Annotated in this window: 64 protein-coding genes, 1 pseudogene and 1 riboswitch; of the genes and pseudogenes, 47 read left to right on the plus strand and 18 right to left on the minus strand. The window is 66.6% G+C overall.

Features of this window, described 5'->3' with window-relative positions:
• The 31 genes and pseudogenes from tuf to EBL85_RS05505 form a co-directional block, all read left to right on the plus strand.
• Positions 1–127: pseudogene (tuf, locus tag EBL85_RS05355) on the plus strand (elongation factor Tu); the annotation flags it as partial.
• Between the two features lie 4 nt (positions 128–131).
• A complete protein-coding gene (gene rpsJ, locus EBL85_RS05360) occupies positions 132–443 on the plus strand; it encodes a 30S ribosomal protein S10 (RefSeq protein ID WP_005224322.1) in 312 nt (103 codons plus the stop codon).
• A gap of 10 nt (positions 444–453) precedes the next feature.
• Positions 454–1,104, plus strand: a complete 651-nt coding sequence (gene rplC, locus EBL85_RS05365; RefSeq protein ID WP_005224323.1) for a 50S ribosomal protein L3 — start codon at positions 454–456, stop codon at positions 1,102–1,104.
• Positions 1,105–1,108: 4 nt separating this feature from the next.
• Positions 1,109–1,720: a 50S ribosomal protein L4 gene (rplD, locus tag EBL85_RS05370; protein WP_062274088.1), complete on the plus strand. Its 612-nt coding sequence runs from the start codon at positions 1,109–1,111 to the stop codon at positions 1,718–1,720.
• On the plus strand, positions 1,717–2,010 hold the full coding sequence (gene rplW / locus EBL85_RS05375; RefSeq protein WP_062274090.1) for a 50S ribosomal protein L23: 294 nt from the start codon (positions 1,717–1,719) through the stop codon (positions 2,008–2,010). The genes rplD and rplW overlap by 4 nt, the downstream gene beginning before the upstream one ends.
• A 32-nt stretch (positions 2,011–2,042) precedes the next feature.
• Complete coding sequence (gene rplB / locus EBL85_RS05380; protein ID WP_062274092.1) at positions 2,043–2,870, plus strand: 50S ribosomal protein L2; 828 nt, start codon at positions 2,043–2,045, stop codon at positions 2,868–2,870.
• Between the two features lie 19 nt (positions 2,871–2,889).
• Positions 2,890–3,168 carry a 30S ribosomal protein S19 gene (gene rpsS, locus EBL85_RS05385; protein ID WP_025275092.1) on the plus strand — a complete coding sequence of 93 codons (279 nt, stop codon included), beginning with the start codon at positions 2,890–2,892 and terminating at the stop codon, positions 3,166–3,168.
• A 13-nt stretch (positions 3,169–3,181) separates the two neighbouring features.
• Positions 3,182–3,514: a 50S ribosomal protein L22 gene (gene rplV / locus EBL85_RS05390; RefSeq protein WP_005224328.1), complete on the plus strand. Its 333-nt coding sequence runs from the start codon at positions 3,182–3,184 to the stop codon at positions 3,512–3,514.
• A 19-nt stretch (positions 3,515–3,533) separates the two neighbouring features.
• Positions 3,534–4,211, plus strand: coding sequence for a 30S ribosomal protein S3 (gene rpsC, locus EBL85_RS05395; protein ID WP_005224329.1), 678 nt, complete (start codon positions 3,534–3,536; stop codon positions 4,209–4,211).
• Between the two features lie 3 nt (positions 4,212–4,214).
• Entirely contained in the window at positions 4,215–4,628 is a 414-nt protein-coding gene (gene rplP, locus EBL85_RS05400) for a 50S ribosomal protein L16 (RefSeq protein WP_123141660.1), read from the plus strand.
• Positions 4,628–4,825 (plus strand): 50S ribosomal protein L29, encoded by a 198-nt coding sequence (gene rpmC / locus EBL85_RS05405; protein ID WP_005224331.1) that lies wholly within the window; start codon positions 4,628–4,630, stop codon positions 4,823–4,825. Before rplP ends, rpmC begins: the two co-directional genes overlap by 1 nt.
• On the plus strand, positions 4,822–5,082 hold the full coding sequence (gene rpsQ, locus EBL85_RS05410) for a 30S ribosomal protein S17 (RefSeq protein ID WP_062274094.1): 261 nt from the start codon (positions 4,822–4,824) through the stop codon (positions 5,080–5,082). The genes rpmC and rpsQ overlap by 4 nt, the downstream gene beginning before the upstream one ends.
• 114 nt (positions 5,083–5,196) lie before the next feature.
• On the plus strand, positions 5,197–5,565 hold the full coding sequence (gene rplN, locus EBL85_RS05415; protein ID WP_005224333.1) for a 50S ribosomal protein L14: 369 nt from the start codon (positions 5,197–5,199) through the stop codon (positions 5,563–5,565).
• 12 nt (positions 5,566–5,577) lie between these two features.
• Positions 5,578–5,895 carry a 50S ribosomal protein L24 gene (rplX, locus tag EBL85_RS05420; protein ID WP_062274096.1) on the plus strand — a complete coding sequence of 106 codons (318 nt, stop codon included), beginning with the start codon at positions 5,578–5,580 and terminating at the stop codon, positions 5,893–5,895.
• 14 nt (positions 5,896–5,909) lie between these two features.
• Positions 5,910–6,452, plus strand: coding sequence for a 50S ribosomal protein L5 (gene rplE / locus EBL85_RS05425; protein ID WP_062274099.1), 543 nt, complete (start codon positions 5,910–5,912; stop codon positions 6,450–6,452).
• 10 nt (positions 6,453–6,462) lie between these two features.
• On the plus strand, positions 6,463–6,768 hold the full coding sequence (gene rpsN, locus EBL85_RS05430) for a 30S ribosomal protein S14 (protein ID WP_005224336.1): 306 nt from the start codon (positions 6,463–6,465) through the stop codon (positions 6,766–6,768).
• A gap of 98 nt (positions 6,769–6,866) precedes the next feature.
• Positions 6,867–7,262, plus strand: coding sequence for a 30S ribosomal protein S8 (gene rpsH / locus EBL85_RS05435; RefSeq protein WP_062274101.1), 396 nt, complete (start codon positions 6,867–6,869; stop codon positions 7,260–7,262).
• A 14-nt stretch (positions 7,263–7,276) separates the two neighbouring features.
• Entirely contained in the window at positions 7,277–7,810 is a 534-nt protein-coding gene (rplF, locus tag EBL85_RS05440; protein WP_123141659.1) for a 50S ribosomal protein L6, read from the plus strand.
• A gap of 12 nt (positions 7,811–7,822) precedes the next feature.
• Entirely contained in the window at positions 7,823–8,179 is a 357-nt protein-coding gene (gene rplR / locus EBL85_RS05445) for a 50S ribosomal protein L18 (RefSeq protein ID WP_123141658.1), read from the plus strand.
• A 10-nt stretch (positions 8,180–8,189) separates the two neighbouring features.
• Complete coding sequence (rpsE, locus tag EBL85_RS05450) at positions 8,190–8,696, plus strand: 30S ribosomal protein S5 (RefSeq protein ID WP_005224340.1); 507 nt, start codon at positions 8,190–8,192, stop codon at positions 8,694–8,696.
• A gap of 3 nt (positions 8,697–8,699) precedes the next feature.
• A complete protein-coding gene (gene rpmD / locus EBL85_RS05455; protein ID WP_005224341.1) occupies positions 8,700–8,891 on the plus strand; it encodes a 50S ribosomal protein L30 in 192 nt (63 codons plus the stop codon).
• 1 nt (position 8,892) lies between these two features.
• Positions 8,893–9,327, plus strand: a complete 435-nt coding sequence (gene rplO, locus EBL85_RS05460; protein ID WP_123141657.1) for a 50S ribosomal protein L15 — start codon at positions 8,893–8,895, stop codon at positions 9,325–9,327.
• Between the two features lie 19 nt (positions 9,328–9,346).
• Positions 9,347–10,699: a preprotein translocase subunit SecY gene (gene secY / locus EBL85_RS05465; protein ID WP_123141656.1), complete on the plus strand. Its 1,353-nt coding sequence runs from the start codon at positions 9,347–9,349 to the stop codon at positions 10,697–10,699.
• A gap of 28 nt (positions 10,700–10,727) precedes the next feature.
• On the plus strand, positions 10,728–10,841 hold the full coding sequence (rpmJ, locus tag EBL85_RS05470; RefSeq protein ID WP_005224344.1) for a 50S ribosomal protein L36: 114 nt from the start codon (positions 10,728–10,730) through the stop codon (positions 10,839–10,841).
• 83 nt (positions 10,842–10,924) lie between these two features.
• The gene (gene rpsM / locus EBL85_RS05475) at positions 10,925–11,281 is read left to right on the plus strand and encodes a 30S ribosomal protein S13 (RefSeq protein ID WP_062274107.1); all 357 of its coding nucleotides are present in this window, start codon (positions 10,925–10,927) and stop codon (positions 11,279–11,281) included.
• 36 nt (positions 11,282–11,317) lie between these two features.
• Positions 11,318–11,707: a 30S ribosomal protein S11 gene (rpsK, locus tag EBL85_RS05480; RefSeq protein WP_005224346.1), complete on the plus strand. Its 390-nt coding sequence runs from the start codon at positions 11,318–11,320 to the stop codon at positions 11,705–11,707.
• A 19-nt stretch (positions 11,708–11,726) separates the two neighbouring features.
• A complete protein-coding gene (gene rpsD, locus EBL85_RS05485; protein WP_005224347.1) occupies positions 11,727–12,347 on the plus strand; it encodes a 30S ribosomal protein S4 in 621 nt (206 codons plus the stop codon).
• Positions 12,348–12,368: 21 nt separating this feature from the next.
• A complete protein-coding gene (rpoA, locus tag EBL85_RS05490) occupies positions 12,369–13,379 on the plus strand; it encodes a DNA-directed RNA polymerase subunit alpha (RefSeq protein ID WP_062274109.1) in 1,011 nt (336 codons plus the stop codon).
• A gap of 56 nt (positions 13,380–13,435) precedes the next feature.
• Positions 13,436–13,822 carry a 50S ribosomal protein L17 gene (rplQ, locus tag EBL85_RS05495; protein ID WP_005224349.1) on the plus strand — a complete coding sequence of 129 codons (387 nt, stop codon included), beginning with the start codon at positions 13,436–13,438 and terminating at the stop codon, positions 13,820–13,822.
• 91 nt (positions 13,823–13,913) lie between these two features.
• Complete coding sequence (locus EBL85_RS05500) at positions 13,914–14,654, plus strand: S-adenosyl-l-methionine hydroxide adenosyltransferase family protein (protein WP_190288042.1); 741 nt, start codon at positions 13,914–13,916, stop codon at positions 14,652–14,654.
• 80 nt (positions 14,655–14,734) lie between these two features.
• Positions 14,735–15,481, plus strand: coding sequence for a tellurite resistance TerB family protein (locus EBL85_RS05505; RefSeq protein WP_123142356.1), 747 nt, complete (start codon positions 14,735–14,737; stop codon positions 15,479–15,481).
• An 18-nt stretch (positions 15,482–15,499) separates the two neighbouring features.
• On the opposite strand, the gene EBL85_RS05510 is transcribed toward EBL85_RS05505, so the two are convergent.
• Both EBL85_RS05510 and EBL85_RS05515 read right to left on the minus strand, forming a co-directional pair.
• Positions 15,500–16,861, minus strand: coding sequence for a DEAD/DEAH box helicase (locus tag EBL85_RS05510; RefSeq protein WP_123141654.1), 1,362 nt, complete (start codon positions 16,859–16,861; stop codon positions 15,500–15,502).
• Between the two features lie 57 nt (positions 16,862–16,918).
• Complete coding sequence (locus tag EBL85_RS05515; protein ID WP_123142357.1) at positions 16,919–17,164, minus strand: DUF2835 domain-containing protein; 246 nt, start codon at positions 17,162–17,164, stop codon at positions 16,919–16,921.
• 405 nt (positions 17,165–17,569) lie between these two features.
• Here EBL85_RS05515 and EBL85_RS05520 point away from each other — a divergent pair, with 405 nt between their 5' ends.
• Positions 17,570–18,157 (plus strand): YfbR-like 5'-deoxynucleotidase, encoded by a 588-nt coding sequence (locus tag EBL85_RS05520; RefSeq protein WP_123141652.1) that lies wholly within the window; start codon positions 17,570–17,572, stop codon positions 18,155–18,157.
• A 13-nt stretch (positions 18,158–18,170) separates the two neighbouring features.
• Here the strand turns inward: EBL85_RS05520 and EBL85_RS05525 are convergent, their stop codons facing one another.
• The 11 genes from EBL85_RS05525 to metG form a co-directional block, all read right to left on the minus strand.
• Positions 18,171–19,430, minus strand: coding sequence for an NAD(P)/FAD-dependent oxidoreductase (locus tag EBL85_RS05525; RefSeq protein ID WP_123141651.1), 1,260 nt, complete (start codon positions 19,428–19,430; stop codon positions 18,171–18,173).
• Between the two features lie 149 nt (positions 19,431–19,579).
• Positions 19,580–20,563, minus strand: coding sequence for a CDF family Co(II)/Ni(II) efflux transporter DmeF (gene dmeF, locus EBL85_RS05530; RefSeq protein ID WP_123141650.1), 984 nt, complete (start codon positions 20,561–20,563; stop codon positions 19,580–19,582).
• Positions 20,564–20,675: 112 nt separating this feature from the next.
• On the minus strand, positions 20,676–21,866 hold the full coding sequence (locus EBL85_RS05535) for an LbtU family siderophore porin (protein ID WP_123141649.1): 1,191 nt from the start codon (positions 21,864–21,866) through the stop codon (positions 20,676–20,678).
• A 217-nt stretch (positions 21,867–22,083) separates the two neighbouring features.
• Complete coding sequence (gene ribB / locus EBL85_RS05540; protein WP_123141648.1) at positions 22,084–22,788, minus strand: 3,4-dihydroxy-2-butanone-4-phosphate synthase; 705 nt, start codon at positions 22,786–22,788, stop codon at positions 22,084–22,086.
• A 99-nt stretch (positions 22,789–22,887) separates the two neighbouring features.
• A riboswitch (FMN riboswitch) is annotated at positions 22,888–23,036 on the minus strand.
• A gap of 369 nt (positions 23,037–23,405) precedes the next feature.
• Positions 23,406–24,110 (minus strand): electron transport complex subunit E, encoded by a 705-nt coding sequence (locus tag EBL85_RS05545; protein WP_123141647.1) that lies wholly within the window; start codon positions 24,108–24,110, stop codon positions 23,406–23,408.
• A complete protein-coding gene (rsxG, locus tag EBL85_RS05550) occupies positions 24,110–24,781 on the minus strand; it encodes an electron transport complex subunit RsxG (protein ID WP_123141646.1) in 672 nt (223 codons plus the stop codon). Before rsxG ends, EBL85_RS05545 begins: the two co-directional genes overlap by 1 nt.
• Complete coding sequence (gene rsxD, locus EBL85_RS05555) at positions 24,778–25,824, minus strand: electron transport complex subunit RsxD (RefSeq protein ID WP_123142358.1); 1,047 nt, start codon at positions 25,822–25,824, stop codon at positions 24,778–24,780. Before rsxD ends, rsxG begins: the two co-directional genes overlap by 4 nt.
• A gap of 57 nt (positions 25,825–25,881) precedes the next feature.
• Complete coding sequence (gene rsxC / locus EBL85_RS05560; RefSeq protein ID WP_123142359.1) at positions 25,882–27,477, minus strand: electron transport complex subunit RsxC; 1,596 nt, start codon at positions 27,475–27,477, stop codon at positions 25,882–25,884.
• A 16-nt stretch (positions 27,478–27,493) separates the two neighbouring features.
• The gene (rsxB, locus tag EBL85_RS05565) at positions 27,494–28,045 is read right to left on the minus strand and encodes an electron transport complex subunit RsxB (RefSeq protein ID WP_005224363.1); all 552 of its coding nucleotides are present in this window, start codon (positions 28,043–28,045) and stop codon (positions 27,494–27,496) included.
• 18 nt (positions 28,046–28,063) lie between these two features.
• Positions 28,064–28,645, minus strand: a complete 582-nt coding sequence (gene rsxA / locus EBL85_RS05570) for an electron transport complex subunit RsxA (protein ID WP_062274135.1) — start codon at positions 28,643–28,645, stop codon at positions 28,064–28,066.
• 295 nt (positions 28,646–28,940) lie between these two features.
• Positions 28,941–30,992 carry a methionine--tRNA ligase gene (gene metG, locus EBL85_RS05575; RefSeq protein ID WP_123141643.1) on the minus strand — a complete coding sequence of 684 codons (2,052 nt, stop codon included), beginning with the start codon at positions 30,990–30,992 and terminating at the stop codon, positions 28,941–28,943.
• Positions 30,993–31,503: 511 nt separating this feature from the next.
• On the opposite strand from metG, the gene apbC reads away from it, so the two are divergent.
• The 4 genes from apbC to EBL85_RS05600 all read left to right on the plus strand — a co-directional run bounded on the left by apbC (position 31,504) and on the right by EBL85_RS05600 (position 34,968).
• The gene (gene apbC / locus EBL85_RS05580; protein ID WP_123142360.1) at positions 31,504–32,595 is read left to right on the plus strand and encodes an iron-sulfur cluster carrier protein ApbC; all 1,092 of its coding nucleotides are present in this window, start codon (positions 31,504–31,506) and stop codon (positions 32,593–32,595) included.
• Between the two features lie 629 nt (positions 32,596–33,224).
• A complete protein-coding gene (dcd, locus tag EBL85_RS05590) occupies positions 33,225–33,791 on the plus strand; it encodes a dCTP deaminase (protein ID WP_062274142.1) in 567 nt (188 codons plus the stop codon).
• A gap of 42 nt (positions 33,792–33,833) precedes the next feature.
• The gene (locus EBL85_RS05595) at positions 33,834–34,601 is read left to right on the plus strand and encodes a queuosine precursor transporter (protein WP_123139898.1); all 768 of its coding nucleotides are present in this window, start codon (positions 33,834–33,836) and stop codon (positions 34,599–34,601) included.
• A 133-nt stretch (positions 34,602–34,734) separates the two neighbouring features.
• Positions 34,735–34,968, plus strand: coding sequence for a hypothetical protein (locus EBL85_RS05600; RefSeq protein ID WP_062274146.1), 234 nt, complete (start codon positions 34,735–34,737; stop codon positions 34,966–34,968).
• Positions 34,969–34,970: 2 nt separating this feature from the next.
• Here the strand turns inward: EBL85_RS05600 and EBL85_RS05605 are convergent, their stop codons facing one another.
• Positions 34,971–36,206: a glycosyltransferase gene (locus tag EBL85_RS05605; RefSeq protein ID WP_123142362.1), complete on the minus strand. Its 1,236-nt coding sequence runs from the start codon at positions 36,204–36,206 to the stop codon at positions 34,971–34,973.
• A 710-nt stretch (positions 36,207–36,916) separates the two neighbouring features.
• Between EBL85_RS05605 and EBL85_RS05615 the strand changes: the two genes are divergently transcribed.
• From EBL85_RS05615 to EBL85_RS05645, 7 genes are all read left to right on the plus strand, one after another.
• Positions 36,917–37,309 (plus strand): hypothetical protein, encoded by a 393-nt coding sequence (locus tag EBL85_RS05615; RefSeq protein WP_123142364.1) that lies wholly within the window; start codon positions 36,917–36,919, stop codon positions 37,307–37,309.
• A gap of 98 nt (positions 37,310–37,407) precedes the next feature.
• Positions 37,408–38,445, plus strand: coding sequence for a PstS family phosphate ABC transporter substrate-binding protein (locus EBL85_RS05620; protein ID WP_123139895.1), 1,038 nt, complete (start codon positions 37,408–37,410; stop codon positions 38,443–38,445).
• A gap of 97 nt (positions 38,446–38,542) precedes the next feature.
• Positions 38,543–39,934 carry a phosphate ABC transporter permease subunit PstC gene (gene pstC, locus EBL85_RS05625; RefSeq protein ID WP_123142365.1) on the plus strand — a complete coding sequence of 464 codons (1,392 nt, stop codon included), beginning with the start codon at positions 38,543–38,545 and terminating at the stop codon, positions 39,932–39,934.
• Positions 39,927–41,234 carry a phosphate ABC transporter permease PstA gene (pstA, locus tag EBL85_RS05630; protein ID WP_123139893.1) on the plus strand — a complete coding sequence of 436 codons (1,308 nt, stop codon included), beginning with the start codon at positions 39,927–39,929 and terminating at the stop codon, positions 41,232–41,234. The genes pstC and pstA overlap by 8 nt, the downstream gene beginning before the upstream one ends.
• 42 nt (positions 41,235–41,276) lie before the next feature.
• Entirely contained in the window at positions 41,277–42,140 is an 864-nt protein-coding gene (pstB, locus tag EBL85_RS05635) for a phosphate ABC transporter ATP-binding protein PstB (protein WP_062274156.1), read from the plus strand.
• A gap of 97 nt (positions 42,141–42,237) precedes the next feature.
• A complete protein-coding gene (phoU, locus tag EBL85_RS05640; protein ID WP_123139892.1) occupies positions 42,238–42,993 on the plus strand; it encodes a phosphate signaling complex protein PhoU in 756 nt (251 codons plus the stop codon).
• Positions 42,994–43,158: 165 nt separating this feature from the next.
• Entirely contained in the window at positions 43,159–43,446 is a 288-nt protein-coding gene (locus EBL85_RS05645) for an encapsulin-associated ferritin-like protein (protein WP_123139891.1), read from the plus strand.
• Between the two features lie 274 nt (positions 43,447–43,720).
• On the opposite strand, the gene EBL85_RS05650 is transcribed toward EBL85_RS05645, so the two are convergent.
• Together EBL85_RS05650 and ppk1 are read right to left on the minus strand one after the other, a co-directional pair.
• Entirely contained in the window at positions 43,721–45,424 is a 1,704-nt protein-coding gene (locus EBL85_RS05650; protein ID WP_123142366.1) for an FAD-dependent oxidoreductase, read from the minus strand.
• 135 nt (positions 45,425–45,559) lie between these two features.
• Entirely contained in the window at positions 45,560–47,791 is a 2,232-nt protein-coding gene (gene ppk1, locus EBL85_RS05655; protein WP_123139889.1) for a polyphosphate kinase 1, read from the minus strand.
• Positions 47,792–47,909: 118 nt separating this feature from the next.
• On the opposite strand from ppk1, the gene cmoA reads away from it, so the two are divergent.
• Genes cmoA through EBL85_RS05670 form a run of 3 tightly spaced genes read left to right on the plus strand, consistent with a single transcriptional unit; the run spans position 47,910 to position 50,352 of the window.
• Positions 47,910–48,641 carry a carboxy-S-adenosyl-L-methionine synthase CmoA gene (cmoA, locus tag EBL85_RS05660; protein ID WP_123142367.1) on the plus strand — a complete coding sequence of 244 codons (732 nt, stop codon included), beginning with the start codon at positions 47,910–47,912 and terminating at the stop codon, positions 48,639–48,641.
• Complete coding sequence (gene cmoB / locus EBL85_RS05665) at positions 48,632–49,612, plus strand: tRNA 5-methoxyuridine(34)/uridine 5-oxyacetic acid(34) synthase CmoB (protein ID WP_123142368.1); 981 nt, start codon at positions 48,632–48,634, stop codon at positions 49,610–49,612. The genes cmoA and cmoB overlap by 10 nt, the downstream gene beginning before the upstream one ends.
• A gap of 50 nt (positions 49,613–49,662) precedes the next feature.
• Positions 49,663–50,352: an AraC family transcriptional regulator gene (locus EBL85_RS05670; protein ID WP_190288043.1), complete on the plus strand. Its 690-nt coding sequence runs from the start codon at positions 49,663–49,665 to the stop codon at positions 50,350–50,352.
• Here the strand turns inward: EBL85_RS05670 and EBL85_RS05675 are convergent.
• Positions 50,310–50,699, minus strand: coding sequence for a VOC family protein (locus tag EBL85_RS05675; protein ID WP_123142370.1), 390 nt, complete (start codon positions 50,697–50,699; stop codon positions 50,310–50,312). The two genes, EBL85_RS05670 and EBL85_RS05675, sit on opposite strands and share 43 nt — an antisense overlap.
• Positions 50,700–50,792: 93 nt before the next feature.
• Between EBL85_RS05675 and EBL85_RS05680 the strand changes: the two genes are divergently transcribed.
• Positions 50,793–51,416, plus strand: a complete 624-nt coding sequence (locus tag EBL85_RS05680; protein WP_223806068.1) for a putative molybdenum carrier protein — start codon at positions 50,793–50,795, stop codon at positions 51,414–51,416.
• Between the two features lie 10 nt (positions 51,417–51,426).
• On the opposite strand, the gene EBL85_RS05685 is transcribed toward EBL85_RS05680, so the two are convergent.
• Positions 51,427–52,485, minus strand: coding sequence for an agmatine/peptidylarginine deiminase (locus EBL85_RS05685; RefSeq protein ID WP_123139906.1), 1,059 nt, complete (start codon positions 52,483–52,485; stop codon positions 51,427–51,429).
• Between the last annotated feature and the right edge of the window lie 381 nt (positions 52,486–52,866).

Below are 52,866 nucleotides of genomic sequence, written 5' to 3' on the forward strand. Positions count from 1 at the left end.
TGGCGACAACGTCAAGATGACCGTCCAGCTGATCGCGCCGATCGCGATGGAAGAGGGCCTGCGCTTCGCTGTTCGCGAGGGTGGTCGTACCGTCGGCGCCGGCGTGGTCTCCAAGATCATCGAGTAAGGATATGAGCAGCCAAAGAATTCGTATTCGACTGAAGGCGTTCGATCATCGTCTGATCGATCAGTCCGCACGCGAGATCGTCGATACCGCCAAGCGTACCGGCGCTCAGGTTCGTGGTCCGGTTCCGCTGCCTTCCAAGAAGGAGCGCTTCACGGTCCTGGTCTCCCCGCACGTCAACAAGGACGCGCGTGACCAGTACGAGCTGCGCACCCACAAGCGCCTGATGGACATCGTCGATCCGACCGACAAGACGGTCGATGCGCTGATGAAATTGGATCTGGCCGCGGGCGTCGACGTCCAGATCAAGCTGAGCTGAGGACGAAACGATGACGATCGGAGTTATCGGGCGTAAGGCTGGCATGACCCGGCTGTTCAACGAGGACGGGGAGAGCATCCCGGTCACCGTGATCGAGGTCCAGCCCAACCGTGTGAGCCAAGTCAAGTCCGCCGAGACCGATGGCTACCGCGCCATCCAGGTTGCCTTCGGATCGCGTCGCGCCTCGCGCGTGACCAAGCCGATGGCTGGGCACTTCGCCAAGGCCGGTATCGAGGCCGGTGAGGTGCTGCGCGAGTTCCGTCTCGAGGGCGAAGAAGGTGCCGACATCGAAGTCGGTCAGGAGATCTCGGTCTCCATGTTCGAGGCCGGCCAGAAGGTCGACGTGCGTGGCGTGACCAAGGGTCGCGGCTTCGCCGGCACCATCCGCCGCCACCACTTCCGTGGTCAGGATGCGACCCACGGCAACTCGCTGTCGCACCGCGCGCCGGGTTCCATCGGTCAGAACCAGACCCCGGGCCGTGTGTTCAAGGGCAAGAAGATGGCCGGTCACCTCGGTGCCGCCAACCGTTGCCAGCAGGGTCTCGAGGTGGTGCGTGTCGATGCCGAGCGCAACCTGCTGTTGGTCCGTGGCGGCGTGCCCGGTCCGGCTGGTGGTCGCGTGGTCGTGCTGCCGTCCGTGAAGCAGAAGAACAAGGGTTAAGTCCATGGAACTCGCCATTCGAAATGACAACGGCGGTGCCAGCGTGCAGGTCTCGGACACCGTTTTCGGGGCCGACTTCAAGCCCGGTCTGATTCACCAGGTGGTCACCGCCTACCTGGCCGGCGCGCGCGCCGGCACCAAGGCCCAGAAGAACCGTTCTGCCGTCTCCGGCGGCGGGGCCAAGCCCTGGCGTCAGAAGGGCACCGGGCGTGCCCGTGCCGGTACCAGCCGCAGCCCGCTGTGGCGCTCCGGTGGCGTGACCTTCGCCGCGCAGCCGCGCGACTACAGCCAGAAGGTCAACCGCAAGATGTATCGCGGTGCCGTGCGCTCGATCCTCTCCGAGCTGGTGCGCACCGAGCGTCTGGTGGTGGTCTCCGAGCTCGCGCTCGAGGCGCCCAAGACCAAGGAGCTGATCGCACTGCTCGAGGGCCAGGGCCTGAAGGACGTGCTGATCCTCACCGACGGTCTCGACCCGAACCTGTTCCTGGCCGCGCGCAACCTCAACGGTGTTGACGTGATGGCGGCTCAGGAGGTCGATCCGGTGAGCATGATCGCCTTCGAGAACGTGCTCGCGACCGAAGCGGCAATCAAGAAACTCGAGGAGCGCCTGGCATGAACAAAGAGCGTCTGATGAAGGTGCTGCTCGCGCCGATCGTCTCCGAGAAGTCGACCCGTGCCGCCGAGTCCGGCCAGGTCGTGTTCCGGGTCGCGACCGACGCGACCAAGCGTGAGGTGAGCCAGGCCGTCGAGCTGCTGTTCGAGGTCAAGGTCGACAGCGTGCAGATCCTCAACGTCAAGGGTAAGACCAAGCGTTTCGGTCAGCGCCTGGGCAAGCGTCAGGACTGGCGCAAGGCCTATGTGCGCCTGGAAGCTGGTCAGGATATCGATTTCGGCGGCGGCGCGTGAGCGCAGCGGCGGACAGCAACGGATAGACCAAGATGGCAATCGTAAAGACCAAACCGACGTCCGCCGGGCGCCGCTTTGTCGTGAAGGTGCAGTCCCCCGAACTGCACAAGGGCGCCCCCTACGCGCCTCTGATCGAGAAAAAGACGAAGAACGGCGGACGCAACAACTTCGGACGCATCACCGTGCGCCACCAGGGTGGTGGTCACAAGCAGCGTTACCGTGTTGTTGATTTCAAGCGTAACAAGGAAGGCGTACCGGCCGTGGTCGAGCGGCTCGAGTACGACCCGAACCGCACGGCTCACCTGGCGCTGCTGAAGTACGCCGATGGTGAGCGTGCCTACATCATCGCCCCGAAGGGGCTGAGCGCAGGCGATCGTGTGCAGGCCGGTGAGGCCGCTCCGATCAGCGTCGGCAACTGCATGCCGCTGCGCAATATCCCGGTCGGTACCTTGGTGCACTGCATCGAGATGCGTCCGGGCAAGGGCGCCCAGATCGCCCGTTCGGCCGGTGCATCGGCCCAACTCGTCGCGCGTGAAGGCGCGATGGCCACCGTGCGTCTGCGCTCCGGTGAGATGCGCAAGGTGCATGCTGATTGCCGCGCGGTGATCGGTGAGGTCGGCAACTCCGAGAACAGCCTGCGGAAGCTCGGCAAGGCCGGCGCGACCCGCTGGCGTGGCGTGCGTCCCACGGTGCGTGGTGTCGTCATGAACCCGGTCGACCACCCGCACGGCGGTGGTGAAGGCCGGACTTCCGGTGGTCGTCACCCGGTCACCCCCTGGGGTGTGCCGACTAAGGGCCATAAAACGCGCAAGAATAAGCGGACCGATGGCATGATTGTGCGTCGTCGCGGCCGCAAGTAAATAAGGCGAGGTTGAGCAAGTGCCACGTTCGATTCGAAAAGGACCCTTTGTGGACCACCACCTGATCAAGAAGGTGGAAGAAGCGGTCGCCCAGAACAGTAAACGGCCTATCAAGACCTGGTCGCGTCGCTCCATGGTGTTGCCGGAAATGGTTGGGCTGACCATCGCAGTCCATAACGGGCGTCAGCACGTGCCGGTGCTCGTCAATGAAAACATGATCGGCCACAAGCTCGGCGAGTTTGCGCTGACGCGCACCTTCCGTGGGCACGCCGCCGATCGCAAGGCGAAGAAGCGCTAGTCGGAGACCCGCAATGCGAGCCGAAGCAACATTGAAATACGCACGGGTCTCTGCCCAGAAGGCCCGGCTGGTCGCCGATCTGATCCGCGGTCAGCGCGTCGAGGAGGCCCTGAACACCCTGGCCTTCAGCAACAAGAAGGGCGCCGAGATCATCAAGAAGGTCCTGGAGTCCGCGATCGCCAACGCCGAACACAATGAAGGCGCTGACATCGACGAGCTGAAGGTCGCTGCGATCCAGGTCAACGAGGGTCCGACCATGAAGCGGATTCGCGCGCGTGCCAAGGGCCGCGCCAACCGCATCATGAAGCGTACCAGCCATATCAGCTTGACGGTGTCGGAAGCGTAAGGAATTTCAGGGGACCAGTATGGGACAGAAAGTTAATCCGAACGGCATCCGACTTGGCATCGTCAAGGACTGGACTTCCAAGTGGTATGCAAGTTCGAAAGACTATGCCGACCTGCTCAACACCGACCTGCAGGTGCGCGATTTCCTGCGCAAGAAGCTTGCAAAGGCATCGGTGAGCCGCATCCAGATCGATCGTCCGGCGAAGAACGCCCACATCACCATCCACACCGCGCGTCCTGGCGTGGTGATCGGTAAGAAGGGTGAGGACATCGACAAGCTGCGCGTGCAGGTCTCGAAGATGATGGGGATCCCGGTGCACATCAGCATCGAGGAGATCCGCAAGCCTGAGCTCGACGCCCAGCTCGTTGCCGAGGGTATTGCCCAGCAGCTCGAGCGTCGCATCATGTTCCGTCGCGCGATGAAGCGTGCGCTGCAGAACACCATGCGTCTGGGTGCCGAGGGCATCAAGGTCAACGTCGCGGGCCGTTTGAACGGCGCCGAGATCGCCCGCAGCGAGTGGGCCCGTGAGGGTCGTGTACCGCTGCACACTCTGCGTGCCGACATCGATTACGGCTTCGCCGAGGCGCGCACCACCTATGGCGTCATCGGCGTCAAGGTGTGGATCTTCAAGGGCGAGGTGTTCGGCGACCAGGTCCCTGAGGAGCCGGCATCCAAGAGCGCCGGAAGAAAGGGTTAAGTCATGCTGCAACCGAAACGCACCAAGTTCCGAAAGCAACACAAGGGCCGCAACCGTGGTCTCGCTCAGAGCGGCAACCAGGTCAGCTTCGGCGAGTTCGGTCTCAAGGCCGTGAGTCGTGGCCGGGTGACCGCGCGTCAGATCGAGGCGGCCCGTCGTACCATCACCCGTCGCGTCAAGCGTGGCGGTAAGCTGTGGATTCGCGTCTTCCCTGACAAGCCGATCTCCAAGAAGCCTCTCGAGGTTCGAATGGGTAAAGGTAAGGGTAACGTCGAGTACTGGGTCGCGCCGATCCAGCCCGGCCGGGTGCTCTACGAAATCGAGGGCGTCAGCGAAGAGCTGGCACGTGAGGCCTTCAAGCTCGCCGCTGCCAAGCTGCCCGTGCAGACCACCTTTGAGAAGCGGACGATCCTGTGATGAAGGCTAACGAACTCCGACAGAGCAGCCTCGACGAGCTGCAGGCGCGGTTGATGGACCTGTTGCGCGAGCAGTTCAACCTGCGCATGCAGCAGGGCACCGGTCAGCTGTCCAAACCCTCGCAGATGAAGGCCGTGCGCCGGGATATCGCCCGGATCAAGACGGTGATGGCGGAAATGGCGGGCAAGCAAGCATGAGCGACGAGAACAACAGCAACCGCATCCAGGAAGGGCGCGTCATCAGCAGCGCGATGGACAAGACCGTGACGGTGCTCATCGAGCGTCGCGTCAAGCATCCGCTCTATGGCAAGTTCATGCGTCGTTCGACCAAGATTCATGCCCACGATGAAGAGAACATCTGTAACCAGGGTGATCTCGTCCGTGTCGAGCAGTGCCGGCCGCTCTCCAAGACCAAGACGTGGCGTCTGCTCGAGGTCATCGAAAAGGCGCGCTGAGGCGACGCGCTTCGACAATGTCCCGGACGTTCGCTCGTTTTGTCGCTCGTCCGTCTCGCGATTCGCTCAGCAGCCGGTTTAGCCCGGAATCAGCAATAGGCGTAGGTAAACAACATGATTCAGATGCAGACCAATCTCAGCGTCGCTGACAACAGCGGCGCCCGGAGCGTGCAATGCATCAAAGTGCTTGGCGGATCGCATCGGCGCTACGCGGGCATCGGCGATGTCATCAAGGTCACGGTCAAGGACGCAATCCCGCGCGGCAAGGTCAAGAAGGGCGACGTGTTCAACGCCGTTGTCGTTCGCACCCGCAAGGGCGTGCGTCGTCCCGACGGCTCCCTGATCCGCTTCGACGGCAATGCCGCCGTGCTACTGAACAACCAGCTCCAGCCCATCGGCACCCGCATCTTCGGCCCTGTCACGCGTGAACTGCGTGGCGAGCGCTTCATGAAGATCATCTCGCTGGCGCCCGAAGTGCTGTAAGGAGACGACGGCATGCAAAAGATCAAGAAGGGTGATGACGTCACCGTCATTACCGGCAAAGACAAGGGTAAACGTGGTACTGTGCTGCGCGTCGTCGACGCTGAGCACGTCATCGTTGAGAACGTGAACATCGCGCGCAAGCACCAGAAGCCGAACCCGCAGGCCGGCGAGCCTGGTGGTATCGTCGACAAGCCGATGCCGATGCACGTCTCGAACGTGGCGCTCTACAACCCGCAGAAGGGCGGGCCGGACCGCGTCGGTTTCAAGATCCTGGAAGACGGTCGCAAGGTTCGCGTGTTCAAGTCGAACGGCGAAGTCGTCGACGTCTGACCGAAGGAAGCGAGATGTCCACCAGACTACAGACAGAATACGAACAGCGCATCGTCGGTCAGCTCAAGGAGCGTTTCGGCTTCAAGAGCGTGATGCAGGTGCCGCGCATCGAAAAGATCACGCTGAACATGGGCGTTGGCGAGGCCGTGGCCGACAAGAAGGTCATGGATAACGCCGTCGCCGACATGCGTGCCATCGCCGGTCAGCAGCCGATCGTCACCTACGCCCGCAAGTCGGTCGCAGGCTTCAAGATCCGCGAAGGCTGGCCGATCGGCTGCAAGGTGACCCTGCGTCGCGAGCGCATGTACGAGTTCCTCGATCGCCTGATCAGCGTCTCCATCCCGCGTATCCGCGACTTCCGTGGGCTCAGCCCGAAGGCGTTCGACGGTCGTGGCAACTACTCGATGGGCGTGCGCGAGCAGATCATGTTCCCCGAGATCGATTACGACAAGATCGATGCACTGCGCGGGCTCGACATCACCATCACCACGTCGGCTCGGACGGACGAAGAAGGACGGGCTCTGCTCGAGGCGTTCAACTTCCCCTTCCGTACCTGAGGTAGAGACCATGGCGAAAAAGAGCATGATCGCGCGTGATCGCAAGCGCGCCCAGGTCGCAGCCCAGTTCAGCGCCAAGCGCGCCGAGCTCAAGGCGGTGATCAACGACCGTAACGCGACTCCCGAGCAGATCGACGAAGCCGTGCTGAAGCTGCAGAAGCTCCCGCGCGACGCCAGCCCCTCGCGTCAGCAGCGTCGCTGCCGCGTCAGTGGCCGTCCGCATGCCGTGTATCGCAAGTTCGGTCTCTCGCGCAACAAGCTGCGCGAGGCGGTGATGCGTGGCGATGTCCCTGGCGTCGTCAAGGCAAGCTGGTAGAATTCCCCCCTCGGGCCTTCCGGCCCGAGCATCCTGAAAACCAAGTCCCCCCAATGGGTATCACATCGGCAACGATGGATTGACCCGAGGAGAAGCCAATGAGTATGTCGGATCCGATTGCGGATATGCTGACGCGTATCCGTAACGGCCAGCAGCGCGGCAAGTTCACCATCATGATGCCGTCCTCCAAGCAGAAGATCGCGATCGCGAACCTGCTGAAGGAAGAGGGCTACATCGCCGACGCGCAGGTCGAAGAGAACGAGGGCAAGCCCCAGCTGGTTCTCAGGCTCAAGTACTATCGCGGCAAGCCCGTGATCGAGTACCTCAAGCGCGTTTCGCGCCCCGGTCTGCGCATCTATCGCAGCAAGGACGAGCTGCCCCAGGTCTGGGCCGGTCTCGGTGTTGCGATCGTCTCCACCTCCAAGGGTCTGATGACCGACCGCGAGGCCCGCAAGTCGGGTCACGGCGGCGAGATCATCGCCTACGTCGCCTAAGGGAGGTCGGAACTATGTCTCGCGTTGCAAAAGCGCCGGTCGCTATCCCCAATGGGGTTAAAGTCGAGCTCCAGGGCCAGGACGTCAAGGTCTCCGGTCCCAAGGGTTCGATGGAGTGGACCGTGCATCCGGCGGTCCGCGTCTGTGAGGAAAACGGTCAGCTGCTGGTCGCTCGTGCCGAAGGGCATGAGAAGGACTGGGCGATGGCCGGCACCACCCGGGCGCTGATCAACAACATGGTTGTGGGTTGTGGCACCGGCTTCAGCCGCAAGCTGACCCTGGTCGGCGTGGGTTATCGCGCCCAGGCCAAGGGCAGTGTGCTCAACCTCAATCTCGGCTTCTCGCACCCGATCGATTTTCCGGTGCCTGAGGGCATCACCATCGAGACCCCGAGTCAGACCGAGATCGTCGTCAGCGGTGCCGACAAGCAGCAGGTCGGCCAGGTCGCGGCGAAGATCCGTGGGTTCCGTCCGCCGGAACCCTACAAGGGCAAGGGCGTGCGTTACGCGGACGAGAACGTCCTGCGTAAGGAAGCCAAGAAGAAATAAGGGGTCTAGGCAATGGATAAGAAACAAGCTCGTCTGCGCCGCGCGGCGCGGGCTCGTGCCAAGATCCGGGAGCTCAGTGTCTTCCGTCTGTGCGTGCACCGTACGCCCCGGCACATCTACGCCCAGGTCATCGCCCCCGAGGGCGACAAGGTCGTGGCCAGCGCCTCGACCCTCGACAAGGACCTGCGTCAGGCGCTCGAGGGCCACAAGGGCAACGTCGCAGCCGCGGCCGTCATCGGCCAGGCGATCGCCGAGCGCGCGCGCTCCGCTGGTGTGGAATCGGTCGCCTTCGATCGTTCCGGCTTCCGCTATCACGGCCGTGTCAAGGCGCTCGCCGATGCCGCCCGTGAACACGGACTGAAATTCTAAGGACTCGACCATGGCGAACTTCAATCCAAAGACAGAAGGCGACGAGCTTCTGGAAAAGCTGGTGACCGTCAATCGGGTCGCCAAGGTGGTCAAGGGCGGACGTCAGTTCGGCTTTGCGGCGCTGACCGTGGTCGGCGACGGCAAGGGTCGGGTCGGCTTCGGTCGCGGCAAGGCACGTGAGGTGCCGGTGGCGATCCAGAAGGCGATGGAGAATGCCCGCAAGAACATGATCGACGTCAAGCTCAATGGCACCACGCTGCAGTACCCGCTGCAGGGGCGTCACGGCGCGGCCCGCGTGTTCATGCAGCCGGCCTCCGAGGGTACCGGTATCATCGCCGGCGGCGCGATGCGTGCCGTCTTCGAGGTGCTCGGGGTGCAGAACGTGCTGGCCAAGTGCATCGGCACCAACAACCCGATCAACGTCGTCCAGGCGACCATCGAAGGCCTGCGCAAGATGAACGACGCCGAGCTCGTCGCTGCCAAGCGCGGCAAGACCGTCGAAGAGATTCTGGGGTAAGCGATGGCTGACAAGAAGATGATGAAGGTCAAGCTGGTGCGCAGCGTCCACGGACGCCTCGAGCGTCACCAGGCCTGCGTCCGCGGCCTCGGCCTGCGGCGCATGCACCAGGTCGTCGAGGTCGAGGACACCCCTTGCACCCGCGGCATGGTCAACACCGTGTCCTACATGGTTAAGGTCGTGGAGGAGTCTTGAGATGCGACTCAATGAGCTGAAGCCCGATGAGGGCAGCCGCAAGGCCGCCAAGCGCGTCGGTCGCGGGATCGGCAGCGGACTCGGCAAGACCTGTGGCCGCGGCCACAAGGGTCAGAAGTCGCGTTCCGGCGGTTTCCACAAGGTCGGTTTCGAAGGCGGTCAGATGCCGCTGCAGCGTCGTCTGCCGAAGGTCGGTTTCCGGTCGCGCAAGGCACTGGTCCAGGCCGAGGTGCGCTTGAACGAGCTGGCCCTGATCGAGGGCGACACCGTCGACCTCGCCGCGCTGGTCGCGGCCGGGGTACTGAACAACCGCATCAAGTCGGTCAAGGTCATCGCCTCGGGCGAGATCTCGCGGGCTGTCACCGTACGTGGCCTGGGCGTGACCAAGGGCGCACGCGCGGCGATCGAAGCGGCGGGCGGCAAGGTCGAGGACTAATCGGGAAGGCGCGTAGCAGATGGCCAAGAACGTCGGATCCATGGGAAGTGCGCTCGGCGGCATGGGGCGGTTGACGGAATTGCGTCAGCGCCTGTTGTTCGTGCTCGGCGCGCTGCTCGTCTATCGTATCGGTACCTTCATCCCGGTCCCGGGCGTCAACCCCGAGGCCTTGGCCATCCTGTTCGACCAGAACCAGGGGTCGATCCTGGACATGTTCAACATGTTCTCGGGAGGCGCCCTGGAGCGCGCCAGTCTGTTCGCGCTGGGCATCATGCCTTACATCTCCGCCTCCATCATCATGCAGCTGATGACGGCGGTACTGCCGAAGCTCGAGCAGCTGAAGAAGGAAGGGGAGTCGGGGCGGCGCAAGATCACCCAGTACACCCGCTACGGCACCGTGGTGCTCGCGACCTTCCAGGCCGTCGGTATCTCGATGGCGCTGCAGGGGCAGACTGCCGGCGGCTCGGCGCTGGTCTCTCACGCCGGTGCCGGGTTCGTGTTCACCGCGACCGTGTCGCTGGTGACCGGAACCATGTTCCTGATGTGGCTGGGTGAGCAGATCACCGAGCGCGGCATCGGCAACGGGATCTCGCTGATCATCTTCGCGGGTATCGTCGCCGGTCTGCCCTCGGCGCTCGGCGGCACCCTGGAGCTGGCGCGCACCGGCGAAATGAACTCGCTGGCGGTCCTTGCGCTGTTTGCCCTGGCGCTGGCGGTCACCGCCTTCGTGGTGTTCGTCGAGCGCGGGCAGCGACGGATCACCGTCAACTATGCGCGTCGCCAGCAGGGGCGGCGAATGATGCAGGCGCAGAGCACGCACCTGCCGCTCAAGCTCAACATGGCCGGCGTCATCCCGCCGATCTTCGCCTCCAGCATCATCCTCTTCCCGGGGACGCTGGGACAGTGGTTCGGCAGCAACGAGGATTTGCGTTGGCTGGCCGATATCACCGCGAAGCTCTCGCCCGGTGAGCCGGTCTACGTGCTCTTTTACGCGACGGCGATCATCTTCTTCTGCTTCTTCTACACCGCGCTGGTGTTCAATGCGAAGGAGACGGCCGACAACCTCAAGCGCTCTGGGGCTTTCATTCCGGGGATCCGTCCGGGGGAGCAGACGGCGCGCTATATCGATACCGTCATGACCCGGTTGACGGCAGCAGGCGCGATCTACATCACCGCTGTCTGCTTGCTGCCTGAGTTCCTGATCGTGGGTTACAACGTGCCGTTCTATTTTGGCGGCACCTCACTGTTAATCGTAGTGGTCGTGGTCATGGACTTCATGGCGCAGATTCAGGCTCACCTGATGTCGCATCAGTATGAGGGCCTGATGAAGAAGGCCAACCTGAAGTCACCCGGCGCCGGCATGTTGCGCTGAAGAAGGCCCCGACTCTTAGGAGACAAGAATGAAAGTGCGTGCATCGGTCAAGAAGTTGTGCAGAAACTGCAAGGTGATCAAGCGGAATGGAACGGTGCGGGTCATCTGTTCCGACCCCCGTCACAAGCAGCGCCAGGGTTGACGGGATCCCGTTGACTACAGTAAGCAATTTGTTATACTGCGCGGTTTACCCGCTGAGCATTTAGGACTGAGGGGTTCGTAGCTATGGCCCGTATCGCCGGCGTCAACATTCCCGACAAAAAGCACGCCGTGATCGCGTTGACCGCGATCTACGGCATCGGCCGCACCCGCGCGGGCGAGATCTGCGACGCGGCAGGCATTCCGCGTGACACCAAGATCCAGAGCCTCACCGAGGAAGAGGTCGAGAAGCTGCGTGGCGAGGTCGCCAAGTTCTCCGTCGAGGGCGATCTGCGTCGTGAAGTGTCGATGAACATCAAGCGCCTGATGGACCTCGGCTGCAACCGCGGCATCCGTCACCGTCGCGGCCTGCCCCTGCGTGGTCAGCGCACGCGCACCAACGCACGGACCCGCAAGGGGCCGCGTCGTCCGATCAAACGCTAAGCGCTCAGGCGCAGCAGATTAGCTGGATTACGTCGAATGGCTAAACCGATTCGCAGCACCAAGAAAAAGGTCAAGAAGCAGGTTGCAGACGGCATTGCGCACGTCCACGCCTCCTTCAACAACACCATCATCACGATCACCGATCGTCAGGGCAACGCCTTGGCCTGGGCCACCGCCGGTGGTTCGGGCTTCCGCGGTTCGCGCAAGAGCACGCCCTTCGCGGCTCAGGTTGCCGCCGATCGTGCCGGTCAGGCCGCCAAGGAATATGGCCTGCGCAACCTGGACGTGAACGTCAAGGGGCCGGGGCCGGGTCGTGAGTCCGCCGTGCGCGCACTCAACAACGCGGGTTTCAAGATCACCAGCATCACCGATGTGACCCCGATCCCGCACAACGGCTGCCGTCCGCCCAAGAAGCGGCGCGTCTGACAGATCAACAGGAAGAGACATGGCACGTTACACAGGCCCAACCTGCAAGCTGGCGCGTCGCGAGGGGACCGATCTCTCCTTGAAGAGCCGCGCGCGCGCTCTGGACACCAAGTGCAACCTCGAGAAGCAGCCCGGACAGACCACCGACCGTCGTCGGCGCCTCTCCGACTATGGTCTGCAGCTGCGTGAGAAGCAGAAGGTGCGTCGTATCTACGGCGTGCTCGAGAAGCAGTTCCGTAACTACTACAAGAAGGCCGCCGGCACCAAGGGTGCAACCGGTGAGAACCTGCTCCAGCTGCTCGAGCGTCGTCTCGACAACGTCGTCTATCGCATGGGCTTTGGTGCCACCCGCGCCGAGGCACGTCAGCTGGTCAGCCACAAGGCCATCCTGGTCAACGGCCGTATCGTCAACATCGCCTCCTTCCAGGTCGGCGTCGATGACGAGATCGAGGTCCGTGAAGCCGCTCGCAAGCAGGTGCGCGTGCAGAACGCGCTGTCGCTGGCCGAGCAGTACGGCTTCTCCGACTGGGTCGAAGTCGACACCAAGGCCATGAAAGGCGTCTTCAAGCGTGTTCCCGATCGTTCCGATCTGCCGGCGGACATCAATGAATCGCTGATCGTCGAGCTGTACTCCAAGTAAGGCGCTTCCAGAGGGGCACTAATGACTGACGCTATTGGCGAATTTCTGAAACCACGCATCGTCAAGGTCGACCTGGTCGATGGCAGCCCGAACCACGCCAAGGTTTCTCTAGAGCCCCTGGAGCGTGGTTTCGGGCACACCCTGGGTAATGCGCTGCGGCGCATCCTGCTCTCCTCGATGGATGGCTATGCCGTCACCGAGGTCGAGATCCAGGGCGTCCTCCATGAGTACACCACCATGGAGGGCGTGCAGGAAGACGTCCTCGAGATCCTGCTCAACCTCAAGCAGCTTGCGATCTCGCTCGACGGCAAGGACGAGGCGACCTTCACCCTGAGCAAGTCCGGCCCCGGTCCGGTGACCGCCGCCGACATCGAGCTCGATCACTCGGCCACCATCGCCAACCCCGAGTTGGTGATCGCCAACCTCACCGAGGGTGAGCTGAGCATGACCCTGACCGTGCGTCGTGGTCGTGGCTACGAGCCGGCCACCGCGCGCGAGGGCGAAGAGGGCGAGGATCGTCCGATCGGCAAGCTGCCGCTCGACGCCTCCTACAGCCCGGTGCGTCGTGTCGCGATCGAGGTGCAGTCGGCTCGTGTCGAGCAGCGCACCGATCTCGATCGTCTGGTGATCGACCTGGAGACCAACGGCACGATCGATCCCAAGGAGTCGATCCAGCGCGCCGCGACCATCCTGCGCGACCAGCTCTCGAGCTTCGTCGTGCTCGAGGGCACGGGTGCCGCGGACAGCCAGTCCGTCGAGCAGCGCGATGAGTCGCCCTACGACCCGATCCTGCTGCGCCCGGTCGACGACCTGGAGCTGACGGTGCGTTCGGCGAACTGCCTGAAGGCCGAGAACATCTACCTGATCGGCGATCTGATCCAGCGTACCGAGGTGGAGCTGCTCAAGACCCCGAATCTCGGCAAGAAGTCGCTCACGGAGATCAAGGACGTGCTTGCAACGCGCGGCCTCTCGCTGGGGATGCGGCTCGAGAACTGGCCGCCTGAAAACATCGCCGAACTGAGCGTCCGCTGAGCGCTCTCAGGTTCTAGAACACAACACTCGATCACAAGATATTCGGGAAAAGGATCATGCGTCACCGCAAAGCCGGAAGGCATCTGAATCGCACCAGCTCGCACCGCGAGGCGATGTTTCGCAATATGGCGGCCTCGCTGTTCGAGCACGAGCTGATCAAGACGACCGTGCCCAAGGCCAAAGAGCTGCGTCGGGTCGCCGAGCCGCTGATCACCCTGGCGAAGGAAGACTCGGTGCATGCGCGCCGTCAGGCCTTTGCGCGTCTGCGCGACAAGGACGCCGTCGGCAAGCTGTTCGCCGAGCTCGGTCCGCGTTACCAGGGTCGTCCCGGCGGCTACCTGCGCATCCTCAAGTGTGGTTATCGCTCCAGCGACGCGGCCCCCATGGCCTACGTCGAGCTGGTCGACCGTCCGGTGCAGACCGAGGTCGAGGACGAGGACTGAGTTCCGACGTCTCCGGCGTTGCCGCATGAAAAAAACCGGGCATTTGCCCGGTTTTTTTTCGTCTCGAATGTGCTGCACGAGGTCCATCCTGATGGAAGTTCCGGTCATCGAACGCATCGCCCTGGTCACCGATTTCGGTGCTGGTCCCTATCTCGGGCAGATGCAGGCCGCACTCGACGCCAGCCTGCCCGATCATGCGGTGATCGACCTGGTCCACGACCTGCCACCCTTCCGTCCCGATCTCGCTGCTTATCTGCTGCCGGCGCTAGCGCGCGACATGCCCCCGCGTACCCTTTATCTCTGCGTGGTCGATCCCGGCGTCGGTGGGGCGCGTGACGGTGTCATCGCGCGCGTCGGCGAGGACTGGTTCGTTGCCCCCGATAATGGTCTGCTCGCGCCGCACCTGATGGCCGGAGCGGGGCAGTGCTGGCGAATCGGCTGGCTGCCGTCGCGGCGCAGCGCGACCTTCCATGGGCGTGACTGGTTCCTGCCGGTGGCCGCGCGACTGTGTCGGGGCGAGGACGTCGGCGCCACCCGGCTCGATCGACCCGTGGGGCATGACTGGTCGAAGACGCTCGATCGGGTCCTCTATGCCGACCACTATGGCAACCTGATGACCGGTCTGCGACCGGTCGGCTATGCGCAATCCCTGCGTGTCGGCGAGCGTCTGTTGCCCTGGGCGCGAACCTTCTGTGCGGTCGAGCCGGGTGAGGCCTTCTGGTACGAGAATGCGCTCGGGCTGGTCGAGATCGCGGTCAATCAGGGGCGCGCCGATGGTGCCCTGGGGCTGGTTCCCGGTGATCCGGTCGGGCCATTCATCATGCCGGGGTGACGGTGCGACGCGTTCCAGGTGCTAGAGTGATGGCATCCGTGCGCGGCATGCGTCGCGCCCAACTCGGTGGGAGTCAAGGCATGGCAGGCTTCGGTGATCTACTCGGTTCACTGTTACAGAACAACCTCTCCGGCAGTGGAGCGCAGCGTCTCAGCCAGGGGCTGGGGCAGCTCTCCACCACGCCCGGCGAGGGTGGCGGGGGTGGTCTGAGCGCGCTGCTCGATGGTGCGCGCGGGGTGCTCGGTCAGGCTGCCGACAACCCGCTCCAGGCCGGTGGGCTGGGGGCTGCGCTCGGCTCGGTGCTCGGTGGCGGTGGCGATGCCGTGCGTGGTGCGCTCACCGGCGGTGCCCTGGCGATGCTCGCCGGGGTGGCCTACAAGGCGCTGACCAACGCCAGCGCCGAGGGGCAGGGCGCTGCCCCGGTGCCGGTACCACCAGCGGCGCTGCCCGAGCCGGTGCGGGCTGATGCCGCGCGTGACGACAAGGCGCGGTTGCTGGTGCGGGCGATGATCAATGCCGCGAAGTCCGACGGTCAGATCGGGGTCGACGAGATGCAGCGGATCGTCGACCAGGCCGCGGCGAGCGGACTCGAGGCGCAGGTGCGTCAATGGCTCGCCGATGAACTGGTGCGCCCGCTCGACCTCGATGCCTTCGCCGCCGAGATTCCGGACCGGGAGACGGCCGCCGAGGTCTACGCCGCCTCGCTGCTGGCGATCGAGGTCGATACCCCGGAGGAGCGCGCCTATCTCGACGGCCTGGCCGCACGCACCGGTTTGACCCCCGAGGTCACCGCTCAGCTTCAGCGCGCCCTCGGGGTCGCCGGCTGAGGGCGCGCCGGGTTCGACTCAGCGCTCCTCCGTCCCGCCCTCGTCGCGGCGTTTGCGGCTCAGTGGGGCGTGACCGGCCTCGACGGCCTTGCCCGAGGGGGCGCGGCGCTTGCCGATGTTCTTGCGGTCGCGGTGACGCTGCTTGTCCTTGTCCTTGGTGGCGGCGCGTGCCGTTGTCTTCTTGGCCTTGACCCGGCTGGCCGGGGTCTTGCGCCGTTTCTTCGCCGCCGGTCCCTTGAACCGTGCCTCCAGCCCGTCGATCGCGCGCCACTCGAGCGCGAGTCCGAGGAAGCGGCTGATGCTCTCCATGCGGTTCCATTCGGTCGGGCCGACCAGGTTCACGGCGACGCCCTGCTCACCGGCACGTCCGGTGCGCCCAGTGCGATGCAGATAGTCCTCGCCGTTGCGTGGGACCTCGAGGTTGAACACCCGCTCCACCCCGGGGACGTCGATCCCGCGCGCGGCCAGATCGGTGGCCACCAGCACCCGCACCTTGCCCTGGTGGAGCAGTCCCATCACCCGGTTGCGCTCGCGCTGCTCAAGCTCGCCGTGGAGCACGGCGACGCGCTCACCCTGGGCGCCGAGCCAGCCGCCGAGCTCGGTGGCCAGGTCGCGGCTGTTGACGAACACCAGCGCCTTCTCGAAGGTCTCGTTGGCGAGTAGCCAGCGCAGCTGCTCGCGCTTGTGCGCGACCTCGTCGCTGAGCAGGCACTGGTGACGGATGTCGGGATGGGCCTCGCGGACCGCGTCGAGGGTCAATCGCAGCGGGTCGTCGAGCAGGATTGCGGTGATCCGCTCCAGTCCGCGTCGCTCCAGGGTGGCGGAGAACAGCAGCGACTGACGCTCCGGGTTGCTGTTCTGGATGATGGTCACGACGTCCTCGACGAAACCCATCTCGAGCATCCGGTCGGCCTCGTCGAGCACCAGGAACTCGAGATCGTCGAGCTCGGTGCGATTGTGCTCGAGCATCTCGCGAAACCGTCCCGGGGTCGCGATCAGGAACTCCGGGTTCCTGCGCAGGGACGCGATCTGGTGGGCGCGCGAGTCACCGCCGGTGATGACGTCGACGCCGAGGCGGGTGTGACCGCCGATGCGCATGAAGTGCTCGCGTACCTGACGCGCCAGCTCGCGGGTCGGTACCAGGATCAGCGCCCGGGTGCCGCCGTCGGCCTTGGGGGTCTCGAGCATGTGCTGCATCATCGGCAGCAGGAAGGCGGCGGTCTTGCCCGAGCCGGTGGCGGCGCACACCATCAGGTCGCGACCATCGAGGGCGGGCTCGAGCACCGCCTCCTGGACCGGGGTCGGCTGCGCATAGCCTGCCTGCTCGATGCCACGCAGCAGCGAGGGATCGAGCGGATAGTCGGAGAAATTCGTGTTCATGGGGGAAACCTGATGTTCTGACATGCCCGGGAAGGGCTGGATCTGGACGGCGGCGGTTCAGGCGCGCACGCCGGGCGTGGCGCGGTCCTGGCGTTCGAGGGAGACGAAGCGCTGATCGTCGTCGACGGTGAGACAGAAGGCGCCTCGAATCCCCGCGTTGGTGACGAAGCGACGCAGGTTCACCGCCGGCAGTGACAGGGTGCGACCGTCGTGGACCTTGACCAGTACCCGTGCCGCAGCGCCGCTGTAGTAGCGCAGATACTCGCTGGCCGGGATGTCGAGGGTGAAGTAGTAGCGTTGCATCGTTGGGTCTGGAGCGCGCCGTGGCGCGGTGATCGGCACATTGTAGCCGTACCGTCGGCTCCTGTCCGGCCGCGACCCGGTCGTGCCGGATACCGCGCTCATTGAAAAAAGAATGAGAGACGTTATCTCTATTGATATGGATGTCGGCCGCGATTCGCGGCGGCATCCCGCCCGTCGTCGATGGGGAGAGAATCGGTCGAACGTCATGGGGGCAGTCCCCGAAGGAGAGATGAGAGATGCGTGCGTTCCTGGGTGGTTCAATGGCCGCGGGTATGGTGTTGGTGTCCTTGATGGGCCTGGGGTGGACCCAGGGGATCGAGGCCGCGGTCACCGGTTTCTGACGCCGTTGCGCCCGTCGCTCGACTCGGTCAGCATGGGATGCCCCCTGTCCGATGGATGGCCGTGATGCAGGACCTCAAGCTCAACATGCGTGACATCGCCCGCTCCGGTCATGTCACCCGCTGGCACTCGGTACGCTGCGCGCGCAACCAGACGCTTGCCGAGCACCACTATCTGGTCGCGATGATCACCCGCGAGCTGCTCTCGCGGGTGATGCCCGAGGACCCCGGCCCCGAGGTGCGGCTGCAGGCCCTGGAATATGCCTTGCTCCACGATGCCCCGGAGTTGTTGATGGGCGATATGCCCTCGCCGCTGAAGCGTCGCGTGGCCGAGGTCGCCGGTCGCGCCGATCCGCTGGAACGGATCGAGCGCGAGATCGCCCCTGAGGTGATCGCGCGCAAGCAGGCGTTGCGCCACACGCCGCTGGCCTTCATCGTCAAGCTCGCCGATCTGATGGATGCCTGTCTGTTCATCCGCGAGGAGGGCATCGGTGCCCATGCCGCAGCGGTCGCCGACAAGAGCGAGACGGCGCTGCGCGACAAGCTCGCCGAGGCGCGGGCGGTCTTCCCTGCGCTCGACTGGACCCAGGCCGAGCGTCTCTATGCCGAGATGGCCGGCTGCGCCGGTACCGACAACCGTTTGCTGTTCGAGTGAGCGGCGTGCGCGTTCAGACGTGCTGACGCACCGCGCGCGGCCGGACGCTGCCGACCACCGCCTCGGCGGCGAGCCGGCCACTGCTCAGCGCCCAGTGGATCGAGGTCGGCCCCGCCATCTCTCCGCACACCCAGACTCGCTCGCCCCGTTGCGGGGCCGTTCGCAGCGACTGTACCGGTGGCTGCTGGAGCGGCAACGCTTGAGGGATGCGATGGACCGCGAGTCGCTCCCAGCCGCCGACGGCCTCTCCGAACCAGTCCGCCAGCTCCTGTCTGATCTGTGTCTCCAGGGTGTCCGGGTTATGGGTCGCACCGAGACAGTTGACCGTCACCAGGGCGCGTTCGGGCGGGGCATAGTGCTCGGAGAGGTTGCTCGGGCACAGCAGGCTGTTGACCACCCCGTGGCCGCTGCCATTGATCACCAGCGCGTTGCCCTCGAGCGGTGGCTGCGGCGCGGCGAAGTGGAAGCAGGTGGTGGCGCGCATCGGGCGCTGGGGCTCGTCGAGCAGATGCGCGGCGGCGTTGACGTCGGTGGCGATCACCACAGCGCGGGCGCGTAGTCGCTGTCCCGATTCGAGCAGTACGCGATCGCGCTCGATCCGCTCGACCCGGCTGCCGAGTCGGATGGTCCCGTTCGGCAGCCGGGTGGCGAGCTGGCGTGGGATCTGTGCCATCCCCCCCGCGGGTAGCGCGGTGTCGCCGAGCGCAAAGGCGCGAAAGACGAACTCGAAGGCCCGGCTCGAGACCGCGAGCTCCGGGTCGAAGAAGACCCCGGAGAAGAACGGCAGGAAGAAGCGCTCGCGGATCCGTGGCGAGAAGCCGAGTGCCTCGAGTCGCGCCGCAGCGCTGGTCTCGGGGCGGGCGTAGAGTGCGGCGAGATCGCCGGCGAGTGCCTGGTGACGGAGTCGCAGCAGCCGTAACTTGTCGGCGGCGGTGCCGACCGGCGAGACGAGCATCTGGGGCAGGCGCAGCGGGCGTCGCCAGATATCGCTGACGCGGTGCAGCCGACCGTCGAACCAGCTCAATGCGCCTGGGTAGAAGGGGCGCAGGTCGAGAGCCTGATAGTCGAGCATGCGCCGGGCCTCGGGGTACCAGGTCTGCAGGACCTGGAAGCCGCGGTCGAGCAGGAAGCCGTCGCGGCGCTCGGTGGCGACGCGGCCACCGACCTGGTCGCCGGCCTCGAGCACCAGGGGCTCGATCCCGGCCTTGCGAAGATGGATGGCGCAGGCGAGACCGGAGAGTCCGGCGCCGATGACGATGACGTCTGCGTCCATGGGGTGCCTCGATCTGATTGCGCCGCGACCGGAGTGCGCCGTCTCGGGCGGGGCGGCGCGGCGCGTGAATGTGGGTGACTCTGGATCTCAGGTTGTGGCGATCGTCGTCGAGTTCCAGCGTCGCGCGCGTCGGCCGCGTGGGGCTCTCGTCAGCGCTGTGTCAGGCAGGAGGGTCCGGCGCAGGCGTTGACCTCGATGGTGAGGTGGGCGATGCGGTCGAAGTCGGCGAGCAGGCGCTTGTAGTGCTCCACCGGTCGTGGCTCGTGGGTCACCAGCGAGAGGATGGCGGCATAGTGATTGGCGCCGATCCGCCAGACATGGATGTCGGCGACGCGATTGTCGGCATCGGCCTCGATCGCTGCGCGGATCGCCTCGCGGTAGGGTGCCTCGATGCTTGCGTCGATCAGGATCGGTGCGCTCTCGCGCAGCAGTCCATAGGCCCAGACGGCAATGATGATGGCGCCGACCATGCCCATCACCGGGTCGAGCCAGTGCCAGCCGAGCAGCTTGCCGGCGAGCAGCGCGGCGATCGCCAGCAGCGAGGTCATGGCATCGGCGATGACGTGTACATAGGCCGCGCGCAGGTTGTGGTCGTGGCCATGGTCGTGCTCGTGCTCATGGTCGTCGTGATCGTGATCGTGATGGTGGCCGTGGTCATGACCGTGATGATGGTGGTGGTGCGCGTCCTTGAGCAGCAGGGCGCTGGCGAGGTTGACCGCGAGCCCGAGCAGGGCGACCAGGATCGACTCGTTGAAGTGGATGGTCTGCGGGTCGATCAGTCGTTGCACCGACTCGATCAGCATCATCAGCGCCACGGTGCCGAGTGCGATGGCGCTGGCGAAGCCGCCGAGCACGTTGACCTTGCCGGTGCCGAAGCTGTGAGCGGGGTCGTGGGCGTGCCGCGCGGCATAGCGATAGGCGAGGATGGCGATGAGGAAGGCGGCGACATGGGTGCCCATGTGCCAGCCGTCGGCGAGCAGGGCCATCGAGCCATAGACGGTGCCGGCGAGGATCTCGATCACCATCACCACGGCGGTCAGCAGCAACACATAATAGGTGTTGCGCTCGCCACGGTCGTTGTGGACCGCGAAGTCGTGGTGGTGTTGCCAGCGTTCGAGGGTATGGATGTGCATCTCGGGGGCGACTCCTGCGGGTTGCCATCGTCGGGACCGGCTCGACCAGCCCCGGGTCCCGCGCCGCACCCGCCGCCCCCCGACGGCGAGGCGGTGCGGTCTTCGTCCTGGCTCAGAACTCGACGGCGAGCTTGGCCAGGATGGTGTTGCCGGACTCGCCGGTGCCGCCCTCGGCACGATCGTAGTCGGTGTCGTGCGACCATTCCAGCGACACGGCGGTGTTGTCGAACACGCCGACCGAGACGCCGACCAGCCAGCGCTCCTCGGGTAGCTCCAGCGCGACGGCCTCGGTGGTGCCCTGATAGGCCGCGGCGGCGACCACCTCCTTGCCCATCACCTCGAAGGTATAGCCGGCCTCGATGTTCCAGGCGCTGGGCTTGGCACCCTCGCCCTCGAAGCTCAGGCTGTCGACCTCGAACTCTTCGGTGGCGGCGAGGTACTCACCGATCAGGTTGAAGGGACCGAAGGTGGCCGAGGCATTGGCGGTCCACCCGCCGGTACGCTCGCTGGCATCCACCAGCCCGGCGCGATTGTCGGCAATGGTGTCCTGCAGGGTGTCGGAGTCGCCGAGGTCGCTGATGTAGCCGAGGCCGAGGCTCCAGGCGCGATCATCGAAGGCCTGGGCGAAGCCGAGGTTGGCGCCCCAGCTGCCGATCTCGTTCTCGCCATCGATCTTGCGGTCGCCGTTGAAGGCGTAGACGCTGCCGTTGAAGTCGCCGTGGACGAAGCCGACCTGGAGCGCGGTCTCGCGCGCCTCGCCGATCTCCAGGGTCAGCGGATCGGAGACCAGGTTGGTCTCGTAGGCGCCGAAGGGCACGTAGAACTGACCGGCGGTGAGAAACAGCGGGCTGTGCTCGAGGTTGGCAATGGTGATATAGGCGTTGTCGACCTCGAGATCGGTGTCATCCTCCTCGTAGAGCAGCGAGGCATTGGCCTCGACCCAGTCGTTGACCTGTGCCGAGATGCCGAGCTCGAAGGTCGCCAGCACGATGTCGCTTTCGTCGCTGCCGACATAGGGGCTGGTGTGGTTGGCCTCGACCTCGATCAGGCCGGCGATCTCGATGCGCTGGAACCAGCCGGTCCCCCAGTTCTGTTCCGTGCGTCGCTCCTCGAGTGCGGTCTCGAGTTTCTTGACCCGCTCGGGTGTACCCTCAAGGGCGGCCTGCTGCTCGGCGATCAGTTTCGCCTGGGCCTGATTCTGCTGCTCCAGGCGCGCGACCCGCTGCTCGAGCGTATCGGCATAGGCCGGGACCTGACCGGCGATCGCGAGTGCGACCGCGGCCGAGAGTGTACGAACTGACATCTTGTTATTTCCCCTGAGAAACAATCACGAACGGAAAGGCGCAAAGCAAAGCATGATCGGCGTTCGATGCGCGGAGAATGCACAAACGCAAATCGTTTTCGTTTATACATTGGCAAGATGGCGATTGTCAAAGACCCGCCCCGGTGTTGCGGGGCGGTCTCGATCGTACGGTGGGGTTGGAGCAGTCGCGGCGTGGGGGCGCCGCGACGGAGAGGGGTCAGGCCGACTCGCGGGCCAGTGCGGCATCCAGCTGGTCGATCGATGGAGCCGATTCGGTGCGCTGACGGTAGGCGACCAGATCCTCGATGGTCAGCACCGGCATCTGGTGACGCAGTGCGAAGTCGACGATCTCCGGCAGTCGTGCCATGGTGCCGTCGGGGTTGGTCAGCTCGCAGAGCACGCCGGCGGGGGTGAAGCCGGCCAGACGCATCAGGTCGACGGTGCCCTCGGTGTGACCGCGTCTCGCCAGCACGCCGCCGGGTCGGGCGCGCAGCGGGAACACATGACCGGGACGCGCGAGGTCCTCGGGGCGGGCGTTCGGGGCGATCGCGGTACGGATGGTGGTGACGCGATCGGCCGCCGACACGCCGGTGGTCACGCCCTCGCGGGCCTCGATGGTGACGGTGAAGGCGGTGCCGTTACGACTGGTGTTGTCCTCGACCATCATCGGCAGCTCGAGCTGGCGCAGCCGCGCCTCCTCGAGACAGAGACAGACGATGCCGCTGCACTCGCGGATGAGCAGCGCCATCTGTGCCGGCTCGATGGTCTCGGCCGGGAAGATGAGGTCGCCCTCGTTCTCGCGGTCTTCGTCGTCGACGAGCAGGACGCCGGAGCCTGCGCGCAGGGCGGCGATGGCGTTGGCGACACGCGTTTCGGGATCACCGAAACGGTTGAGTAGGGGAAAGGCTTGAATCTGATTCATGGCTCGCTGAAACGACGTTCGAGTGATCTGAATCAGGGCAGTGAAGGGGAGCGGGCACAGCGCGGTCGCGCCCCCGCGAGGGGACGGACCGGGTCGCGACCCTATCCTCTGTCATCCGGACTCTAACCGTCGGCCCCGGAGTCTCACCGGGTCTGCTGACCCTGCCGTGTCACGGCAGGCGCTCGCGGGCTGTCCGCTGTTGCGGAGTCACCGCCGGTCGGGAATTTCACCCTGCCCCGAGAATAGGTGCGCCTTGAGTCTGATCGAGCCGGGGCCGCATGGCGCGGGCCCCGGCGGCGACGGTACTGGCCGAGACGGCCGGAGGCGTCGCTTCCCAAGGTGCTGAGTGCGGAATCCTAGGATCCCGCGCGCGATCGTTCACTCAATGGTTGCATGGCTGGCGGCGATCGATGGCCGGAGGCCCTCGCCGCAACGCTGAACGGGGACCTTGCCCCGTCGGTCCATCGTGATAGCCGACCCTGATGGGCCGTCTGGACGATGCCTCCCTGCATCGTTGCGGTGCCGGAGCAGACCGGCACCCGGGGAACGGATGGATCCTATTCCCCTGAATACTATGGGGGCTATGCCGCGCTTTGGCAATCGGGCCGTGCGCTGCCTCAGCCCAGACTCGGTTCGGCCGCTGCCGGCGCCGTGTGCCGGGCGCGCCAGCGGGCAAACAGACTCGCCCACTTGTCGATCAGGTTCTTGAGCGCGATCAGCAGCCCCAGACCGATGAAGGCACCGGGCGGCAGGATCGCGATCAGCGCGCCCTGGAAGTCGTCGCCGAGGGTCATGGTGAGCCCGCGCGCCGCCTCGCCGAGCAACAGGTGGGCCTGGTAGAAGAGGGTGCCTTGACCGGCAAGCTCGCGCAGCGCGCCGAGCGCCATCAGCACCAGGGTGAAGCCCACCCCCATCGCCAGACCGTCGACCAGGGCGCGGTCGACGCGGTTTTTCGAGGCGAAGGCCTCGGCGCGGCCGATGATCGCGCAGTTGGTGACGATCAGCGGGATGAACAACCCGAGCACCAGATAGAGCTCGTAGAAGTGCGCCTGGATGGTCAGCTCGACGGCGGTGACGAAGGAGGCGATCACCAGCACGAACACCGGCAGTCGTACCTCGGGGCGCACCAGATTGCGGATCAGCGAGATGGTGACGTTGGAGAGCACCAGTACCGCGGTGGTCGCCAGCCCCATGCCGAGACCATTGGTCGCGCTGGTGGTGGTCGCCAGCAACGGGCAGAGCCCGAGCAGGGCGACCAACGCCTGGTTGTTGTGCCACAGGCCCTCGGTGACGAGCGGCAGATAGCCCTGGTCCTTCGCCATCAGGAGGCCTCCTGGTCGGTTGCGGTGACGGATCGGTTCGCGGTCTGGGGCTGGGAGGATGCCTCCTGATAGAGACGTGCGCCCTGCTGATCGACATAGATCAGGGTGTTCTTGACCGCCTTGACGATGGCGCGCGGGGTGATGGTGGCGCCGGTGAACTGGTCGAAGTCGCCGCCATCGCGTTTCACCCCCCAGCGCTCGATCGGCGGGTCGCCGAGCGAGGTGCCGGCAAAGCCGTAGACCCAGTCGGACTTGGCCTCCTCGATCTTGTCGCCGAGCCCGGGGGTCTCGTGGTGCGAGAGCACCCGTACACCGCCGACGGTGCCGTCGGTGAGCACCGAGACCAGCAGGCGGATGGGGCCGGCATAGCCGTCGGGGACCACCGGTTCGAGGATCACCGCGACCGGCTCGTCACCTTGGCGCACCCGGTAGACGCGGGTGGTGTCGGCGCCGAGCAGTTCGCGGGCGCTGACCTCGATGGTGTCGGTGAGCGGGTCGTTGTCGGCGCGACCGGCGGGGAGGATGGCCGCGAGCTTGCGCTCCATGGCCTGGCGCTGGTTCTCGGCAATGCGATCGTCCATGACCGCCTGGGTGATCACCACCAGGGCGACACCACTGACCGCGAAGGCGCTGAGTACGAAGGCGGCGAGCAGGATAGGTCTGATCTTCATCGGGCGCGTTCTCTACCGTGTCCGAAGACGCGTGGCTGGGTGTAGTAGTCGATGGTGGGGGCGGCGATGTTCATCAACAGCACCGCGAAGGCGACCGCATCGGGGTAGCCGCCCCAGGTGCGGATCACGAACACCGTGGCGCCGATGCAGGCGCCATAGATCAGCTGGCCGCGGCGGGTGGTGGTGGCGGTGACCGGGTCGGTGGCGATGAAGAAGGCGCCGAGGATGGCCGCGCCGCTGAACAGATGGAAGGCCGGGAAGGGGTGGGTCTGCGGATCGATCAGCCAGAACAGGGTGGCCAGCGAGAGCAACCCGGCGAGCATCGACACCGGGATGTGCCAGGTGATGGTGCGACGCCACAGCAGATAGGCACCGCCAAGCAGAAAGGCGGCGTTGACCCACTCCCAGCCACGACCGCCGAACACGCCCCAGAGCGCGCTCTGGTCACGGATCTCGGCGATGGTCAGCTGCTCGTCGAGCTGGGTGCGCATCTCGTCGAGCGGGGTCGCGGCGGTCACCGCGTCCCAGTCGACCCCGGCGGGCAGCACCTGATGGAGGATCATCGCCAGCGAGTCGCCGAACGACAGGTCGATCCCCGAGAGCAGTTCGGGGGCGAGCCAGCTGGTCATCGCCACCGGGTAGGAGACCAGCAGGAAGACATAGGCGGCCATGGCCGGGTTGAAGGGGTTGTAGCCGAGCCCGCCGTAGAGCTGCTTGACCAGCACGATGGCGAACAACATCCCCAGCAGCGTCATCCACCAGGGCAGGGTCGGCGGCACCGAGATGGCGAACAGCACCGCGGTGACCACCGCGCTGAGATCGCCCAGCGCCGGCAGCACCGGACGACTGCGCAGCAGCAGCACCAGCGCCTCGGCGATCACCGCGAAACCGACCGCGAGGGTGACGTTGACGAGCACGCCCCAGCCGAAGAACCAGGTCATCGCCACTACCCCGGGCACCAGCGCGAGCAGCACCTGGAGCATGACGCGATCGACCCGGTTGACCCGAGGGACGTGGGGGGAGGAGATCAGTGTGCTAGTCATGCGGATTCACGAAGCTCGAAAGGGGTTGCGGGATCGGTGGGGCGCCGTCGGCGGCGCTCAGGCGCCGTTGGTCGGTTCGCCGGCGCCTTGCTGCTTGGCTGCGGCGCGGGCGCGCGCCGCGGCGATCGCCGCCTGCTTGGCCTCGCTGCTGGTGCCGCTCTCGGCCTTGGCCTTGGCGGCGAGCGCCTCCTTCTTCTGGCGCATCCGCGCCTGACGTTCGCGCTCCTGGCGCTCGAGACGGGCCTGCTTGGCCTCGTGGCGCTGGCGTGCCTCCTCGGCCTTGCGCTTTTCCTGCTCGCGCGCCCACACCTCGGTCTTGGCATAGCGGTAGTACTGCACCAGCGGGATGTGGCTGGGACAGACCTGGGCGCAGCAGCCGCACTCGATGCAGTCGAACAGGTTGTAGTCCTGGGCGTGGTCGAAGTCCTTGGCGCGGGCGAACCAGTAGAGCTGCTGGGGCAGCAGGTTGGCCGGGCAGGCGTCGGCGCAGCGCCCGCAGCGGATGCAGGCCAGCGCCGGGCCGGGATCCGGGGCCTCGGCGGCGGTGAGCGCGAGCAGACAGTTGACCGGCTTGGTCACCGGAACCCCTTGCTCTCCCAGCTCGAAGCCCATCATCGGGCCGCCACAGACGAGCTTGCGCGGCTGTTCGCGATAACCGTCGCAGCAGGCGATGAGGTCGGTCGCCGGGGTGCCGATGCGCGCCTCGAGATTGCGCGGCGCGGTGATCGCGCGCCCGGTGACGGTGACCACGCGCGAGATCAGCGGGCGTCCGTCGAGCACCGCCTCGGCCACCGCGTGCGCGGTGCCGACGTTCTGGCAGACGATGCCGATCTGCGCCGGGATGCCGTGGCTCGGCACCTCCTTGCCGGTGAGGATGCGGATGAGCTGCTTCTCGCCGCCGCTCGGGTAGAGCGTGGGGATGGCCACCACCTCGGCGCTGGCACGCAGGTCGCTCTCGCCGAGGGCGAAGCGCATCGCCGCGATCGCCTCGGGCTTGTTGTCCTCGATGCCGATCAGCACCTCGGGGCCGCCGAGCAGGTGGCGCATGATGCGCACGCCCTCGAGGATGCGGCTGGCGCGCTCGCGCATCAGGCGATCATCACAGGTGATGTAGGGCTCGCACTCGGCGCCGTTGATCACCAGGGTGTCGATGCGCCGGTCCGGACCGGGGTTGAGCTTGACCCCGGTGGGGAAGGAGGCCCCGCCCATGCCCACCACCCCGGCCCAGCGGATGCGCTCGCGCACCTCGGCCGGATCGAGCTGGGCATAGTGGGTCATGGGTTCGGGCAATTCGGCCCAGGCATCCTCGCCATCGGTCTCGATCACCGCGCAGAGCGCCGAGAGTCCCGAGGGGTGCGGCACCGGTCGCTCCTCGATGGCGATCACGGTGCCCGAACTCGAGGCGTGCACCGGGGCGCTGACATAGCCATCGGCGGCGGCGATGCACTGGCCCTTGAGGACGCGATCGCCGACTGCGACGAGCACCCGCGCCGAGGCGCCGATGTGCTGCTGCAGCGGGATCACCAGCTGCTTCGGGACGGGCGCGACGGCGATCTCGCTGGCGTTCGACAACGCCTTCTCGTCGGCGATGTGGATGCCGCCGTGGAAGGTCCACAGACGACGCTCGCTGGAGGGTACGGGGTTGGCTGCCATGTCGGCTCCTCGTGGATCAGGCGGCCGCGCGCCGGGAGTCGTCCTGTTGCTGCGGATAGGGCCAGCGCCAGGAGCGGATATCGGTGGCCACCGGCACCATGCTGATGCAGTCGACCGGGCAGGGCGCGAGGCACAGCTCGCAGCCGGTGCAGGCCTCGTCGAGCACGGCATGGAGCTGCTTGGCCGCACCGACGATGGCGTCGACCGGGCAGGCCTGCAGGCACTTGGTGCAGCCGATGCAGTTCTGCGGGTCGATGTGGGCGACCGCCGGCAGCTTCTCCTCGGCGTCGAGCGCCACCGGGTCGCGACCGAGCAGATCGGCCAGCGCCTGTACGGTGGCCTCGCCGCCCGGGGTGCACTTGTTGATGTCGTCCTCGCCGCGGGCGACGGCCTCGGCATAGGGACGGCAACCGGGGTGGCCGCACTGGCCGCACTGGGTCTGCGGCAGCAGGGCGTCGATCTGATCGGCGATCGGGTCGCCCTCGATGTGGAAGCGGATCGCCGAGTAGCCGAGCAGCAGCCCGAACACGGCGGAGAGTGCGGCGAAGGCGAGGATGGCGGTCAGCATGGCTCTCGGGCGTTCAAATCAGTTCGCGACCAGGCCGGCGAAGCCCATGAAGGCGAGCGACATCAGGCCGGCGGTGACCAGGGCGATGGCGCTGCCCTGGAAGGGTTCGGGGACGTCGGCGACGGCCACCCGCTCGCGGATCGCCGCGAACAGGGTCAGCACCAGCGAGAAGCCGAGCGCGGCGCCGAAGCCGTAGAGGGTGGCCTCGACCAGGGTGTGATCGGCCTGCAGGTTGAGCAGCGCGACGCCGAGCACGGCGCAGTTGGTGGTGATCAACGGCAGGAAGATCCCGAGCACCTGATAGAGCACCGGGCTGGTCTTGTGCATCACCGTCTCGGTGAACTGCACCACCACGGCGATCACCAGGATGAAGGCGATGGTGCGCAGATACTCGATGCCGAGCGGCACCAGCAGATACTCGTTGACCAGCCAGGAGCTGATCGAGGAGAGGGTCAGCACGAAGGTGGTGGCCAGACCCATGCCGGCGGCCGTCTCGAGCTTCTTCGACACCCCCATGAAGGGGCACAGGCCAAGGAACTTGACCAGAACGAAGTTGTTGACCAGGACCGTCCCGACCAGGATGAGCGCGTATTCAGTCATGCCGTCTTCGTATCGGAATTGAGACTCGGGGTCGATGACGCGCTCGCGCGCGAGAGGCACCGACGAGGCGGGCGAAATTCTCTAAGAATACGCGCCCGCATGAACCGCGACAACCGCCGTGGCCGAGTGCACGGCCCCGGCCGGGATGCGGGGTGCTGCATCCAGTCTGAACCCCTCGGGTTCGGGCTGTCACCGCGTGGATTGTGGGGATTGGCGCGGGTGGACTCCACCGCATTCGTCAACCGGTGGCGCCCGCAGGTTCCCGATCACACCGGGGCGCGGTCCCGGCCCGCGATCACTTCACCCGCATCCCCGGCTCGGCGCCGCTGTCTGGCGAGAGGATGAAGAGGTCGCTGCCGCCGGGGCCGGCGGCGAGCACCATGCCCTCGGAGACGCCGAAGCGCATCTTGCGCGGGGCGAGGTTGGCGACCATCACCGTCAGCCGGCCCTCGAGGTCGGCCGGGTCGTAGGCGGCGCGGATGCCGGCGAAGACGTTGCGGGTCTCGCCACCGAGATCGAGGGTCAGGCGCAGCAGCTTCTTCGCGCCCTCGACCTGCTCGGCCGCGGCGATGCGGGCGATGCGCAGGTCGAGCTTGGCGAAGGTCTCGAAGTCGATGGTCTCGGCGATCGGATCGGCCTCGAGGTGCGGGTTGGCCGGCGCCGGTTGCTGTTGCGCGGTGGCCGCCAGATCCTCCTTCGATGCCTCGATCATGGCCTCGACCTGGGCCGGCTCGATGCGCTGCATCAACGGCTTGAAGCGGGCGATCTCATGGCCGAGCAGGGGGGTTGCGAGCACCGACCAGGTCAGCGGCTCGACCTGGAGGAAGGCCTCGGCGTCGGCGGCGGTGCCGGGCAGGATCGGGCGCAGATAGCCGATCAGCAGCCGGAACAGGTTGATCCCCATCGAGCAGATGCCGTGCAGCTCCTGCTCGCGCCCGTCCTGCTTGGCCACCACCCAGGGCGCCTGCTCGTCGATGTACTGGTTGGCGCGGTCGGCCAGGGCCATGATTTCGCGCACCGCGCGGGCGTATTCGCGGCCCTCGTAGGCGGCGGCGATCCGCTCGCCAGCGGCGGCGAACTCGGCAAACAGCTCGGGCGCGGCCAGGGTGTCGGCGAGCCTGCCGTCGAAGCGCTTGGTGATGAAACCGGCGCAACGGCTGGCGATGTTGACCACCTTGCCGACCAGATCGGCGTTGACCCGCGCGGTGAAGTCCTCGAGGTTGAGGTCGATGTCGTCGACCCCGGCGCCGAGCTTGGCGGCGAAGTAGTAGCGCAGATACTCGGGGTCGAGATGGTCGAGATAGGTGCGCGCCTTGATGAAGGTGCCGCGCGACTTCGACATCTTCTGTCCGTCGACGGTGAGGAAGCCGTGGGCGAACACCGCGTCGGGGGTGCGGAACCCGGCGCCGTGGAGCATCGCCGGCCAGAACAGGGCGTGGAAGTAGACGATGTCCTTGCCGATGAAGTGATAGAGCTCGGCCTCGGAGTCGCTGCCCCAGAAGCGTTCGAAGTCGAGCCCGGGCTGGCTGGCGCCGAGCCGGTCGCAGAGGTTCCGGAAGCTGGCCATGTAGCCGATCGGGGCGTCGAGCCAGACGTAGAAGAACTTGCCCGGATGATCGGGGATCTCGAAGCCGAAGTAGGGGGCGTCGCGCGAGATGTCCCAGGACTGCAGCCCGGCCTCGAACCACTCGTCGAGCTTGTTGGCCACCTGGGTCTGCAGCCCGCCGCCACGGGTCCAGCCCTTGAGCATCTCCTCGAAGTCGCCGAGCTTGAAGAAGTAGTGATCGGACTCGCGCTGCTCGGGCACCGCGCCAGAGACGGCCGAGCGCGGGTTCTTCAGCTCGTTGGGCGAGTAGCTCGCGCCGCAGGCCTCGCAGTTGTCGCCGTACTGGTCGGCGGCGCCGCACTTGGGACACTCGCCCTTGATGAAGCGATCGGGCAGGAACATCTGCTCGACCGGGTCATAGGCCTGGGTGATGGTGCGCCGCTCGATATGGCCGGCGTCGCGGTTGCGGGCGTAGATCAGCCCGGCGTAGTGCCGGTTCTCCTCGGAGTGGGTCGAGTGATAGTTGTCGAAGCCGACGCGGAAGGCGGCGAAGTCGGCCTGGTGCTCGGCGCTGATGCGCGCGATCAGCGCCTCGGGCTCGATCCCCTCCTGGCGTGCGCGCAGCATGATCGGGGTGCCGTGGGCATCATCGGCGCAGACGTACCAGCAGTTGTGCCCGCGCATCTTCTGAAAGCGCGCCCAGATGTCGGTCTGGATGTACTCCACCAGATGCCCGAGATGGATCGGGCCGTTGGCATAGGGGAGGGCGCTGGTGATCAGGATGTCGCGGGTCGTGCTCATGAATGGGCTCGGATGATTCGGGAACGGGGGGTGAATGCCCGCTATTATTCCACGACTGGCGCGATAGCGGCCATGGTGGCGTCGGCGGTCAGCTTCCAGCTTCCAGCGACCAGCGACCAGCCGCCAGCCGCCAGCCGCCAGTCACCAGTCACCAGTCACCAGTCACCAGTCACCAGCTGTCAGCCGCCGGCCGTCAGCCGCCGGCGCCAAGTTTTCCCACTGGAGGCTGAGCGCTGGGCGCTGGCAGCTCGCAATCAGCCACCAGCCGCCGCCCGCCGATGCCAAGCTTCCCCACTGGAGGCTGGAGGCTGGAGGCTGGAGGCTGGAGGCTGGAGGCTGGAGGCTGGCAGCTGATGGATCCCCTTGCCCCGCCGCGCGGCTTTGCGCTTGAATTAGCGCTTTCTGATACCAACACTGGCGTCAAGCCCGCGCGGCGTCGTCGCCGACGGATCCTCCGCGCGCCCGCCCCGCATCCTCCGGCGCGCGGACCTGTCCTCACACGGAGTACCGCATGTCCGAACCCACCAGAGAAGCCATCGAGAACGCCATCAAGTCCTACCAGGAGCCGCACCTGGGCCGAGATCTGGTGACCGCCCAAGCCGTGCGTGACATCACCATCGACGGGGGGCGGGTCGGCATCGCCATCTCGCTCGGTTTCCCCGCCGACGGGGTGCGCGCGCAGATCGCCGAGGCGGTGCGCGAGCGCGTCGCCGCGTTGCCCGGGGTCGAGCAGGCCGAGGTCGAGGTCGTCACCGAGATCAAGGCGCACGCGGTGCAGAAGTCGCTCAAGCCGATCGACAACGTCAAGAACATCATCGCCGTGGCCTCGGGCAAGGGCGGTGTCGGCAAGTCGACCACCGCGGTCAACCTGGCGCTGGCGCTCGCCGCCGAGGGCGCCAAGGTCGGGCTGCTCGATGCCGACATCTACGGTCCCTCGCAGCCGCGCATGCTCGGCATCACCGGTCAGCCCGAGTCGCGCGACGGCAACACCCTGGAGCCGATGCAGCGCTATGGTCTGCAGGCGATGTCGATCGGTTTTCTGATCGACGAGGAGACGCCGATGATCTGGCGTGGCCCGATGGTCACCCAGGCCCTCGAGCAGTTGCTCAAGGACACCAACTGGTCGGCGCTCGACTATCTGGTGATCGACCTGCCGCCGGGCACCGGCGACACCCAGCTGACCCTGGCGCAGAAGGTGCCGGTCTCGGGCGCGCTGATCGTCACCACGCCGCAGGACATCGCCCTCCTTGATGCACGCAAGGGGCTGAAGATGTTCCAGAAGGTCGAGGTGCCGGTGCTCGGTATCGTCGAGAACATGAGCATGCATATCTGCTCCAAGTGCGGTCATGAGGAGCACATCTTCGGCGAGGGCGGCGGGCAGGCGATGTCCGAGCAGTACGGCGTCGACCTGCTCGGTGCGCTGCCGCTCGACATCGCCATCCGCGAGCAGGCCGATGGCGGCAAGCCGACAGTGGTCGCTGCCCCCGAGTCGCGCTCGGCCGAGATCTATCGCGAGATCGCCCGCAAGACCGCCGCCAAGCTCTCGCTGCAGGCAAAGGACTATGCGGCCAAGTTCCCGCGCATCGTGATCGAGAACAACTGAGGCTCGAGGGTCGCCAGCGGTCAGCGACCAGCTGCCAGTCGGAACGGTTGAACCGCAAAGACACAAAGAGCGCGAAGAAGGGAAGAGCCTCCAGTGATCAGCCTCCAGCCGCCAGTGGCTGCCTGTCTTCGAGTGTTGGTCGGAAACGCACGCCAACCGGTCGCTGACAGCGAATGGAGAGTGGCGCTATCGTCGAGGCCAGTTCATCCACTGGCGGCTGGCCGCTGATGGCTGGCAGCTTGAACCCCTTTGCGTGCTTTGCGGTTCGAAGCAGCCTCCAGCGATCAGCCTCCAGCCGCCAGTGGCTGCCTGTCTTCGAGTGTTGGCCGGAAACGCACGCCAACCGGTTGCTGACAGCGAATGGAGAGTGGCGCTATCGTTGAGGCCAGTTCATCCACTGGCGGCTGGCCGCTGATGGCTGGCAGCTTGAACCCCTTTGCGTGCTTTGCGGCTTTGCGGTTCAATCTCCTGGCCGCTGGCCGCTGGCCGCTGGCCGCTGGCCGCTGGCCGCTGGCCGCTGGCCATTCGCTTGCTTTGTGTTCTTCGCGTCTTCGCGGTTCTATCCATGCTTCCTTGACGTGCGCTAACAGGTTAAAGTAACCGGTTTTTTCACGTACGAGGATGCCGCGATGGCCATCAAATCAGATCGCTGGATTCGGCGCATGGCCGTCGAGCACGGGATGATCGATCCCTTCGAGCCCGGGCAGGTGCGCGAGGGCGAGGGGGGGCGCATGATCTCCTACGGGACCTCGAGCTACGGCTATGACGTCCGTTGCGCCGACGAGTTCAAGATCTTCACCAACATCAACTCGGCGGTGGTCGATCCCAAGGCGTTCGACTCCAACAGCTTCGTCGACCTCAAGTCCGATGTCTGCATCATCCCGCCGAACTCCTTTGCGTTGGCGCGGACGGTGGAATACTTCAAGATCCCCCGCAACGTGCTCACCATCTGTCTGGGCAAGAGCACCTATGCGCGCTGTGGGATCATCGTCAACGTCACCCCGCTCGAACCCGAGTGGGAGGGCCATGTGACGCTCGAGTTCTCCAACACCACGCCGCTGCCGGCGAAGATCTATGCCAACGAGGGTGTGGCGCAGATCCTCTTCCTGGAGTCCGACGAGGTCTGCGAGACCTCCTACAGGGACCGTGGCGGCAAGTATCAGGGCCAACGCGGGGTGACCCTGCCCAAGTCCTGACCGACTGGGCGGGTGGTGTGCCCCGCAGGGAGGAACCCGCCCATGACCTTCGACCGATCGACCAAGCTGTTCGTCGTCCTCGGCGGCTTCTTCGTCTGCAATGCGCTGATCGCCGAGCTGCTCGGGGTGAAGATCTTCGCCCTGGAGCCGACCCTGGGGATCGCGCCGCTCGACTGGGAGCTGTTCGGTCAGAGCGGCTCGCTCAACTTCACCGCCGGGGTGCTGCTGTGGCCGGTGGTGTTCGTGATGACCGACATCATCAACGAGTATTTCGGCCGGCGCGGGGTGCGGCTGCTCTCCTATCTCACCGTCGGGCTGATCCTCTACACCTTCGTCTTCGCCTATCTGGCGATCCTGCTCACCCCGGCCGAGTGGTGGGTGGGCATCCAGTCCGCGCGCGGGGTGCCGGACATGCAGGCGGCCTTTGCGGTGATCTTCGGCCAGGGGATGTGGATCATCGCCGGTTCGGTGATCGCCTTCCTGATCGGTCAGCTGATCGACGTGACGATCTTTCACCGCATCCGTCGTGCCACCGGCCCGCGCTGGGTGTGGGCGCGGGCCACCGGCTCGACCCTGGTCTCGCAGCTCATCGACAGCTTCGTGGTGCTCTACATCGCCTTCGTGCTCGGGCCGCAGCGTTGGTCGCTGGAGCTGTTCCTGGCGGTGGGCACGGTCAACTATCTCTACAAGTTCGTGGTCGCGGTGGCGCTCACCCCGGTGATCTATCTGGTGCGCGCGCTGATCGAGCGCTATCTCGGCGCGGCTCGCGCCGAGACCCTGCGTGCCCGTGCCGCCGGAATCGAGAACTGATGTGCACAATGCACAGACCGGCCCCCGTGCATCGTTCGCCTCGGCTATGGTGACTGGTGAGGCCCGGTTTTCCGGGGCGGGCAGGGCGGCGCGATAGTCGTCCGGATCGAACAGGCCGAGAACGGAGGACGAGATGATCTCAGGTATCAACCAAGGGCTGCAGGGGATCCGTGTCGGCACCGAGGGGGTGCGTCAGAACGCCGCCGAGATCGCCAGCGCGCAGACCCTCAATGGTCAGGGCTCGACCCGCGAGCTGACCGAACCGCTGGTCGAGCAGACGCAGAACCTGCGTCAGGTCGAGGCCTCGAGCAAGGTGGTCGCGGCCGGTGACGAGATGATCGGCAGCCTGATCGACGTGATGGCCTGACCTCAGCCGCCGAACTGCCCCTCGGGCGTCCCACGCCCCGCCATGTCGGACGATTGTTGCCCACGTCCGTCGCAACCGCCCCCGCAGACCTCCGCATAGAACCCCAGCATCCGCTCGGCCAGCGCCGGCGCCGACCACGACTGGGCGTGTGCCTCGGCGCCGCGCGCCAGACGCGTGCGCAACCCGGTGTCGCTGAGGATCCGTGCCGCCTGATCGGCGAAGACCTGCTCGTCCTCCGGGACGATCAGCGCGCCCTTGTCGTCGGCCCCGGCGAGCACCTCCGCCGTCCCCATCACCGCGGTCGAGACCACGGGGACGCCGAGCGCCATCGCCTCGAGCAGCACCAGCCCCTGGGTCTCGGTGCGCGAGGCGAAGACGAAGGCCTCACCGGCGCGATAGCAGTCCTCGAGGCTGCCGTCGCGGTCGAGATAGCCGGTGAACAGGGTGTTCTCGGCCAGCCCCAGCTCGCGTGCCTGGGCCTCGAGTTCGGCGCGCGCCGGACCCTCGCCGACCACCACCAGCAACACCTCGGGGATGCGCGTCTTGATCCGTGCCAGCACGCGCAGCACGAAGTCGATGTTCTTCTCGAAGGCCAGACGGCTGACGTGAACCAGCACCGGACGATCGGCGGCGATGCCGTGACGTGCGCGAAAACGCGCGCCATCGCCGCGACTGAACTGGCCGAGCTCGATCCCGGTGGGGATCACCCGCGCCGGGGTGTGCACGCCATAGCGCTCGAGCACCTCGAGCATCGCCCGCGAGGGTACGGCGATGGCGTCGACGTCGTTGCACTGGGCGGCGGAGAAGCGACGCGCGGCCCAGCGCATCCATGCCGAGGGCAGCCAGGGCACGTAGTGGTGCAGATACTGCTCGAAGAAGGTGTGATAGCTCTCGATCACCGGCACGCCGAGCCGTCGCGCCAGCCCGAGCCCGAGATAGTGGGCGAGGAAGGGGGTCTGGATGTGCACCAGGTCGAACCCGGCCGCGGCCAGGTGGTCGTGATGACGCCGCAGCTTGCGTGGGCGCAGGATCCGATCCTCGGGGTCGATCGGCAGATAGCGCGAAGGGATGCGCAGGATCTCGAAGGGCTCGTCGTCGTCCCCTGGTTGTGCGTATTCGGGGGCGATCAGGGTGACCGCGTGCCCCTGATCGACGAATTCGCGCGCAAAGGTCTGGATCGAGGTCGAGACACCGGTGACGCGGGGAAAATAGACATCCGAGATCATCAAGACGCGCATGGCGATTCCGCTGGGCAGCCGACAAACCGCGCAATCATAGCCTCAGGGGATCGCCAGTCGCCAGCCGGATCGAACCGCCAGGGCATGGGCGAGCGATATCAGCCGCCAGTCGCCAGCCGCCAGGAAGTTTGAACCGCAAAGCCGCGAAGGGCGCGAAGGAGAGAAGAGCCTCCAGCGATCAGCCTCCAGTCGCCAGTGGTCGCCTGTCTTCGAGTGTTGGTCGGAAACGCACGCCAACCGATGGCCGACAGTGAATGGAGCGCGGCGCTATCGTCGAGGCCGCCCTTCCACTGGCGGCTGGCCGCTGATCGCTGGCAGCTTGAATCCCTTCGCGTGCTTTGCGGCTTGGCGGTTCGAATCCGCTTCCAGCGATCAGCCTCCAGCTGCCAGTGGCTGCCTGTCTTTGAATGTTGGCCGGAAACGCACGCCAACCGGTAGCCGACAGTGAATGGAGCGTGGCGCTATCGTTGAGGTCGTCCACCTACTGGCGGCTGGCCGCTGATGGCTGGCAGCTTGAATCCCTTCGCGTCCTTTGCGGCTTTGCGGTTCAATCTCCTGGTCGCTGGTCGCTGGTCGCTGGTCGCTGGTCGCTGGTCGCTGGTCGCTGGTCGAATGCCTTCACCTCGCGGGGCGCTTTGCGCTTCAATCCAGGCCTTGCCCGGTGCGTCCCGCGCCGGGTGCTCGTTCACTCGTACAAGGAAACCGAACTCATGCACGATCGATCCCGTACCGGCGCCTCGGGTGCCATTGTCTTGATGTTGGTCCTGGCACTGGGGGCCTCGGCGGCCTGGGGGCAGGCGCCCTCGGCGGCGCTCTGGGGCTATGGGGTCAAGCCCTGTGGCGAGTTCCTGGCGGTGGCGCCCGGGGCAGCGGCACCGACGGCGCTGGCCGACCCCGAGTATCTGCACTATCGCGAGTGGTTCGCCGGGCTGATCTCGGGGCTGAACCTTGCCACCGGCGGTGACGTGCTGCATGGCGCCGCGCTGGATGCGGCGCTGGCGCGGGTACAGGCCTATTGCGAGGCCGATCCCAGACAGGACTTCTTCAACGCCGCGCTGCGCCTGCTGCGCACTCTTCAAAAGGGTCAGCAATCTGACGGCTGAGTTCGGTCGTCACGAAATGGTCATATCGCGTTCATGGAACGTGCATCGCCGCCGACCACAATACGGCGCTGCCATTCAACGCCCACTGGGAGCTTTCCATGAACAAGACGCTCGTCGCCGCGGCCGTCACCCTTGCCGCGGCCTCCCTGTCGTCACAGGCCATGGCCCGCGACTCCATCTATATCGTCGGGTCCTCGACCGTGTTCCCCTTCTCGACCGCGGTGGCCGAGACCTTCGGTCGCAATACCGACTTTGCCACCCCCAAGGTCGAGTCGACCGGTTCCGGGGGCGGGCTGAAGCTGTTCTGCGCCGGTGTCGGCGTCGATCACCCCGACATCACCAACGCCTCGCGGCGGATGAAGGCCTCTGAGTTCGAGCGCTGCCAGGAGGCCGGCGTCGAGGACATCACCGAGGTCAAGATCGGCTACGACGGTATCGCCCTGGCCAACTCCCGCGAGGCCGAGCAGTTCGATCTGTCGCTGCGCGACATCTGGCTGGCCCTGGCCAAGGACGTGCCCAACGAGGCCGGCGAGCTGATCCCCAACCCCTACCAGACCTGGAACGAGGTCAACCCGGATCTGCCCGAGGTCGCCATCGAGGTGCTGGGTCCGCCCCCGACCTCCGGGACCCGTGACGCCTTCGTCGAGTTGGCGATGGAGGGCGGCTGCAAGACCTACGACTTCATCAAGGCGATGAAGAAAGAGGACAAGTCCAAGTACAAGGCGGTCTGTCACGGCATCCGTGAGGACGGCGCCTATGTCGAGGCCGGCGAGAACGACAACCTGATCGTGCAGAAGCTGGTCGCCAACCCCGATGCGATCGGCATCTTCGGCTTCAGCTTCCTCGACCAGAACGCCGATCAGGTGCAGGGCTCCAAGGTCGACGGCGTCGAGCCGACCTTCGAGAGCATCGCCGATGGCGACTACCCGGTCTCGCGTTCGCTCTTTTTCTACGTCAAGAACGCGCACGTCGGCACCATCCCCGGCATCGAGGAGTTCGTCGCCGAGTTCACCGGCGAGCAGGCCTGGGGCCCCGAGGGTTATCTGGTCGACAAGGGCCTGATCCCGCTGCCCGACGCCATGCGCGCCGAGGTTGCCAGCGCCGCTCAGTCGTTCGCGCCGATGTCCCGGCCCTGAGTCGAGTCCTGAGCATCGCGACCAGGGATGGTCGCCCGTCCTGAATCGGCGCCCCGCGGGGCGCTGATCGTCGTTCGTCTAGCCTGCCGGGAACCCAATGCAAGACTGGATCCTTCTCCTCGTGCTGCTCGCGGTCATGACCGCGGCCTATCATCTCGGACGTCGCCGCGCGGTCACCGGCGCCGGTGGTCCGTCGCAGGTCCACCGCCTGCATTCGCTGCCCGCCTACTACGGTCTCTATGCCGCGCTCTGGGCGGGGCTGCCGGCGCTGTTGCTGCTGGCGCTGTGGATCGGTCTGCAGGACCAGCTGGTGCTGATGCTGCTGCAGGCGCAGCTGCCCGAGGAGATGACCGCCGGGCTCTCCGAGGGACGGCTCGGGCTGCTGGTCAACGACATCAGGAATCTCGCCTCGGGGGCGATGCTCTCGACCGAGATCACCCCGGAGTTGCAGGCCGCCGCCGATCAGTACGCCCGACTCGACCAGCTGGGACAGTGGTCGATGTGGACCGCGGTGCTGGCCCTGGCGCTGACCGGCGGCTGGGTCGCCTGGGGACGCACGCATCCAGGGTTCAAGGCGCGCAACCAGGTCGAGACCATGGTGATGGCGATCATGGTGTTGTTCTCCTCGATTGCCATCCTCACCACCCTGGGGATCGTGCTCTCGGTGCTGTTCGAGTCGCTGCGCTTCTTCTCCATGGTCTCGCCGCTGGAGTTCTTCCTCGGCACCCTGTGGAGCCCGCAGACGGCGCTGCGTGCCGATCAGGTCGGCGCCAGCGGGGCCTTCGGCGCGGTGCCGCTGTTCACCGGGACGCTGATGGTCTCGGCGATCGCCATGCTGGTCGCCGTCCCCATCGGACTGCTCTCGGCGATCTATCTCTCCGAATACGCGCCACGACGTCTGCGCGCCGTGGCCAAGCCGGTGCTGGAGGTGCTGGCCGGGATTCCCACGGTGGTCTACGGCTTCTTCGCCGCGCTCACCGTCGCCCCCTTCATCCGCGAGCTGGGCCAGTCGGTCGGGCTCGATGTCGCCTCCGAGAGCGCGCTCGCCGCCGGGTTGGTGATGGGGGTGATGATCATCCCCTTCGTCTCCTCGCTCTCCGAAGACGTGATCAACGCGGTGCCGCAGTCGCTGCGCGACGGCTCCTACGCGCTCGGCGCGACCGAGTCCGAGACCATCAAGCGGGTGATCATCCCGGCGGCGCTGCCGGGCATCGTCGGCGGCGTCCTGCTCGCCGTCTCGCGCGCCATCGGCGAGACCATGATCGTGGTGATGGCCGCGGGGCTGGCAGCCAATCTCACCGCCAATCCGCTCGACAGCGTCACCACGGTCACGGTGCAGATCGTCACCCTGCTCACCGGCGACCAGGAGTTCGACAGCGCCAAGACGCTTGCTGCCTTCGCCCTCGGTCTGACGCTGTTCGCCGTGACCCTGGTGCTCAACGTCGTCGCCCTTCACATCGTGCGCAAATACCGTGAGCAATATGACTGATCAGACCCCGGCGAGCGCGCCGAACCAGCGCACCATCGATGCCGTCAACGCCAGCCTCAAGCGTCGCCGCGCCAAGGAGCGCCGCTTCCGTCGTCTCGGCGCTGCGGCGGTGGCCCTGGGCCTGCTGTTCGTGGCGCTGCTGTTCACCGACATCATCGCCAAGGGCCATACCGCCTTCCAGCAGACCTATATCAAGCTGCCGGTCGCGCTCGAGCGCGCGCAGATCGACCCCGAGGGCAGCGGCTCGGCCGAGGTCATCGCCCGCGCCAACTATCTCGGCATCATCCGCGCTGCGCTGCGCGAGCACTTCCCCGAGGTCACGGCCCGGCGCGACAAGCGCGCGCTCTATCAGATGGTGAGCGTCGGCGCGCCGCAGCTGCTGCGTGACCGGGTACTCGCCGATCCGGCGCTGATCGGCACCACCGCCGAGGTCTGGCTGCTCGCCGACGACGACATCGACATGGTGGTCAAGGGCTATATCGATCGCGACCTGCCCGAGTCCGAGCGTCGGGTCAAGGATCGCACCCTCGGCTGGATCGAGCGGCTGGAGGCCGAGGGACGCATCGCCAAGCGCTTCAACACCATCTTCTTCACCAATGGCACCTCGCGCGAGCCCGAGCTTGCCGGCATCGCCGGGGCGCTTGCCGGGTCCTTCTACACCCTGGCGTTGACGCTGCTGCTGTCCTTCCCGATCGGCGTGGGCGCGGCCATCTATCTCGAGGAGTTCGCGCCGAAGAACCGCTGGACCGATGTGATCGAGGTCAACATCAACAACCTCGCGGCGGTGCCCTCGATCGTCTTCGGTCTGCTCGGGTTGGCGGTGTTCATCGGCATCTTCGGGGTGCCGCGCTCGACCCCGCTGGTGGCGGCGCTGGTGCTGACCCTGATGACCCTGCCGACGATCATCATCTCCAGCCGCGCGGCGCTGAAGTCGGTGCCGCCCTCGATCCGCGAGGCCGCGCTCGGCGTCGGTGCCTCGCCGCTGCAGACCCAGTTCCATCACGTGCTGCCGCTGGCGCTGCCGGGCATGCTCACCGGCGCCATCATCGGTATGGCCCAGGCGCTGGGCGAGACCGCGCCGCTGCTGATGATCGGCATGATCGCCTTCATCGTCGACGTGCCCGCCGGGTTCACCGATCCGGCGACCGTGCTGCCGGTGCAGATCTTCCTCTGGGCCGACAGCCCGGAGCGCGGCTTCGTCGAGCGCACCTCGGCCGCGATCATGGTGCTGCTCGCCTTCCTGATCCTGATGAACCTCGCCGCGGTGTTGCTGCGTCGCCGGTTCGAGCGGCGCTGGTGAGCCGGCGCCCTGTCCTGAGTTTTCCCCGAGGCTAGACCCGCTATGATTACCACGGTAGAAGAGATCCAACGGAGCACCACCGCGATGCGCTCGGGCGAGCTGGCGCGCTCGCAAGAATCGCGCGAGACCGTCGGCGATTACAGCGTGCCCGATGCGCGCATGCGCTGTCGCGACGTCGAGGTGTGGTACGGTGACAAGCGTGCCATCCACGGCGTCAGCCTCGACCTGGGACGCAACGAGGTGCTCTCGATGATCGGTCCCTCGGGTTGCGGCAAGTCGACCTTCCTGCGCTGTCTCAACCGCATGAACGACACCATCGACGGCTGTCGGGTCAGCGGCTCGATCCAGCTCGACGGTGAGGAGATCTACGATCGCGCGCTCGACCCGGTGCCGCTGCGCGCGCGCGTCGGCATGGTCTTCCAGAAGCCCAACCCCTTTCCCAAGTCGATCTACGAGAACGTCGCCTACGGGCCGCGCATCCACGGCCTGACCAACAACAAGACCGAACTCGATGCCCTGGTCGAGACCAGTCTGCGCAAGGCCGGGCTGTGGGACGAGGTCAAGGACCGGCTCGATGCCCCCGGCACCGGGCTCTCCGGCGGTCAGCAGCAGCGTCTGTGCATCGCCCGCACCATCGCCGTCTCCCCCGAGGTGATCCTGATGGACGAGCCCTGCTCGGCGCTCGACCCCATCGCCACGGCGATCATCGAGGAGCTGATCGACGAGCTGCGCGCCAACTACTCGATCGCCATCGTCACCCACTCGATGCAGCAGGCCGCGCGCGTCTCCCAGCGCACCGCCTACTTCCACCTCGGCGACCTGATCGAGGTCGGCGAGACCAATCAGATCTTCACCAACCCCCAGCACCGCTTGACCGAGGACTACATCACCGGGCGCTTCGGCTGATCCGGCAGGGCAGGGACGCATCCAGCCCCTCGCCCCGGTGTCCGCGTGGGCGCCGGGATCGCTTCCCCCGTCCGCTCGCACCACCATGAGGCCCCAGATGACAGAGCCGACCACCCAGGCCCCCGCGGACCTCGCCCGCGGCCATACCGTCAGCCGCTATGACCAGGAGCTGGCCAAGCTGCGCGGCATCATCCTCGAGATGGGCGAGCACGTGGTCGAGCAGATCCAGGCGGCGGTCTCGGCGCTGGTCTCGCACGAGGAGAATCACGCCTTCCGGGTGCTCGATCGCGAGCCGCAGATCGACTTCCTCGCGCTCGACGCCGACGAGGAGGTGTTCCGGGTGATCGCGCGGCGTCAGCCCACGGCGATCGATCTGCGTATCGTGCTGGCGCTCTCGAAGATCGCCGGCGACGTCGAGCGCGCCGGCGACAAGGCCGCCCGCATCGCCCGTCAGACGATCGAACTCGATGCCCTCGGGCGTGGTGAGGAGCTGCTCAGCGCCAGGCTGCGCGAGGCGCTGGGCGCGCTCGACGCCTGCGCCTGCTGCATGTTCGAGCACAGTATCAATGGGGTCGCTCGCTTCGATGTGCGCGTTGCGCTCGATGTCTTCGAGCGCGAGCCGGCGCTCTACGAGGCCTCGCACGCGGTGCGCGCGCTGCTCGGCGACGAGGGGCAGGAGGGGTTGAGCGCGCGCCAGACCGTCTGCGTGCTCACCTGCGCCCACGCGCTCGAACGTATCGGCAACCATGCCGCCAACGTTGCCGAGCAGGTGATCTACGTCGCCGAGGGTCAGGACGTGCGCTTTCGCAATCGCGAGATCCTGATCGAGACCTTGCGTCATCGGATGCTGTAGCAGGCCGCCTGATTGTGCCGGATCAGGCGATGTCGGTTTTGCTCAGTGACACCATTGTTTTTGCCATCTGCCACCCAGACAATGGTGGGCGGGCCGGGACGCGCCGGCGGTGTCGGCGCGCCGTCCGACCACTGCACTCACTGCGAAACAGGGGAGTAAGCATTCATGTCGAGTGAAGGCTATCACGAGCCCATCGATGAGCTGAGCGACGAGACCCGCGACATGCACCGGGCCATCGTCTCGCTGATGGAGGAGCTGGAGGCGGTCGACTGGTACAACCAGCGTGTCGACGCCTGCAAGGACGACGAGCTGCGGGCGATCCTCGCCCACAATCGCGACGAGGAGAAGGAGCACGCGGCCATGGTGCTGGAGTGGATCCGTCGCCGCGATCCGACCTTCGACAAGGAACTCAAGGACTATCTGTTCACCGAGAAGCAGATCGCCCACCACTGATCCGGCCCCGGCCAGTGGTCGGGAGGATCGAGCCGGCGAGGCGCCTTGGTGCCGACTGGTTCAACGAAGACGCCCCTGGCGATCACGCCAGGGGCGTTTTCATATTCGCCCTTGCGTTGGCATCGGGCGTGTCCCGGGGCCATCTCCACCGACATGAAGAGGTCGCGAGCGAAGGCGGGCCGGGTCTGTGCTCGCCCGTTGCCGGTCGCGCCAGCACCGCCGTCAGCGCGCCATCCGCGCGCCTACCCTCGATTGACGGCTTGACGGCTGCGCGCTACTTCTCGCGCGGATAGGGCCAGGCGAGGATACCGCCCTCGAGCACCTTGACGTTGCGGAAGCCGTTGGCCTTGAGCGCCGCGGCGGCCTCGTAGCCACGCATCGAGACCTTGCAGTAGAGGATGATCTCCTGCGACTTGTCCGCGGGCAGCTCGTCGAGTCGCGAGCGCAGCGCGCCGACCGGGATCAGGTGCTCGCCGATGCCGAGGCGCTCCTCCTCGTACTCCTGCGGGGTGCGGGTGTCGATGATGAAGCACTCGGCACCGCTGTCGACACGCTGCTTGAGTTCGGCGGCCGAGAGCCCCTGCATGAGCCCCTTGAGCTTGTTCTCGAGCACGTGTGCCGAGACGATCACGTGATCGAGCGCGAGCGAGTAGGGCGGGGCATAGGGCAGGTCGGCGTTGGCTAGCTCCTCGATACCGAGTCCGCCGCGGATGGCCATCGCCACGGTCGCCACGCGCTTGCTCGCATCCCCCGGGCCGATGCACTGGAAGCCGAGGATGCGACCGCTGGCGCGCTCGACCACCATCTGGCTGATCAGCACCTTGCCGCCCATGTAACCGGGGATGTCGAGCCCGGAGATGGTCACCGTCTCGATGTCGTTGATGCCGCTGGCGCGGGCCTGCTCGGCGTTGAGTCCGGTAAAGCCGATGGTGTAGTCGAACACCTTGCAGATACCGGTGTGGGTGATGCCGGGGAAGCTGGCGCTGTCGGGCTCGATCAGGTTCTGGCCGATCACCCGACCCTGGAGGTTGGCCAGGTCGCCGTAGGGCGCGCGCACCGCCTCGCCGGTGATCAGCGAACGGCACTCGACACAGTCGCCGGCGGCGTAGATGTCGGGGTCGGAGGTCTGCATCCGCTCGTTGACCCTGATGCCGCCGAGCGCGCCGATCTCCAGTCCCGCGGCCTCGGCCAGGGCGACGTTGGGGCGTACCCCGACGGCGACCACCGCCAGCTCGCAGGGCAGCTCGGTGCCGTTGTCGAGCTTGACCCCGGCGAGCTTGCCGTCCTCGCCGAGGAAGGCTGCCACGCCGTTGCCGGTGATGATGTCGGCGCCCTGGCGGCGCACCTCGTTCTCGACCAGGTGGGCGAGCTGGCGATCGAGGAAGGGCAGGATCGAGTCGGTCTTCTCGATCACCGTGGTCTGGATCCCGGCCAGGTGCAGCGCCTCGCACACCTCGAAGCCGATCAGTCCGCCGCCGACGATCACCGCCTTGCGCACCTTGCCGGCATCGCGGATGGCGCGCAGCGCATCGGCGTCACCGAGCGACTGCAGGGTGTGGATGCCCTCGAGCTCGGTCCCCGGCACCGGCGGGCGCAGCGGGGTGGCGCCGGTGGCGATCACCAGCCGGTCGTAGGAGAGGGTGCGGCTCTCGCCGCTCGGCAGGTGGGTGCAGGTGACGGTCTTGGCGGCGCGGTCGATGTGCGTCGCCTCGGTCTCGACCAGCGCCTCGATCGCCTTGGCCTTCTGGAAGAAGTTGGGATCGCGGACGATGCCCGCCGGGGTGCAGATGAGCTGGTTGCGGTCGTCGAAGACCCCGCCGACATAGTAGGGGAAGCCGCAGGAGGCCATCGACAGGTCGGCCTCCTTCTGGATCAGGGTGATGGCGGCGTGCTCGTCGAGACGGCGGGCCTTGGCCGCGGCCTTGGGGCCGGCGGCCGAGCCGCCGATGACCACGATCTTGAGCGGTTGCGAGGGCATTGTCGGATCCTTCGGAAGGTAGGTGGTGGAACGCGTTCGCGTCGGTGCGCGAGAGGCGGGGGAGTGTGCCCGCAGGTCACCGGGATCGACGTGACGAATCGCAATCGGTTCCCGCTGACCCGGCGGCGGGCTGACTCAGGTCATCAGATTCTTGTCCCTGAGTCGCCACTGGAAGTGACTGAGCAGGCGTGAGCGCACCTTCTTCTCCTTGTGCTTGGCGGCGGCGGCGAGGCGCTTCTCGGCGACCCCGGCGAGGATCTCCTGCGCCCCCTTGGTGTTGTCGTCGGGTGGGGTGCGCTGGGTGTAGTTGCCGTTGGCGTCCATGTCCCAGGCGGTGCGCGAGTCGGCGAGTTGGACGTCGAGGATCAGTCGCAGCTCCTGGCGCAGCTCGGGGTCGTCGACCGGGGCGTGGACCTCGACCCGGCTGTCGAGGTTGCGGCGCATCATGTCGGCCGAGCCGATGAAGTACTCCTCCTCGCCGTCGTTGTGGAAGTAGATGATGCGCGCGTGTTCGAGAAAACGCCCGACGATCGAGACCACCCGCGCGCGCGCGCTGACGCCCGGCAGTCCGGGACGGAAGCGGCAGGTGTCGCGGATGATCAGGTCGACCTGCACCCCGGCGCGGCTGGCCTTGTAGAGTGCGCGGGTGATCTCGGGGTCCTCCAGCGCGTTCATCTTCATCTGGATCAGCCCGTTGCCGGCACGCTGGTGGTGGCGGATCTCGCGGTTGATCTTGTCGACGAGCACGCGCTTGAGGGTATAGGGCGCGGCGAGGATCTTGCGGTAGCTCGGCGGTGGCGAGTAGCCGGTGAGATAGTTGAACAGCTCGGTGAGATCCTGACCGATCTCCTCGTCACAGCCGAGCATGCCGAGATCGGTATAGAGCTTGGCGGTGCCGGGGTGATAGTTGCCGGTGCCGACATGGTAGTAGCGACGCAGCTGCGAGTAGTCGCGACGCACCACGAAGATCAGCTTGCTGTGGGTCTTGAGCCCCATGACGCCATAGTTGACGTGGATGCCCTCGCCCTCGAGCCGGCGTGCCCACTGGATGTTGGCCGCCTCGTCGAAGCGTGCCTTGAGCTCGACCAGCACCGCCACCTGCTTGCCGTTGCGCGCGGCCTTGATCAGCGAGTCGAGGATGGCCCCGGCGGAGGTGCGATAGAGGGTCATCTTGATCGCCAGCACCTTGGGGTCCTCGGCGGCGGTGCGCAGGAAGCGCTCGACCGAGGTGCTGAAGGGCTGATAGGGGTGCTGGAGCAGGATCGGCCCGTTCTCGCGGATGATGTGGAAGATGTTGCGCCGGTCGTTGGCGAGCAGCGGGTGGTCGACCGGACGGTGCGGGCGATCGTGGAGTTCGGGGCGGTCGAGCGCGGCGATCTCGAAGAGGTCGCGCAGCGCCATCATGCCCTCGATCTCGAAGACGTCGGCGACCTCGTCGAGCCCCAGCTCGGCGGCGAGCATGCCGCGCTGGATCGGTTGCATGCCGGGGTCGATCTCGAGCCGCACGATGGGGGCGAAGTGACGCTCGCGCAGCTCGGTCTCGATCATCTCCAGCAGGTCGTTGGCGGCCTCGGCGTCGGGCTCGACGATGGCGTTGCGAGTGACCCGGAACAGCGCGCAGGAGTCGATCTCCATGCCCGGGAAGAGCATGTCGAGGTTGTTGACGATGAGGTCTTCGAGGGTGACGAAGGTGGTGCTGGCGTCGATCGCGATCAGTCGCTTGGAGACGTCCTTGCTCACCGGCACCTTGACCCGCGCCATGTAGACCTCGCCGCCGCCGGGGAAGCGCAGCGTCACCAGCAGGTTGAGGGTGAGGTTGGAGATGAACGGGAAGGGGTGGGCCGGGTCCACCGCCAGCGGCGTGAGCATCGGGAAGATGTTGGCGCGGAAGTGTTCGCGAAGCCGCTCGCGGGTGTCCGCGGCGAGCGCGTCGTAACGCACGATGCGGATGTCGTGTCCGGCCAGCTCCGTCATCAGGGTGTCGTGGATGCGCTTGATGTCTGCCTCGAAGGCGCGCACCGCCGCCTGACACTCCCGCAGCTGCTCGCTCGGGGTGCGCCCGTCGATGCTGGGGGTGTGTACACCGGCGGCGATCTGCTGCTTGAGCCCGCCGATGCGCTTCATGAAGAACTCGTCGAGGTTGTTGCTGGCAATTGCCAGGAACTTGACGCGCTCGAGCAGCGGGGTACGTGGGTCCTCGGCCTCGTGCAGCACCCGGCGGTTGAACGACAGCCAGGTGAACTCGCGATTGAGATACAGGGCGGGATCGTCGAGATCGACCTCTTCGTGGATCGCCGGTGGCGGCTCGCCGATCGTCTCGATCGGGATCTCGGCCTCGACGGCCTGCGGATCTGCGCTGGTGCTCATTGCGTGTTCCCTGGCGATGCGACGTGAATCATGGAATCCAATCCCCCATTTTATCGCGAAAGTCCATGACCGTTGGGTTACAGCCCCCTGCGCCGACATTCGGGTATACAATCGCGCCATGCAGCACAGCGATCCCGACGACCTCTTCGACCGCGCAGAGATGCCGGTCGCTCCCTTTGAATTCAATGCCGATGTCGCCCGTGTCTTCCCCGACATGGTGCGCCGCTCGGTGCCCGGCTATGCCGATCTGGTCGCGCTCTGCGGGCTGGTGGCGCGGCGCGTGGCGCGGCCCGGCACCCGTTGCTACGACCTCGGCTGTTCGCTCGGCGCGGTCAGTCTGGCGATGCTCGCCCGTACCCCGTCCGGGGTCGGGATCGTCGCCGTCGACAATGCCCAAGCGATGGTCGACGGACTCGCGCGCCGGCTCGCCGAGGTGCCCGGGGGCGAGCGGGTCAGGGTGTGCTGTGCCGACGTGCGCGAGGTCGAGATCGTCGACGCCTCGGTGGTGGCGCTCAACCTCACCCTGCAGTTCCTGCCGCCAGAGGAGCGTGCCGGGCTGCTCGCGCGTATCCGTGCCGGGATGGTCCCGGGCGGGGTGCTGGTGCTGGCCGAGAAGGTGCGCCTCGACGATGCCGCCGAGGCCGCCTTCGTCACCGCACTGCACGAGGACTTCAAGCGCGCCAACGGCTACAGCGAGCTGGCGATCGCCGGCAAGCGTGCCGCGCTCGAGCGGGTGCTGGTGCCGGAACGCGCCGAGACCCACGAGCAGCGCTTGCGCGAGGTCGGCTTCGCCCGCGTCACCCGACTCTATCAACATCTCAACTTCGTCGCCTGGGCCGCATGGACCTGACCCCCTTCGCCCCCTTTCTCGATCATCTCGCCGAGACCCCGCTGGCGCCCTGGCGTACTGCGCTGGCCGAGCGGGTCGCGCAGCGTCTCGGGCGCGCTGCCCACGGCGATCTGCCGCGCTGGGAGGCGGCGCTGGCGCAACTCCCCGAGCTGCCGCCGGGCGAGGCGCTGCTGGACGCCGCCCGCGTCGGGCTCGATGGCGCGACCCTCATGCCCGAGCAGCGCGCTGCACTGCGCGAGGCGTTGATGGCCCTTCATCCGTGGCGCAAGGGCCCCTACAGCCTGCACGGTCTGCACATCGATACCGAGTGGCGCTCGGACTGGAAGTGGGATCGGCTGGTCGATGCCATCTCGCCGCTCGAGGGGCGGCTGGTGCTCGACGTCGGTTGCGGCAACGGTTATCACGGCTGGCGGATGCTCGGCGCCGGTGCCCGGCTGGTGCTGGGGATCGACCCCACCCAGCTGTTCGTGATGCAGTTCCAGGCGATCAACCGCTATCTCGGCAGCGAGCGGCTGAGCGTGCTGCCGCTCGGCATCGAGCACCTGCCCGCGCACCTGACCGGTTTCGACACCCTGTTCTCGATGGGGGTGCTCTACCATCGTCGCTCGCCGATCGATCACCTGGTCGATCTGCGCCGGCTGCTGCGTCCGGGGGGCGAGCTGGTGCTCGAGACCCTGGTGCTCGAAGGGGAGGATCAGCAGGTGCTGGTGCCGCCGGGGCGCTATGCGGCGATGCGCAACGTCTGGTTCATCCCCACGGTGGCCGCGCTGCGGGTGTGGGTGGCGCGCTGTGGCTTCGACCACATCCGCGTCGCCGACGTCAGTCCGACCACGATCGAGGAGCAGCGCGCCACCGACTGGATGCACTTCCAGTCGCTCCCGGACCAACTCGACCCGGACGACCCGACCCTGACCCGGGAGGGCCACCCGGCGCCGGTGCGCGCGGTGCTGGTGGCGCGCCGCGCCGCTTGACGATGCTGCCTTCGGCCCGCTGGGGTCGTTGGTTCTCATGGAGGACGAGGATGTCGATCCCCGAGGTGGTGACGGCGCAGTGGCGTCATGATTTCGCTGCTCACGGTGTCCCGATGGCGGTACTGCCGGACGGGTGTCGCGACCTGATCTGCGTCCAGGCGCGAGGGTTCGCGCCGCGCTGGATGGTGACGCCGCTGTTCGATCGCGCACACCTGCCGCGTCTGATATGTGCCGAGACGCGCATGGTCGGCTATCGACTGCATCCCGATGTCCGGCTCGATCAGGGCGCCTTGCTCGGTGCGGTGGCCGGACGCGACCCCGCTGATCGCATGGCGGTGGAGGCGGCGCTCGCGGCGCATGCGTGCCGCGATCCCGCGCTCGCCGAGGCGCTCGCCTGTCTCGCCGATGCGCCGCGTCCGCTCGCCCAGAGCGCGCGGCAGTGCGGCCTGAGCCTGCGCAGCCTGCAGCGGCTCGTCGGCGAGCGCAGTGGCCGCCCGCCGGTCTTCTGGCATCAGCTCGCGCGCATCCGCCGCGCCGGGCGGATGCTCGACGGCGAGCGGCCGCTGGCCGAGGTGGCGTTGTGCGCCGGGTTTGCCGACCAGGCGCATCTGAGCCGGGCGTGTCGTCGCTGGTTCGGGCTCTCGCCGGCACGGCTGGCGCGTGCCCCCGAGCTGCGTTGGCAACTCGGGCAGCCGGGCTACGACGGCATGGCGACCGGCGAGCAGAGTTCGACCAGATAGCCGTCGGGGGTCCGGACATAGGCCGTCGTCTGCCCCCAGGACTCCTCTCGCGGTTCCTGGACCACCACGGCCCCGGCGGTGCACGCGCGCTCCAGGGTCGCGGCGACGTCGGTGGTCTCGATGGCGATCTCGAACACCGGCGCGTTCGGCTCCGGGGTGCCCGGCATCTTGCCGAGCTGGCGCATCAGTGTCCGCGAGGAGAAGGCGAGCCGGGTTTCGCCGGTGTCGAGTTCGCCATAGTCGCCGCCCTCGTCGACGAAGCCGGAGTCGAACCCGAAGGCGTCGTGGAAGAAGGCGAGGCTGCGGGCGACGTCCTCGACGTAGAGGATGGTGTATGCAAAGCGCATGGTGGCGATCTCCCTGGTGACGATGGAGCGGTCAGTGGATCATCGTGTGGGGTGTCCAGGCTTGAACGAATGCGCCAAGGTTCCTGTCGACACTTGGCGCGAATCCTTGAGGTGTTCCCGATCGAGGTGGTGCCGATGAGCCGTTTCCCCGAGCAACTCAGACGCAAGGAGCAGGGCGAGGAGGACAGCTATTTCGCGCGGCGCGATCGCGAGCTGGTCCAGGCGCTCGCCGCCGCGCCCCGGGTGGTCTCCGGCGGCCAGAGCGGGGTCGATCGCGCCGCGCTCGATGCCGCGCTGGCGTTGGGGCTGAGCTGCGGTGGCTGGTGTCCGCGCGGGCGCCGCGCCGAGGACGGCGTGATCGCCGCGCGTTATCCGCTGCGCGAGACCCCGAGCGCGGACTATCCCGAGCGCACCGCCTGGAACGTGCGCGACAGCGACGCGACCCTGATCCTTTGTCGCGGCGCGCCGAGCGGCGGCACCGCGCTGACGCTGCGGCTGGCGCGCGAGCAGGGACGGGCGCTGCTGGTGTGTGACCTGGAGGGCGAGCCGGCGATCGCGCCGGTGCTCGACTGGTTGGTGGGCGAGGGGGTGCGGGTGCTCAACTGCGCCGGGCCGCGCGAGTCCGGTGCGCCCGGCATCGAGTGCGCGGCCCGGGCCTGGCTCGCGGACCTGTTCGCCGCCTGGCGCACAGCCCTCGAGCATGCCGCCGGGCGCTGAGGTCTGGCAATCAGTCGAACACGCCCTCGGGCAGTTGCATGGTGATGCAGTGCAGGCTGCCGCCCTGGCGGATCAGCGGGCGGGCGTCGATCGGGATCACCTCGCGGTCGGGGAAGCACTCGCCGAGCACGGCCAGCGCCTCGGCATCGGCCGGATCATCGTAGACCGGGACCAGCACCGCGCCGTTGATCACCAGGAAATTGGCGTAGCCGGCGGGCAGTCGCTCGTCGTCCTCGTCGTAGACCGGGCGCGGGCTCGGCAGCGGTACCAACCGGTAGGGGCGGCCCTCGGGGTCGCGCAGTGCCTGGAGTTCGCGCTCCATGGCGGAGAGTTCGGGGTAGTCGATGTCCTCGGGGTCGTTGCTGCGCGCGTAGCAGAGGGTATCGGGGGCGCAGAAGCGCACCAGGGTGTCGATGTGACCGTCGGTGTCGTCGCCGCTGATCGCGCCGTGCTCGAGCCAGAGGAAATGACGGATGCCGAGCCGGATCGCCAGCGCCTGTTCGATGTCGGCGCGCTGGTGGTCGGGGTTGCGGTGGGGGTCGAGCAGGGTGCGGCTGACGGCGAGCAGGGTGCCCCGGCCGTCGGTCTCGAGCGCGCCGCCCTCGACCACCAGCTCGCACTTCTCCAGCTCGCAGTCGCCGAAGGTGCCCTGGTCGGCGACCGCGCGGGTGATGCGGTTGTCGAGTCCGGCGGGGTACTTGCCGCCCCAGCCGTTGAAGCGGAAGTCGAGCAGCAAGGGGCGGCCGCGCCCGGTGATCACGGTGATCGGGCCGTGATCGCGCGCCCAGGTGTCGTTGCTCGGCGCGGTGGCCAGGCGCAGCCGCTCGGTCTCGGCGCCGGCCTGCTCGCAGCGGGCGCGCACGGCGGTGGCGTGGTCCGGGTCGCGACAGACGATCAGCACCGGCTCGAAGGCACTGATCCGCGCCGCCAGCTCCGCATAGAGCGTCTCGACCGCCGTGAGTTGATCCACCCAGTCGGTCTCGTCGTGAGGCCAGGTGAGCATGACCCCGCTCTGGGGTTCCCATTCAGCAGGCAGTCGGCGCATGGTCGGTGTCTCGGCTGTGTTCAGCGATGCCGCGTCGCGCACTCCCGGCGACGGGCGAGAGGGCCGCTGTGGCACGTGATCCGGTGCGGCCGGTGTTTGCAAAGATTGTGTGGATTCGACGCCCGCTTGTAAATCCCGGCTCGCCAGCCGCCAGCCGCGGGAAGTTTGAACCGCAAAGCCGCAAAGGGCGCGAAGGGATTCAAGCTGCCAGCCATCAGCGGCCAGCCGCCAGTGGATGGTCGGCCTCGACGATAGCGCCACTCCCCATTCGCTGTCAGCGACCGGTTGGCGTGCGTTTCCGACCAACACTCGAAGACAGGCAGCCACTGGCGGCTGGAGGCTGATCGCTGGAAGCTGCTTTGAACCGCAAAGGCCCAAAGGGCGCGAAGGGATTCAAGCTGCTAG

This window comes from Marichromatium sp. AB32 (assembly GCF_003718675.1).
Classification (GTDB): Bacteria; Pseudomonadota; Gammaproteobacteria; order Chromatiales; family Chromatiaceae; genus Marichromatium; species Marichromatium gracile.

Excerpts from the sequence above, each read along its gene's own strand:
- rplD (WP_062274088.1), top strand. The coding sequence starts at position 1,109 with ATGGAACTCGCCATTCGAAATGACAACGGCGGTGCCAGCGTGCAGGTC.
- cmoA (WP_123142367.1), top strand. The coding sequence starts at position 47,910 with ATGCAGCACAGCGATCCCGACGACCTCTTCGACCGCGCAGAGATGCCG.
- EBL85_RS05535 (WP_123141649.1), bottom strand. The coding sequence starts at position 21,866 with ATGTCAGTTCGTACACTCTCGGCCGCGGTCGCACTCGCGATCGCCGGT.
- EBL85_RS05670 (WP_190288043.1), top strand. The coding sequence starts at position 49,663 with ATGTCGATCCCCGAGGTGGTGACGGCGCAGTGGCGTCATGATTTCGCT.
- rpsK (WP_005224346.1), top strand. The coding sequence starts at position 11,318 with ATGGCTAAACCGATTCGCAGCACCAAGAAAAAGGTCAAGAAGCAGGTT.
- EBL85_RS05620 (WP_123139895.1), top strand. The coding sequence starts at position 37,408 with ATGAACAAGACGCTCGTCGCCGCGGCCGTCACCCTTGCCGCGGCCTCC.
- rplF (WP_123141659.1), top strand. The coding sequence starts at position 7,277 with ATGTCTCGCGTTGCAAAAGCGCCGGTCGCTATCCCCAATGGGGTTAAA.
- apbC (WP_123142360.1), top strand. The coding sequence starts at position 31,504 with ATGTCCGAACCCACCAGAGAAGCCATCGAGAACGCCATCAAGTCCTAC.
- rpsN (WP_005224336.1), top strand. The coding sequence starts at position 6,463 with ATGGCGAAAAAGAGCATGATCGCGCGTGATCGCAAGCGCGCCCAGGTC.
- pstA (WP_123139893.1), top strand. The coding sequence starts at position 39,927 with ATGACTGATCAGACCCCGGCGAGCGCGCCGAACCAGCGCACCATCGAT.
- rplW (WP_062274090.1), top strand. The coding sequence starts at position 1,717 with ATGAACAAAGAGCGTCTGATGAAGGTGCTGCTCGCGCCGATCGTCTCC.
- EBL85_RS05505 (WP_123142356.1), top strand. The coding sequence starts at position 14,735 with ATGGCAGGCTTCGGTGATCTACTCGGTTCACTGTTACAGAACAACCTC.
- rpmD (WP_005224341.1), top strand. The coding sequence starts at position 8,700 with ATGGCTGACAAGAAGATGATGAAGGTCAAGCTGGTGCGCAGCGTCCAC.
- rsxB (WP_005224363.1), bottom strand. The coding sequence starts at position 28,045 with ATGCTGACCGCCATCCTCGCCTTCGCCGCACTCTCCGCCGTGTTCGGG.
- rpsD (WP_005224347.1), top strand. The coding sequence starts at position 11,727 with ATGGCACGTTACACAGGCCCAACCTGCAAGCTGGCGCGTCGCGAGGGG.
- rpmJ (WP_005224344.1), top strand. The coding sequence starts at position 10,728 with ATGAAAGTGCGTGCATCGGTCAAGAAGTTGTGCAGAAACTGCAAGGTG.
- EBL85_RS05515 (WP_123142357.1), bottom strand. The coding sequence starts at position 17,164 with ATGCAACGCTACTACTTCACCCTCGACATCCCGGCCAGCGAGTATCTG.
- rpsH (WP_062274101.1), top strand. The coding sequence starts at position 6,867 with ATGAGTATGTCGGATCCGATTGCGGATATGCTGACGCGTATCCGTAAC.
- EBL85_RS05650 (WP_123142366.1), bottom strand. The coding sequence starts at position 45,424 with ATGCCCTCGCAACCGCTCAAGATCGTGGTCATCGGCGGCTCGGCCGCC.
- pstB (WP_062274156.1), top strand. The coding sequence starts at position 41,277 with ATGATTACCACGGTAGAAGAGATCCAACGGAGCACCACCGCGATGCGC.
- pstC (WP_123142365.1), top strand. The coding sequence starts at position 38,543 with ATGCAAGACTGGATCCTTCTCCTCGTGCTGCTCGCGGTCATGACCGCG.
- EBL85_RS05525 (WP_123141651.1), bottom strand. The coding sequence starts at position 19,430 with ATGGACGCAGACGTCATCGTCATCGGCGCCGGACTCTCCGGTCTCGCC.
- rpmC (WP_005224331.1), top strand. The coding sequence starts at position 4,628 with ATGAAGGCTAACGAACTCCGACAGAGCAGCCTCGACGAGCTGCAGGCG.
- secY (WP_123141656.1), top strand. The coding sequence starts at position 9,347 with ATGGCCAAGAACGTCGGATCCATGGGAAGTGCGCTCGGCGGCATGGGG.
- EBL85_RS05500 (WP_190288042.1), top strand. The coding sequence starts at position 13,914 with ATGGAAGTTCCGGTCATCGAACGCATCGCCCTGGTCACCGATTTCGGT.
- rpsE (WP_005224340.1), top strand. The coding sequence starts at position 8,190 with ATGGCGAACTTCAATCCAAAGACAGAAGGCGACGAGCTTCTGGAAAAG.
- metG (WP_123141643.1), bottom strand. The coding sequence starts at position 30,992 with ATGAGCACGACCCGCGACATCCTGATCACCAGCGCCCTCCCCTATGCC.
- rsxC (WP_123142359.1), bottom strand. The coding sequence starts at position 27,477 with ATGGCAGCCAACCCCGTACCCTCCAGCGAGCGTCGTCTGTGGACCTTC.
- EBL85_RS05520 (WP_123141652.1), top strand. The coding sequence starts at position 17,570 with ATGCAGGACCTCAAGCTCAACATGCGTGACATCGCCCGCTCCGGTCAT.
- rpsC (WP_005224329.1), top strand. The coding sequence starts at position 3,534 with ATGGGACAGAAAGTTAATCCGAACGGCATCCGACTTGGCATCGTCAAG.
- phoU (WP_123139892.1), top strand. The coding sequence starts at position 42,238 with ATGACAGAGCCGACCACCCAGGCCCCCGCGGACCTCGCCCGCGGCCAT.
- EBL85_RS05600 (WP_062274146.1), top strand. The coding sequence starts at position 34,735 with ATGATCTCAGGTATCAACCAAGGGCTGCAGGGGATCCGTGTCGGCACC.
- EBL85_RS05545 (WP_123141647.1), bottom strand. The coding sequence starts at position 24,110 with ATGGCGAAGGACCAGGGCTATCTGCCGCTCGTCACCGAGGGCCTGTGG.
- EBL85_RS05595 (WP_123139898.1), top strand. The coding sequence starts at position 33,834 with ATGACCTTCGACCGATCGACCAAGCTGTTCGTCGTCCTCGGCGGCTTC.
- dmeF (WP_123141650.1), bottom strand. The coding sequence starts at position 20,563 with ATGCACATCCATACCCTCGAACGCTGGCAACACCACCACGACTTCGCG.
- rplO (WP_123141657.1), top strand. The coding sequence starts at position 8,893 with ATGCGACTCAATGAGCTGAAGCCCGATGAGGGCAGCCGCAAGGCCGCC.
- rsxA (WP_062274135.1), bottom strand. The coding sequence starts at position 28,645 with ATGACTGAATACGCGCTCATCCTGGTCGGGACGGTCCTGGTCAACAAC.
- ribB (WP_123141648.1), bottom strand. The coding sequence starts at position 22,788 with ATGAATCAGATTCAAGCCTTTCCCCTACTCAACCGTTTCGGTGATCCC.
- rplE (WP_062274099.1), top strand. The coding sequence starts at position 5,910 with ATGTCCACCAGACTACAGACAGAATACGAACAGCGCATCGTCGGTCAG.
- rplV (WP_005224328.1), top strand. The coding sequence starts at position 3,182 with ATGCGAGCCGAAGCAACATTGAAATACGCACGGGTCTCTGCCCAGAAG.
- EBL85_RS05605 (WP_123142362.1), bottom strand. The coding sequence starts at position 36,206 with ATGCGCGTCTTGATGATCTCGGATGTCTATTTTCCCCGCGTCACCGGT.
- EBL85_RS05645 (WP_123139891.1), top strand. The coding sequence starts at position 43,159 with ATGTCGAGTGAAGGCTATCACGAGCCCATCGATGAGCTGAGCGACGAG.
- EBL85_RS05510 (WP_123141654.1), bottom strand. The coding sequence starts at position 16,861 with ATGAACACGAATTTCTCCGACTATCCGCTCGATCCCTCGCTGCTGCGT.
- rplP (WP_123141660.1), top strand. The coding sequence starts at position 4,215 with ATGCTGCAACCGAAACGCACCAAGTTCCGAAAGCAACACAAGGGCCGC.
- rplB (WP_062274092.1), top strand. The coding sequence starts at position 2,043 with ATGGCAATCGTAAAGACCAAACCGACGTCCGCCGGGCGCCGCTTTGTC.
- rpsM (WP_062274107.1), top strand. The coding sequence starts at position 10,925 with ATGGCCCGTATCGCCGGCGTCAACATTCCCGACAAAAAGCACGCCGTG.
- rplQ (WP_005224349.1), top strand. The coding sequence starts at position 13,436 with ATGCGTCACCGCAAAGCCGGAAGGCATCTGAATCGCACCAGCTCGCAC.
- EBL85_RS05615 (WP_123142364.1), top strand. The coding sequence starts at position 36,917 with ATGCACGATCGATCCCGTACCGGCGCCTCGGGTGCCATTGTCTTGATG.
- rplR (WP_123141658.1), top strand. The coding sequence starts at position 7,823 with ATGGATAAGAAACAAGCTCGTCTGCGCCGCGCGGCGCGGGCTCGTGCC.
- rplC (WP_005224323.1), top strand. The coding sequence starts at position 454 with ATGACGATCGGAGTTATCGGGCGTAAGGCTGGCATGACCCGGCTGTTC.
- rsxD (WP_123142358.1), bottom strand. The coding sequence starts at position 25,824 with ATGACTAGCACACTGATCTCCTCCCCCCACGTCCCTCGGGTCAACCGG.
- rpsJ (WP_005224322.1), top strand. The coding sequence starts at position 132 with ATGAGCAGCCAAAGAATTCGTATTCGACTGAAGGCGTTCGATCATCGT.
- rsxG (WP_123141646.1), bottom strand. The coding sequence starts at position 24,781 with ATGAAGATCAGACCTATCCTGCTCGCCGCCTTCGTACTCAGCGCCTTC.
- EBL85_RS05675 (WP_123142370.1), bottom strand. The coding sequence starts at position 50,699 with ATGCGCTTTGCATACACCATCCTCTACGTCGAGGACGTCGCCCGCAGC.
- rpoA (WP_062274109.1), top strand. The coding sequence starts at position 12,369 with ATGACTGACGCTATTGGCGAATTTCTGAAACCACGCATCGTCAAGGTC.
- rpsQ (WP_062274094.1), top strand. The coding sequence starts at position 4,822 with ATGAGCGACGAGAACAACAGCAACCGCATCCAGGAAGGGCGCGTCATC.
- ppk1 (WP_123139889.1), bottom strand. The coding sequence starts at position 47,791 with ATGAGCACCAGCGCAGATCCGCAGGCCGTCGAGGCCGAGATCCCGATC.
- rplN (WP_005224333.1), top strand. The coding sequence starts at position 5,197 with ATGATTCAGATGCAGACCAATCTCAGCGTCGCTGACAACAGCGGCGCC.
- cmoB (WP_123142368.1), top strand. The coding sequence starts at position 48,632 with ATGGACCTGACCCCCTTCGCCCCCTTTCTCGATCATCTCGCCGAGACC.
- dcd (WP_062274142.1), top strand. The coding sequence starts at position 33,225 with ATGGCCATCAAATCAGATCGCTGGATTCGGCGCATGGCCGTCGAGCAC.
- rplX (WP_062274096.1), top strand. The coding sequence starts at position 5,578 with ATGCAAAAGATCAAGAAGGGTGATGACGTCACCGTCATTACCGGCAAA.